The organism is Cellulosimicrobium sp. CpK407 (assembly GCF_051844275.1).
GTDB lineage: Bacteria > Actinomycetota > Actinomycetes > Actinomycetales > Cellulomonadaceae > Cellulosimicrobium > Cellulosimicrobium cellulans_G.
Map to the genome: position 1 here is coordinate 1 of NZ_JBGNYC010000006.1, position 56,147 is coordinate 56,147.

Below are 56,147 nucleotides of genomic sequence, written 5' to 3' on the forward strand. Positions count from 1 at the left end.
CGTTCCTCGCGGCTCCCGCCAGGCCCGCCACGACGCGGCACCACCACCCACCCCGCCCTACGTCGTCCCGCCCTGGTCGGTCCTCACCGTGGGCGACCGCCCGCGGGTGCGTTCGGCCCAGGCCGCGCGACCTCGCGCGCGGGACGGTCGCCGGTCGCGGCGCCGTCACGTCGAGCAGGTGATTCGGGCGCGTCCGGCGCGCGGGACGAACCCGCGTCGCCTGCTCGACCCACCAGGACGGCCTGGTCGGCCTCGCGCCGAGCCGCCACGGGCACCCTGCTCCGGCGGGCAACCCGATGGTCGCAAGCGGCGACCGACGTCCCGGGCGAGACGATCGCCGAGCGGTGGGGGTGGGCTCGGATGCGAAGGGGCGTCAGAGCGGCGCTCCTCGAACCCACGGCCGAGTGACCGGGGTGACGGCGCCGCAGCCCCGAGCACCGAGGCCACCCGCGCCGCGGACCCGACCCGCGGGCTTGAGACTCGAGGACGCCGCGTACCCGACTCCGCAAGGCTGAAGGAACGACCACGGTTCAGCGTCGGCGGGCAGCGTTCTGCCCGGCGGCCTGTGGTGGCCGCCGGGCAGAGCGTTCGGGCCTGGACGGGTCAGGACTCGGTGGTGCCGTCCTGGGTCGTGGTGCCGTCCTGGGTGCCCGGGCGGCCCCCGCCGGTCCGGCCGCCCATGCCGCCGCCGGTCCACTCGCCGGCGACGGCGGTCGTCGAGCCGGCGGGTGTCGTGACCGTGTAGGTCTCGCCGGTCGTCACGTCGGGCGAGGAGACGACGACGTTCGCGGTGTCCTTGGTGACCGTGCGCTCGGTGAGGACGGTGCCGTCGGTGGTCGTGACGGTGACGGTGTCGCCGGCGCTCGCGGACACGTCCGCCGCGAGCCAGCCCTGCGCGGAGTCCGTGGACGGCACGACGACCATGCCCGCGCTGCCCGCCGCGACGAGCGAGCCGCCGCTGATCGTGAACGTGCCGTTGACGTCCAGAGCGCCGTTGCCGTCGTTCGTCGGACCCTGGACGACGATCTCGCCGCCCGTGACGGTGAGCGAGCCGTTCGAGTCGATCCCGTCGCCGCCCGCGTCGACGGTGAGGGTGCCGCCGGAGATCGTCAGCGTCGAGCCGTCGTCGGTGTCCATGCCGCCACCCATGCCGCCGGGGCCGCCCTGGGGCATCTCGGTGCCGTCGGGGAGCTCGCCGCCCTGCGGGGGCTCGGGCATCTGGCCGTCGGCGGGCATCTCCGGCGGGGTGCCGCCGGCCGCGGCGCCGTCCGGGGGCTCCGGCATCGTGCCGTCCGCGGTCGTGCCGGGTGCGGTCCCGTCGGGCGCCGCGCCGGTCGAGCCGTCGCCTCCAGTCGAGCCGTCGCTGCCGGTCGAGCCGTCGTCGCTGGTCGAGCCGTCGGTCGCGCCGTCGGTCGCGGTCGCTGTCTCGGCGGTCGTCGACCCCACGGTCGCGTTGAGGCCGTCGTCGCTCGCCGTGACGTCGAGGTCGCCGCCGGCGATCGTGATGGCTGCGCCCTCGATGCCCTCGACGGACGTCGTGACGGTGAGGTCGCCGCCCGAGACGGTGACGTCGCCGTCGGCGTGGACGCCGTCGTCGCCGGACGACAGCTCGACGGTCCCGCCCGAGACGGAGACGGCGCCGTCGGAGTGCAGCGCGTCGTCGGCGGCATCCACGGTGACGGTCACGTCGTCGCCGACCACGACGCCGACGTCGCCCTTGAGGCCCTTCGCGGAGGCGTCCTCGGCGACGGCCGCGCCCGCACCGCCCGCGGCGGTCACGGACAGCGTCCCGCCGGAGACGACGACGTCGGTGACGGCCTGCACGCCGTCGTCGCCCGACGCGATGGTGATCGTCCCGCCACGCACGTCGACGAACCCGAGGGTCTCGTCGCCGTCCTCGGTCGACTTCAGCCCGTCCTTCGCGGCGGTGACGTCGAGCGTCCCGCCCGTGACGACGAGGTAGTCCTTGCCGCGGATCCCGTCGTCGCCCGCGTCGACGGTGAGGTCACCGCCCGCGATGACGAGCCCGTCCTGGGAGACGATGCCGTCGTTCGCGTGCGACGTCACGCTGAGCGCGCCGTCGCCGCCGATCACGAGGTCGGCCGTCGAGAACAGCGCGCCGTCGGGCTCGCCGTCGGCGTCCTGGGCGGAGTACGTCTCGGCGTCGGTGAGGCTGCTGGTGGAGCCGTCGGCGAGGATCACGGCGACCTTCTCCGCGTCCTGCACGGTCACGGCGGCGTTCGTCGTCGCGGTGACGTCCGCGCCGTCGAGGACGAGCTGGACGAGCCCGTCCCCCGCGGTGTCCACGACGACCTGCCCCTCCAGCGTGCCGCTGAGCACGTACGTGCCGGGGGCGGTGATCGTGACGGTCGAGCCGTCGACGGTCACGCCGTCGCCGTCCGCCGTGGCGGTGTCGCCGTCCAGCGTGACGGTCACCGCGGAGGACTCGTCGTACGCGAGATCGGTGTCGTCCACCGTCACCTCGGCGTTGTCGGCGCGGGCCTCGTCGGGGGTCAGCCCGGCGACGGCGTCCGAGACGACGCTCGCGGTGGTCGTCGCGTTCGTGTCGGTCGAGGCGCTGTCGGTGGTCGCGCCGCTCCCCAGCACGGAGCAGCTCGCGAGGACGGCGGCCGCCGCGGCGACGGCCAGGGTGGTCAGGGGTCGGCGGATGCGCATCAGAGGCTCCTGTCGTCGTGCCCGGGGGTGCGGGCGGGAGGGGTCGTGGTCCCCGCGGGCGCGGTCGCGTCGGGGGAGGGGGAGAGGTGGCGGCGGATCACGCGGCGCCACGGGCCGTCGGGAAGGTCGGGGCGCAGGAGCGCCAGACCGGTGCCGTACTTGGAGATCCGCTCGGGCCGGTGGCCGTGCCGCCACAGCAGGCGGTCGAGGTCCGACGGCGTCGAGCCGCCCTTCGTCTCGACGACCACCAGGTGCGGGACCAACCAGGCGAGCGGCGCGTGCGCGCCCGGCTGGTCGAGCTCCCACGTGAGGCCCGTGTCGACGGTGGCGCGCGCGGCGCCGTCGGCCCGGGGGAGCAGGAGCGTCGTGCGGCGGTACCGCGACACGAGGCCGGGCGCGAGCGCGTGCTCCGGCACGCCCTCGATGCCCTCGGCCGCGAGCGTGCGGCCCACGAACGTGCGGTCGGCGCCGAGCGCCGTCGGGCACCCGTCGTGCGCGACGCGCTGCTTGAGCGTCGTGCCGCGCGCGGCGCGGGTCTTGACCTCGAGGAAGCTCGCGCCCGAGTCCAGGTAGGTGCGGGTGCGGACCTTGAACCGCCGGCGGCGCCGCGTCGCGGTGAGGCGGAACGACGCGAGGTCGGGGGTGTCGAAGTACACCGACTCGTACGCCGCGCTGCGCGCGCCGTCGATCTCGAGGACGCGGGCAGGGGTGGTCCGGGCGAGCGCGTCGAGCACCGTCACCGCGTCGTCGACCGGCAGGACGTACTTGCGGTCGACCCGGGTGAGCAGCGCGGCCGCGTCGACGAGCTCGTCCAGGCCGACGTCGTCGAGCGGGTAGAGGACGGCGCGGACGCGGTCGTCGGCCGTCACGGTCCGGGGGCTCACGCGCGCACCTCGGTCCGCTCGGGCCGGGCTGCCGGGCCGGGCGTCGTGGCCGCTGCCGGAGTCGGAGGCGTCGGCGCGATCGCCGGGGCGACCGGCGCGAAGGGCGCCGCCTCGTGCGAGGCTCGGAGTGCGCCGTCGGGCACGGGGAGGGGCGCGGCGGCCGCCGGGGCACGAGCCGGCGTCGCACGACGGCCGGTGCGCGGCTCGGTGTAGCGGACGTCCACCCAGGTGGTGTCGTTGACGAGGTCGAGGCGCTGCACGCTCACGCCGCGGACTTCCGCGCCGAGGAGCTCCTCCAGGTGGCGGGTGAGCTCGGCGCGGTCGGTGAGGGCGCGGTCGACGACGACGCTCTGGCTCTGCGCGCGGCGCAGGACCCGCGGGTGGTCGACGACGGCCATCACGCCGACGACGAGCGCCGTGCCCGCGAGGGACAGCCAACCGGTCGTCGCGCCGAGGCCGCCGAGGAGGCCCAGCGCGAGAGCAGCGAAGTAGTAGGCGACCTCGGTCTGGGACAGCTCGGTCGAGCGGAGCCGGATGATCGACAGGACCCCGAAGAGCCCGAGCCCCAGCCCGGCGCCCACGCTGCTCGTCGCGAGCGTCGCCGCGACCGCGAGCACCCCCACGTTGACGCCGAGGTACGCGACCACGAGGTCGCGTCGCCGGTGACGCGGGAAGTAGAGGCCGAACGCGAGGACGGTGACCGCGACGAGGTCGACGAGGTACAGGACGGGCTGGGACACGAGGCCTCCGGGTGCCGGGGCGCTGGGCGCCGTGGTCGAGGACGTTCCCATTCCGCCGGAGGAGCCTGTGCGGTCGCTGTGGAGGGCACAGGCCGTGTGTATGAGTCCCGTTCCGCGGGGCATCGCGTCGAGGTCACGCGGGCCGCCGCGGCGCTCGCGGCCTCGTGACCGGGGTCACGGCGAGGGCACGAGCCGTGATGTTAGCCTCACCTAAGTCACCGACGAGAGGTTGTCATGTCGACCACCACCGCGCCCGCGCCGCGGCGCGCCCGCCCCCAGACCGTCCTCGAGGTCCTCGAGACCGCGTGGCTCTCCCCGCACCTCGTGCGGGTCGTGGCAGGGGGCGAGGGGTTCGCCGCGTTCACCACGAACGAGCACACCGACAAGTACGTCAAGATCATCTTCGCCAAGCCCGAGCTCGGGCTGGAGCCGCCCTACGACATCGCGGCGCTGCGCGAGACGCTCGCGCCCGAGGACCTGCCCGTGACCCGCACATACACGGTGCGGTGGGTCGACGAGGCGGCGCAGCGCCTCGCGATCGACTTCGTCGTGCACGGCGACGAGGGCCTCGCCGGGCCGTGGGCCGCGCGCGCGAAGCCCGGCGACCGCATCGTCCTCTCCGGCCCCGGCGGCGGGTACGCGCCCGACCCCGACGCCGACTGGCACCTGCTCGCGGGCGACGACTCCGCGCTCCCCGCGATCGCCGCCGCGCTCGAGGCCATGCCGCGCGACGCCGTCGGGCACGCCGTGCTGGAGGTCGGCACCGAGGCGGACCGGCTCCCGCTCGAGGCGCCCGACGGCGTCGAGGTCACCTGGGTGCTGCGCGGCGACGCGCCCGCCGGGACGACGACGCTCCTGCCCGACGCCGTCGCCGACCTCGCGTGGCGCGAGGGCCGCGTGCACGTCTTCGCGCACGGCGAGCGCGAGGCCATGAAGGCGCTGCGCCGCGTGTTCGCCGAGCGCGGCGTCCCGCGCGCCGACCTGTCGCTCTCCGGCTACTGGGCCTACGGCCGCGCGGAGGACCGCTTCCAGGCGGAGAAGCGCGAGCCCGTCGGCCAGATCTTCGAGGACTGAGGAGTCCCATGCACCGCACCACCCTGCGCCGCGCGCTCGCGGCGACGTCTGTGCTCGCCGTCCTCGCGCTCGCCGCGTGCTCGTCCGGGGACGACTCGGGCGACGCCGCGCCGTCGGGCAGCCCGAGCGCCGACGGCGCCGCGGACGCCTTCCCCGTGACGATCCCCACCGCGTTCGGGGACGTCGAGATCCCCGAGGAGCCGGAGCGCGTCGTCGCCCTCGGCTGGGGCGACGCCGAGACGGCGCTCGCGCTCGGCGTCCAGCCCGTCGGGGCGAGCGACTGGCTCGCGTTCGGCGGCGACGGCGTCGGCCCGTGGCTCGACGGCGCGTACGACGAGTCGCCCGAGATCATCGGGACGCTCGAACCCTCGTACGAGCAGATCGCCGTGCTCGACCCCGACGTCATCCTCGACGTGAAGTCGTCGGGCGACCCCGAGCGGTACCAGCGGCTCTCCGAGATCGCCCCGACCGTCGCGATCCCCGAGGGCGGCGAGGCGTACCTCACGCCCATGGAGGACCAGGTCGGCATGATCGCCGCCGCGCTCGGGCGCAGCGAGGCCGGCGACGAGCTGCTCGCCGAGGTCGACGACGCGTTCGCCGCCGCGCGCGACGAGCACCCCGAGTTCGCGGGCAAGACCGCCGTCATCGGGTCGTACTGGGCCGAGGGCTTCGGCGCCTACGTCTCGACGTCCAGCCGCGGCGAGTTCATGCAGGGCCTCGGGTTCAGCACCAAGCCCGAGATCGACGCGGCCGCCGGCGAGGAGTTCTCCGCCAACCTCGGCACCGAGAACGTCGACCTGCTCGACGCCGACCTCACCGTCATCCAGCCCATCGGCTTCACCGCCGCCGACGTCGAGGCGCTCCCGATCTTCCAGACCGTGCCGTCCGTCGCCGACGGGCGCTACGTCGTGTTCGACGACAAGGACCTCTCCAACGCCTTCTCGCTCGGCACGCCCACGGCCGTGATCTACGCGATCGACAACGTCACGCCGCTGTTCGCGGACGCGCTCAGCGGGTCGTGATGGTGGGCTCCCGGGCGTCGGATCGGGCGGCCTGACCGGCCGATTCGGTGTCCGGGGGTCTGACCAGGTATCCTTCCTGGGCCGGGTTTCCCGGCGAAGGTAGCGTGTCCGAGCGGCCTAAGGAGCACGCCTCGAAAGCGTGTGTGGGTGAAAGTCCACCGTGGGTTCAAATCCCACCGCTACCGCCACCCGAAGGGCCCCACCCGCAGAATCCTGCGGTTGTGGGGCCCTTCGCCGTGCCCGGCCCTCCGCTTTTACTCCGTTTTGCCCTGCGGGTCGTCGGCTGCGGCCTGCTGGACGAGCTGGTCGATGACGACCCGCAGGTCCGGTGCGACGTGCGTGCGCTTTACGTAGTGGCGGACGGTCGTGCCCTCGTTGGCATGGCCGAGCAGCGCGGTCGCGTTGCCGATCGTCGTGGAGTTCGCGACCTGCGTCGCCACGGTCCGGCGGAAGTCGTGCGGGGTGACCGTGGTGCCGATGGAGGCCTGCGCCTCGCGGAGCTGGTCGCGCACTCGGCTGGGGGAGCGCGGAGTGGCCCGCGTGGACGGGAACACCAGGGCGTCCGGACCGCCGTCCAGCCCGAGGTCCAGCGCCTCGCGGATCGCGGTGACGACGAACGCGGGGAGCGTGATCGTGCGCCGTGACGAGTCGGACTTCGGCATGGGCTGCCGCACGAGCCAGCCCTCCGCCCGGACGACGGTTCCCGGTGACGATGAGCGTTGGGACCTCGGTATCGAGGTCGACGTCGGCATCCCGCATCGCAAGGAGTTTGCCGATCCGCAGCCCGGTACCGAGCAACATGTCTACGATCTGCGGCAGGATCGTGACGTTGCGACGGCCGCGAGCGAGGGTGGGGCGGTCCTCCCACTCGCGCATGGCATCGCGGAGCGGCGCGATGACGCTCGATCTAGCCTGGATATCTCAGAGTTCCACGGTCGGATTTACGGACGGTCTTGGCAGGAAGGTCAGGTTGTGGGTCGTAGAGATGCGGGGCAGGCGAATGAGTGAGAAGAAGTATCAGATCTTCGTGAGCTCTACGTTCGAGGATCTAAAGGAGGAGCGGGATGTAGTCATCAAGGCGATTCTCGAAATGGGCCACATTCCTGTCGGAATGGAGATGTTTAGTGCCGCCGACGAGGAGCAATGGAAGATTATTGAGCGGCATATCGAAGAATCGGACTACTACTGCGTAATTGTGGCGCACCGATACGGATCGATTGTCGAGGGCGTGAGCTTTACTCGTAAGGAGTATGAGTATGCGGTCTCATGCGGAGTGCCTGTCTTGGGGTTTGTGATCGACGATTCGGCCGAGTGGCCACCGGCAAAGATCGACCGAAAGAACCCTGAGGTGAAGCTATTGGGAGAATTTAAGGACCTGGTGAGATCCAAGCCCGTTAGCTTCTGGAAGAGTGCTGACGATTTGTACGGGCGCGTCTCGATATCCCTATCCAAGGCGTTCACGGCGAATCCAAGGGAAGGCTGGTCAAGAGGCGCGGCGTCGATGAGCCCTGAGACTGCTGATGAGCTCACCAGGCTCAGCGCAGAGAATGCGCGGCTGCGTAACGAGATTTCTAAGCTTGAGGCAAGCCGCGAAGCAGACCAAAGATCCGAGCTCAATAGCTTGATCGACGAGATCTCTGGCTATAAGAGGGAGTTGAGCTACAAGTACTCTAAGGCTGATTCCGACTGGAGCGATGCAGAAACTAACCTGCTCGATCTGTTTCATTATCTCTCGTCGTCTCTCTTGACTGAAGTCGAACTGATGGAGGCGGCCGGACTCTTGGCGATGGAGTTGCGCGAAGACAAGATGAATCGAGCTTGGTGGATCGTTGCAAAGAACCAGACGCAGGAGGTGCTGGCAGATCTCATGGCGCTGGGTCTAGTCGAGCCGTCGAGGCGGCGGCACGGGGTTTCGGACAAGGGTGAGTATTGGAGCGTGACTTCGCTTGGAGTCGAATTGCACAACAGGATTCGGCTCAGGAACCTGAAGAGTTCTGAGCCTGAAGGTGAAGTTGAAGGCGACGAGAGTGCCGTAGACGACGGCGCGGCAGAGAACGCCTAGCTGTTCGACAAACACGTTCTGGACGGGGCACGCGCTATGCGTCCTCGGCCCCGATGGGTCGAGGGCTGTCAATGCTGGCTCAATCGTGTCGCTCGCGCGCGGGCTGCACTCCGGGCGAGCCCCGCGCTCCGCACACCTACCCGTCGAGGCGCCCATATAGTAAGGGCGGCCTCGGTGGCATCCCGAGACCGCCTCGCCAGGTATTGACCATGCGTTACCGCCAGTACCGCTGACCTCGCCAAGAGTCGCCGGCCGCGCCGACGACCCGGACGCCCGCGTCACGCACGAACTCTCGCAGTCCACGGCCCGCCCAAATCGGTGTCCCTCAGTGCTACCAAAGGGCGTCGCGCATCTGGCCATCTGGCCTGCGGCCGCAACAGCATCTGAGATGTCAGTCTGTCGGCCAGACATCGCGGACCTGTCCTGCCAGGTACGAAGCGCCGCAGAAGCGACCCACGATGCAGCCATGCGCGGCGCTCGTAGCGGAGAACGGAAGCGCGGGTGGTGTCGCGCACAATCCCATCCGAGTTGCGCCCGCGAGCCGTCGCGAGTCAGAGGTCGTTTCTGACGCGGCCATCCGACGGCGTGGAACGCGCCAAGCCCACCGTTACTCTCGCACGAAGGGTCCGCTTGCGTTACTCCGCGGCCTTGGGCGCTCCGTCGGACTCGGGCGAAACGCGACGAGGTCTCGTTGACCTAGGCTGGCTCGACACCTGACATCGCGATCTGGGCCGACCTCCTGGCACTACCGCAGGGAACGCGGTCCTGCGCCAGCGAAGAGGCGATTCAGGTGCTGGTCGATCGCTGTGAGCGCAGCTTGGGATTCGATCACATCGAGCTCGAGCAGCGGAGTGAACCCGGTCAGCGCCAGAAGGAGATCCGTCTCGATGTCCGGGTCGCGGTCCGGTGCGATCTGGCCCTGCCTGATCGCCTCGCGGACGAGCCGTTCCAACAGGGCGCGGCCGTCACGCAGCCCGAGGCTCGCCTGCTTGCGCAGCGTCGGGTCGTGCAGCGCCTCCAGGACGTAGGCGGCGCTCATGCGGCTCGACGCCCGCGCATCGGGGTGCAGGGGGAGCATCTCGACGAGGACCAGCCGGAGCACGTCCCGCGGGTGCGGGGGCTGGTCGAGCGCGGCCAGTCCTCGCGCGACGCGGTCGGCGGTCTGCTCGGCGGCGAACTCCATCGCGAAGGTCAACAACGCGGTGCGTGACGCGAAGTAGTGCTGCACGTGCCCGAGCGAGACCCCGGCCTCGCTCGCGACCTCGCGCATCGTGGCCTTGGTCCAGCCTTGCTGGTCGACGACGCGCCACAGCGCACGCGCGATCGCCGCGCGACGCTCCTGGTAGTCCACCAGCTTCGGCATTCAGGCCCCCCTCGTTGACGATTCGCGTGACACAATACAGCCGTATTGTCAACGACGGAACGGAGCAGCGATGGCCGACCCGCACCCGCCCCCGGCGTTCTTCAACCCGTGCGCGGTCGCCATCGATGACGAGGTGGCCATCGCCCTGCTGGCCGACATGCACATCCGCAGAGCGATCGAACGCGGCGAGTTCGACGACCTGCCCGGCAGCGGCAAGCCGCTCCCCATGCCCGACCGCTACGACCCCGACTGGTGGCTGAAGAACCTCGTCCAGCGCGAGCGGCTCGTGGTTCTCCCACCCTCCATCGAACTGCGCAGAGAAGACGCCGCGCTCGACGAGCGCCTCGACGAGATCTGGGTCGAGGAAGACGTGCGGCACGAGGTCGAGGAGTTCAACCGGCGCGTGCTGCGCGGCCGCTACCAGCCGCCCGCGGGCCCGCCCCTGGTCACCATGCCGCGGGACGTGGACGAGACGGTCGCCGCATGGGCCCGCCGCCGGGCCGCACGCGCCGCGGAGGCGGAGGCGTGGTCGTGTGCGGACGCGCCTGCCGAGGGTCGACGTCGCCGTCGGCGCTTCCTGGGGCGGCACCGCTAGCCGCACGTTCCCCTCAGAGCCCGACCTCGGCTGCCGCGGCTCGCAGTGCGTCGGCGGACCGGTGCAGCGCGGTGAGCTCGCCGTCGGACAAGGGTGTCCGCAGCAGGGTCCCGGCGCCGTCGTGGCTGACCATGGTCGGGACGGAGAGGCACACGTCGTCGATGCCTCGGTAACCGTTCAGGAGCGAGGAGACCGGCATGACGCGGTGCTCGTCGTTGGTGATCGCCTCGACGACGCGGGAGGCGGCGAGGCCGATCGCGTAGGCGGTGGCGCCCTTGCCGGCGATGATGTCGTAGGCGGAGTGGACGACGTCGTGCGCGATGGCCCGGCGCACCTCCTCGGTCAGCGGGTCCCGGCCGTCGAACGGGTCGAGCTCCAGGAGCGGCACGCCGCCGATCGTCGCGGACGACCACAGCGGCACGGCGGTGTCGCCGTGCTCGCCGGCGACGTAGGCGTGCACGTTCTGCACGGCCACGCCGACGTGGTCCGCGATGAGGTACCGGAACCGTGACGAGTCCAGAACCGCGCCGGAGCCGAGGACCTGCGCGCGCGGCAGTCCGGAGTACTTCAGGGCGGCGTAGGTGACGACGTCGACGGGGTTGGTGACCATGAGGTAGACGGCGTGGGGCGCGACCTCGACGAGCTGGGGCATGAGCGTGCGCGCCAGGCCGACGGTCCGGGCGGCGAGGTCGATGCGCGTCTGCCCGGGTTGCTGCTTGGCGCCCGCGGTGACGACGACGACGTCCGCGTCCGCGCAGACCGCGACGTCGTCGGAGCCCTCGACGCGTGCCATGGGCATGAACTGGATGCCGTGCGCGAGGTCGAGGGCCTGGGCGCGGACCTTGGCCGTGTCGACGTCGAACAGGACCACCTCGCGCGCCGCCCCGCGGATCAGGACGGCGTAGGCCAAGGTCGCGCCGACCGAGCCGGCCCCGACCACGGCGACCTTCGCCGTCGTGCCTGTCTGGATCCCGCCTGTCCCGGTTCTCGTCTCACCGGTCTGGATGTCGCTCCGCTCCTGCCTCACCGCAGTCACTCCCTCGTCGCGCGCGTCGCATGAGAAGTACGGGCCGCTTCCAGGCTAGGACGTCTCGGCGGACGGCGACGGGGGAGCGTGCGACCGGCCCCCGCGAGGAGCCGGCCCACGCCGGCTCCTGGACGGGCGTCCACGGGCTGCGGGTCGACCGTCCGACACAAACCCACGAGCGGGCGATTTTCGTTCGGACCCTGGCGTAAACACCTCCTGTCCAGGTAAGTTGCAGGAGACCGAACAAATCCCGGGATCCCCAGCCCGGGCCGAAGAGCAACGAGGCCTTCATGAACGATCGATCGACACCCAGCGCGGCCTCCTCGGGCCGCTCGCTCGCCAAGACCTCGCCCGCACCGACCACCCGCTCGCGCGTGGTCGCCGCCACCGCCGTCGCCGGGGCGCTCGCCCTGACCGCGGCCACCTTCGCGTCGCCCGCTGTGGCGGCGCCGCAGCCCACGGCCAAGCCGGCGGCCTCCGTCGCCGGGCCGTCGGACATCAACGGATTCCGCAGCGTCGGCTACGTCATGGCCGACTCGCGCGTGACCCGCGACTTCCACGTGGCCGACCTCGTCCGCACCGGCGCGATCGAGGACCTCACGCACATCAACTACGCCTTCGGCAACGTCACGACCGACCTCGTGTGCGACATCGCCGACGTCCCCGGCGAGGGCGACCCCCTCAACGACTTCGTCGCGGAGGTCGCGGCCAAGGACTCCGTCGACGGCAAGGCCGACAAGCCCGGCCAGAAGCTCGCCGGCAACTTCAACCAGCTCAAGAAGCTGAAGGCCGTCAGCCCCGACACCAAGGTCCTCATCTCGCTCGGCGGCTGGACCTGGTCCGACAACTTCTCCGAGGCGGCGTCCACGGCCGAGGGCCGCACCGCGCTCGTCGACTCGTGCCTCGACCTGTACATCGACGGCAACCTGCCGGTCGTCGACGGCAAGGGTGGCCCGGGTGCCGCGGCCGGCATCTTCGACGGCATCGACATCGACTGGGAGTGGCCGGTCACGGGCGGCGAGACGGCGAACGCTCGCCCTGAGGACAAGGAGAACTTCCTGCTCCTCATGGAGGAGTTCCGCAACGAGCTCGACGCGCGCGGCGCGACGAACGGCGAGGACTACCTCCTCACGGCGTTCGCGCCGGCGGGTGGCTGGAACGCGGGCCAGGGCGGCTGGCTCGACCCGCGCCTGTTCGCCGTCGTGGACTTCCTCAACGTCCAGGGCTACGACTTCCACGGCGGCTGGGTGCCGAACCAGACGGGCCACCAGGGCAACCTGCACCCTGATGGCACGCAGAACTGGGGCCTCGGGCTCGACGGCGCGCTCGGCATGTACGTCAACGCGGGCGCCGACCCGTCGCAGGTCAACGCGGGCCTGGCGGCGTACGGCCACGGCTGGTACGGCGTCGAGGACGGCTCGCAGGGCTGGCAGCCCGCCGCGGGCTACGTCGGCACCAAGACGTACGCCGAGCTGCGGTCGTTCGACGGCGAGCAGTACTTCGACCCGGAGATCGGCGCGAGCTGGCTCTACGACGGCGACCAGTGGTGGAGCTACGACGACCCGGCGTCCGTGACGGCGAAGGCCGAGTTCGTCGCGACGCAGGGCTACGGCGGCGCGATGTGGTGGGACCTCTCGGGCGACTACCGCAACGAGCTGGGTGACGCGCTGGGCTCGACGTTCCGTGCGGCGACCCCCGGTCCCGGCGTGGCCGACGAGTGCGCGGTGCCCTGGTACGGCACGGGCGTCTACACCGGTGGCGAGGTCGTCTCGCACGAGGGCTCGGAGTACAAGGCCCAGTGGTGGACCCGTAACCAGGAGCCGGGCGCGTCCAACGCCTGGAAGAAGATCGGTCCCTGCGGCACGGCGCCCGAGGTCGAGGTCGCGGACTGTGCCCCGGCATGGTCGCGCGAGGCCGTCTACACCGGCGGTCAGACCGTGTCCCGCGCCGGGGTCAACTACACGGCCCAGTGGTGGACCCAGGGCGAGCTGCCCGGGTCCGTGACGTGGGGCTCGTGGGACCCGGTGGGTCTCTGCGCGTGATCTGACGGGTCGTCCGGGCGCGCGCATCGCCCGGGACGACCACCGCACGACGACGGCGGGCCCGGTCTCAGGACGGGGCCCGCCGTCGTCGTCGTACGGGGACAGTACGCACCGACCAGGCCGCTACCTCGCGGGACCGGGCCTCGACTTCGCGGGACCAGGCCTCTACCTCGGGCGACCGGGCCTCTACCTCGGCCGACCGGGCCTCTATCTCGCGCGGTGGGCGTCGCCCTCAGCGCTGGGTGCGGACGTCGCGGCGCAGGTAGTTCCAGGCGAGGATGCAGCAGACGATGCCGTTGACCAGCCCGACGACCACGTCGGCCGGGCCGTGGGCGCCGCGGTAGAGGCGGGACAGGCCCACCGCGAGCGGCACGAGACAGCACAGGATCGTGACGACGACGCGCAGGACGGGGTGGGCGATGCGCTGCGCGAGCAGGGCGAGGGTCAGGTAGAACGCCGCGGACGCGCCGGTGTGGCCGGAGGGGAAGCTCGACGTGGGCGGCGCCTCGTCGAGCCGCGAGACGTCGGGGCGCTCGCGCCCGACGACGATCGACGACGTGAGGAAGATCAGGGCCTGGAGCGCGACGGCGAGCGCGGGCACGACGGCGAACCACCACTGCCGCGTGCGCCACCAGACGAGCGCGATGGTGAGCACCGTCCCGCCGATGATGAACTCGGTGGTGCCGATCAGCGAGAACAGGTCGGTCACGGTGTCCCAGAAGGGCGTGCGTCGCTGCTCGAGCCACCGGTTCACCCCGACCTCGCCGGGCAGGTCGCCCAGCGGACCGGTCACGAGGAAACCGGTCGCGACGATGAGGACCCACAGGACCGCGCCGGGGAGGAAGGCCCGGAGCCCGACGTCGCGCAGCACCTCCTTCGCGGTGGGCCTGGACGTGTCGAGCTCGTAGCGGTGCACGAAGGGATGCATCAGACCTCGTTCCTGGGAGCGGAGCCGGAAGAGCGGGCAGACCGGGCGGACGTCCACCCGTGGTAGCCGACGGCGGACGCCCCCGCGACGGCGCCGCCGAAGAGGATGCCGCCGACGACGTCGGACGGGTAGTGCGCGCCGAGCAGCACGCGGTCGGCCGCGGTGACGAGCGCCAGCGCGGTCGCCCCGCCGACGACGGCCACGCGGCCACGACGGCCGAGCAGCGGCCAGACGAGCACCGTGAGGCTCACCCCGACGGCGGCTGCGTTCATCGCGTGCCCGGAGGGGAAGCTGGACCCGGGCACGACGGCCACCGCGTCCTCGACGACGGGACGCGCGCGATCGACGAGCTCCTTCGCGCCGAGCCCGAGCGCCCACGCGCCCCAGATCGTCCCGGCTGCCCAGGCGGCCCGTGTCCCGAGGCCGTGGCGTCGCCACGCCCAGAGGCACACGCCCATCGCGGCGAGGTTCATCCACCGCGCGGCGAGCACCTCCTGCCCCACGAGCAGGGTGCGCTCGAACGCGGGCCGCTCGCCGGTGAACCCGGTCGCCGCGGCGACGGCGGCGCGGTCGGCCTCGACGACGAGCCCCGACTCCGCGCGCACGAGCCACGCGAGCACGAGCACCGGGACGGAGGCCGCGATCCCGTACACCGCGGCTCTCCCCAGCGCGCGCCTCCTGGCACGCCCGAGCGAGCGGCGCAGGGCAGGGTCGGCGGGCACCCCCGGACGGTAGCCGGGGCTACGGCCGTACGCCCGTGGAGAGGGGTGTCAGCCCGAGCGCCTCAGGCGGGCAGGGCCGCGACCGCCTCGATCTCGACGAGAGCACCGGGCCGGCCGATCCCCACCCGGAGGACCGTCACCGCCGCGGGGTGCGGACCCCAGACCTCGCCGACGGCGGCGAAGCCCGCCATGAGGTCGGCCTCGGGGTCGAGGTAGACGGCGAGCCGCGCGACGTCCTGCGACCCCGCGCCCGCTTCCGCCAGCACGGCGAGGACGTTGCGCAGCGCCTGCGCGGTCTGGGCCGCGATGCCGCCCTCGACGATCGCGCCCTCGGCGTCGGTCCCGTTCTGGCCGCCGACGTAGAGCGTGCGGCCGGTCTCGACGATCGTGCCCTGGGAGAAGGCCGGGTTGCGGTGCAGCCCGGCCGGGTTGAGGTGCGTGACGCTCGGCGTGGTCATGGTCGTCCCCTCCTGCGGTCTGGTCCTGAGGCGACCGACGCTACGCGCGGCCACCCACAGGCCCACGGCGGGCGAGGAACCCGGCCCCCGCCTTCACCCACGACCACGGCGGGAAAGGAGCCCGGCCCGCCCACCCAGGACCACGACCCGCCCACGATGAAACCCGGGGCACGGCCCCCGACGGGCCGTCCCGCCGTCGGCTGTGTAGGAAGGAGGGGTGAAGCAGTCAGCAGGGCTCGTGCTCTACCGGTTCCGTGACGACGTCGTCGAGGTGCTCCTCGGGCATATGGGCGGACCGCTGTGGGCGCGCAAGGACGCGGGCGGCTGGACGATCCCCAAGGGCGAGGTGGAGCCGGGCGAGGACGGTCACGCCGCGGCGCTGCGCGAGTTCGCGGAGGAGCTCGGCGTCCCGGCCCCGGCGGCGGAGGCGCCCGACCTCGACCTCGGCACCGTGCGTCAGCGTGCGGGGAAGCTCGTCGCGGCGTGGGCACGCGAGGCGGACCTCGACGTCGCGGCGATCTCCAGCAACACGTTCGCGCTGGAGTGGCCGCCGCGCTCGGGGCGGATGCAGGAGTTCCCCGAGCTCGACCGGGCCGGCTGGTTCCCGCTCGCACGGGCTCGCGGCCTCGTCGTCGCGGGCCAGGTCCCGCTGCTCGACCGCCTCGAGGAGCGGCTGGCGGACGCCCGCGACCCTGCCGTCGAGCCGTAGGCTCCGGGCGTGGCGCTGTATCACTACGGGCTCTCGAAGCCGCCGCGCGACCAGCGACGACGCCGCTGGTGGGCCGTCGCGGTGCTGGTGCTGTGCGCTCTGGTCGGCCCCTTCGTCGTGGCGGGCGCGGTCCAGGCCTGGCTCGCGGGCGACGTCGCCGAGGCCCTGATGCTGACCCTGGTCTCGATCCTCTGCCTCAGCGGGGTCGGGAGCGCGGTCTGGGGGTTCGTCGACTCGTTCCGCGGCGAGCGCCCGCCGGACGGGCCGGACGGTGGTCCGGGTCAGCCCAGCAGGTAGGGCGCCGCGGCGAAACCGGCGACGAGGCCGACGAGCACGACGGCGGCGGCGGACAGGTGCGAGTGCCGCGCGCGGCTCGCGGTGCGGCGGGCTGCCTCGGTCACGGTGGTCATGGCGGTCCTCTCGTCGGGGTGGTTCCAGGGAGAGAGACCGCGCCCGACGCGATCCATGACGCGGTTCCGGCCGACCTCGGCGCGATCTGCGTCACACCGCGGCGACCGGAACGCGCCGACCCTGGTGCAGCATCGTGCACCAGGGTCGGGTGGTTCGCTCGGGCAAGCGCGTGCGGCGGGGTCTTGCGCGCCCGACGAGGGCGTCAGGCCCGCAAGATCAGCGCGTCGCCCTGACCGCCGCCACCGCACAGCGCCGCTGCGCCGACGCCACCGCCACGGCGCTTCAGCGCGAGCGCGAGGTGCAGCGCGAGGCGGGCGCCGGACGCGCCGACGGGGTGGCCGAGCGCGATGGCGCCGCCGTCGGTGTTCACGACGTCCGCGTCGATGCCGAGGTCCGCGACCGACTGCAGCGCGACGGCGGCGAACGCCTCGTTGATCTCCACGAGGTCGAGGTCCGCCGCGGCGATCCCCTCGCGCTGGACGGCGGCCTCGATGGCCCGCGCCGGCTGGGAGTGCAGCGAGTTGTCGGGTCCCGCGACCTGCCCCGCCGCACCGATCTCGGCGAGCCACGGCAGGCCGTTGCGCTTCGCGAAGGCGCGGCTCGCGACGACGACCGCCGCCGCGCCGTCGGACAGCGGCGAGCTCGACCCGGCGGTGATGGTCCCGTCCTGCACGAAGGCCGGGCGCAGCCGCTCCAGGGCCTCGAGCGTCGTGTCGGCGCGCACGCCCTCGTCGTGCTCGACGACGACCGGCTCGCCCCGCCGCTGCGGCACCTCGACCGGGGCGATCTCCTCGGCGAGGCGCCCGGCGTCGCGCGCCGCGGCGGCCCGCTGGTGCGAGCGCAGCGCGAACGCGTCCTGCTCGGGGCGGCCGATGCCGCGCGTCGCGCAGCCGCGGTCGGTGAGCTCGCCCATGACCTCTCCGCTGAACGGGTCGTTGAGGCCGTCGTGCGTGAGGGAGTCGGCCATCGTCACGTCCCCGAACGCGAACCCGGCGCGCGACCCGACGACCAGGTGCGGGGCGTTCGTCATGGACTCCTGGCCGCCCGCGACGACGACGCTCGCCTCGCGCGTGCGGACCAGCCGGGCCGCGTCGATGATCGCGGTGAGGCCCGAGAGGCACAGCTTGTTGATCGTCACGGTGGGCACGTCCCAGCCGAGGCCCGCGAGGATCGCGGCCTGGCGCGCGGGGCCCTGCTTGGCGCCCGCCTGCACGACCTGCCCGACGATCACCGTGTCGACCTGCTCCGGCGCGACGCCCGCGGCCGCGAGCGCGCCGCGGATCGCGTGCGCGCCGAGCTCGGCGGCCGAGAGCGAGGCGAGCGCGCCGCGGAAGCGCGCGAACGGGGTGCGTGCGCCGTGCAGGAGGACCGGGGTGACCTCGTCCTCGGGGGTGACGGCGGCGGCGTCGGGCAGGGGGCTGGCGGCGGTGCTCATGGGACTCCGATCCGGGGAGGAGACGGGGCGAACAGGAAGGAGCCCCGGCGCCGCGAGGAGGGGCGAGCGGCGCCGGGGAGCGGGGGGAGGGCGTGCGCCCTCGGGACCGTCAGACGAACGCGGAGACGCCCGTGATGTCGCGTCCGACGATGAGCGCCTGGACCGACTCGGTGCCCTCGTACGTGTGCAGGGCCTCGATGTCGGCGAAGTGCCGCGCGACGCGGTTCTGGAGCAGGATCCCGTTGCCGCCGAGGAGGTCGCGCGCGCTCGCCGCGACCTCGCGGGCCCCGCGGGTGCACGTGTACTTGGCGAGCGACGCCTGCGGGCCGGTGAGCGTCCCCGCCTCGTCGAGGCGCGTCATCTGCGCGACGAGGAGCTGGAGCTGCGTGATCGTCGAGAGCATCTTGGTGAGGCGCTCCTGCACCATCTGGTTCGCGGCGAGCGGGCGCCCGAACTGGACGCGCTGCGTCGCGTACGCGACCGCGGCCTCGTAGCAGGCCACCGCGTGCCCGACGGCGGCCCACGCCACCCCGAGGCGCGTCGCGAAGAGCACGCGCGAGGTGTCCTTGAACGACCGCGCGCCGGGCAGGGCGTTCTCGGCGGGGACGAACACGTCGTCGAGCACGACGTGCGCCTGCCAGATCGCGCGGAGCGACACCTTGCCGGTGATGGTCGTGCCCGTGTAGCCGGGGGTGTCCTGCGGCACGACGAACCCGTGGACCTGGCCGTCGGCTCCGTGCTCGGCGTCGCCGACCAGCCGCGCCCACACGACCGTGATGTGCCCCGACGACCCGTTGCCGATCCACTTCTTCTCGCCGTTCAGCACGTAGCCCTCGACGCCGTCGCGCGTCTCCTTGCGCGCCGTCGTCTCGAGCGAGACGGAGTCCGAGCCGTGGGTGGGCTCGGTGAGCGCGAACGCGCCGAGGATCTCCCCGCGCGCCATGGGCTCGGCGTACCTCGCCCGCTGCTCGCCAGAGCCGAGCATCTGGATGCTGCGCAGCGCGAGACCGCCCTGGACGCCGCAGATCGTCGCGACGGAGCCGTCGCCGCGCGACATCTCCATCGCGGCGAGGCCCGCGCCGAGCAGGCTCACGCGCGGGCGGCCCTCGACGTCGACGCCGTCGCGCAGCAGGTCGAGCTCACCCATGCGCTTGACGAGGTCGAACGGGACCTCGGCGCGCTCCCAGTAGTCGTCGATGACCGGGAGCACCTCGTCCTGGACGAACTGCCGGACGCGCTGCTGGTGGGCGCGGTCCTCCTCGGTCGCGTCGGCGAACGCGCCGGCGTAGTCGAGGTCGAGCGGGGTCGCGAGGTCGTAGGTGGGCTCGGTGACTCCGGGCATGATCGGGGTGGTAGGCATCGGTGCTCCCCTGGGAGGGCGGCTGGGGTCGGTCGTGCGCGACCGGCTCCGGCGCGGGTTCCCGGGTGCGGGGCCCGGCGTCGGCGGCGGCCTCTCCCATAGTGCAGCGATACCCGGTATCAGTCAATCTGAGACGGCGTATCGCACCGGATCCACGGCGCCGTGCGATCTCGCGACCTCCGTCCTACCGTCGAGAGATGGCACTCGACCTGTTCGTGACGATGCACGTGCGCGACCACGACCCGGCGCGCGACTGGTACGTGCGCCTGCTCGGGTCGGCCCCGACGTTCGTCGCGACGCCCACCGAGTCCGTGTGGGAGCTCGCCGAGCGCCGGTGGCTCGTCGTCGAGCAGGTGCCCGAGCACGCCGGCCACGGCGTCGTCACGGTGTTCCGCGACGACGTCGACGCGTTCCTCGCTGCGGCCTCGGGCCGGGGCATCGAGCCGGACCGCCGCGAGACCTACGACGGCGGGGTCGTGAAGACCGTGTTCCGCGACCCCGACGGCAACGAGATCGGGCTCAGCGGCGCGCTCCCGTCGTCGTAGGGTGCGTGCGTGACGACGCCGGCCGACCGGGTGACCTGGGACGACGACGCCTCCGCGGGCGCGTGGATCGCGCCGCGCCTCGGGGAGTTCGGCCCGCGCGTCGACGGCACGGTCCCGCGCGGCTACGCGGCGTACGCGTGCGTCCCGCACCCGGGCTGGGACGACGACGTCACGCTCGCGACGCAGACCGACGCCCTGGCTGCGGCGCTCGCGCCCTTCACCGGCGACCAGCCCGTGCACCTCGCCCTGTGGACGGGCCACGCGTTCCTCTACGACCACGGCGCGGACCCGCGGACCGGCTCGGGCGTCGCGCCGCTCGTCGGGTGGCCCGAGGACGAGCCGCGGCCGACCGCCGCGGAGATCGAGCGCGCGGTCGCCGAGGCGTGGGAGCAGCTCGCGCCGACGCTCGTCGAGCGCCCGGCCGCGCCGATGCTCCTGCTCCCGCACCGCGAGTACCACCTGTGGACGGGGACCCTCGCCGACGTCGGCGCGTTCCGCGACCACGAGCAGCCGCCCAACCTGTGGTGGCCCGAGGACCGGTCGTGGTTCGTCGGGACCGAGATCGACGCCGCCGCGACCTACGTGGGCGGGAGCGACGCGCTCGTCGAGGCGCTGTGCACGGACCCGGCGCTGCGCGCGAGCCGCGCCGCGCCGTCGGACCGGATGCTGTTCGAGGACTGACCCGCGGCTGACCCGGCCGCAGGCACCCGGGTCAGGCGGGCGCGCCTGCCGCCTCGGCCTCGGCCGTCGCGCGCCGGTTGACGCGCCACCACACGAAGAACCCGACGAGCGTGAACGCGCCGTAGAACACGTACATGAACGCGGACGCGTAGAACCCGGCCGAGATCAGCAGCGGCACGCCCACGACGTCCACCGCGACCCAGATCAGCCAGAACTCGACCCAACCCTTGGCCATGCCGTACGTCGCGAGCAGCGAGCCCATGAAGATCCACGCGTCGGCCCAGACGGGCTCGTACGACTCGAGCGCCCGGAACAGGGGCGTGAGCAGCGCCGTCCCGCCGACGAGCGCGACGAGGAGGAACGCGCGCTGGCGCCACGACGCCCAGCGCGGCACGACGGCGACGCCGTGGCTGTCGGCGTCGGTCTCGCCGAGCCGGGCCTGGGTCCGGCGCCACTGCACCCACCCGTACACCGACACGACGACGAACATGACCTGCCGCCCGGCCTGGCCGAGCAGGTTGACGGGGTTGGGCGTCGCGAAGACCGCGCCGAGGAACACCGTGAGCAGCAGCAGGTTGCCGACGATGCCCACCGGCCACGCCCACACCTTGCGCCGCATGCCGCCCAGCGCCGACGCCAGGCCGAACCCGTTGCCCACGATCTCGCGCCACAGCAGGTGCTGGTCGCCGATCGTCAGCTGCGCGTCGAACAGCGCGTGGATCAGGTCCATCGGATGTCCTCGTCCTCCCGGGCACGCGTGCTCCGGGGTGAGGGCGGGCGGCGGGGCCGGGCCACGAGGGCCCGACGGCGTCGCTCACCACGGCGAGGCCGAGCCCCGTCGCGCGGGCTCGCGAGAGCCCGGCCGAGGACGGCGGCGCCGCACGTGCTTCCTCCCATCCGGACTGTCACCGTCGGTCCTGGAGTTCCACCAGGTCAACCGCGCGTGGGCGCGGGTCGCGGACTGTCACCGCCGGCTCGGAATTGCACCGACCCCGGAGCACGTTCGTGCGTACTGCGTTCTGCAACCGCCGATGCTACCGGCGCATTCCCCGACGCCGCGCCGATCGGTCACTCGATACGCGACATCGGCACATCCGACCGAGGTCGGCAGTCGCGATGACCGAACTCGGCAGAAGCTGCCGATCTCAGCTGGTCACGCGAGCGCGTCGCGGACGGCGCGCGCGACGTCGTCCGCGACGCCCTGCGCGTCCGCGTCGGCGTCCACCACGGTCACGACGACGCGGCGCGCCGTGGGCGTGCCGTCCCCGCTGCGCTCCTGGGCGGCGCCGTCGGGCGCGGCGTACCGGCCGACGGCGGCGCGGCGCAGGTCCGCGAACGCCTCCTCGAGCTGGGGGCGCAGGTCCTGGTCGGGGGAGCGCAGCCACCGGCGCAGGAGCGCGTTGTGGACGGCGACGACCGACGCGGCGAACGCGATGGACGCGGTCGACCGGCGCTCGTCCGGCGGGAGCGCGTCGCGCAGGTACGCGGTGAAGGCGCGCTCGTAGCGGTGCGTCGTGACGAGCTCGCGGTCGCGCAGCGCCGGCACCTGCTGGAGGAGCTGCCACCGCGCGAGCGACGTCTCCCGCTGCCCGACGTGGTGGTCGAACACGAGCCGCGCCGCGCGGCAGACCTCGACGTACGGGTCGACGGCGGGGTCCGGCGTGAGGCGGCCCTCCGCGTCGGGCACGGGCCGCGTCGCGGCGAGCATGACGACGACCTCGTCGAGCAGGAGCTCGTGGTCCGCGAAGACCACGTCCTCCTTGGAGCCGTAGCGGCGGAAGAAGGTGGCGCGGCTGACCTGGGCGGCGTCGGCGATCTCCTCGACGGTCGTCTGCTCGTACCCCTTGCGGGTGAAGAGCTCGATCGCTGCGTCGACGGCCTGGGCGTGGGTGCGGCTGCGGACGTCGGTCATGCACCGGACGGTACACCGGTCCCGCTCGCGCGCCCCTTCCGGCCGAGCGCCGGCGCTCCCTGCAGTCGTCCCCCGGGCCCGAAGGCCCGCACTCGGCCGTGGCGACCCCGTGCGGCCGCCGGCTGGACGTTGGCCGGGCGCGTGCCGTGGGCAGCGGCGCCCGTGGTTCGACGGTAGACCTCCCGAGCGTCCGCGTCGATGGGCGGAGGGGCTGAAAACGGTGGCCGTCCACAGGCTGCGTGGCCGTCCACAATCCCGGTGCCCTGCCCGGCGTCGGATGACACCATGGCGCCCATGCTCGTGACCCTCGCCGCGACGGCGACCCCGGGGACGCTCGACGACGCCACCGACCTCGGGTTCCTGCTGCACAAGCACCCGGACCGTGCCCAGGTGTTCGACCTGCCCGTGGGCCGCGCGCACGTGTTCTACCCCGAGGCGACGGCGGCGCGGTGCGAGGTCGCGCTGCTGCTCGAGGTCGACCCGGTCGGGATCGTGCGGAACAAGCGCTTCGGTGGCGGCGACGCCTTCGCCCTCGCGCAGTACGTCAACGACCGGCCGTACGCCGCCTCGTCGATGGTCGCCGTCGCGCTGGGCAAGGTGTTCGCGACGGCCATGGCGGGGCGGTGCGACGCCCGGCCCGAGCTGCCGGACGTCGAGCTCCCGCTGGACGTGCACGTCCCGTCCCTGCCCTGCCGCGGTGGGCCCGACCTGGCGCGCCGGCTCTTCGAGCCGCTGGGCTGGCACGTGACGGCGACCGCGGAGCCGCTCGACCCGGCCGTCCCGGCGTGGGGCGCCTCGCGGTACGTCGACCTGCGCCTGCGCGGCACGCGACGGCTCGCCGACGCGCTCGCGCAGCTCTACGTGCTGCTGCCCGTGCTCGACGACGCGAAGCACTACTGGGTGTCCACGGACGAGGTGGACAAGCTCGTGCGCGCGGGCGGCGGCTGGCTCGCCGACCACCCCGAGCGCGCGCGGATCCTGCGCCGCTACCTCGCGCACCAGCGCCGCTACGTCGAGGACGCGACGGCGCGCCTCGCCGCGCTCGACGGCGCCGCGCCCGCGGACGTGGCCGAGCCCGACGGCGAGGTCTCGCCCGACGGCGCGACGTCACCCGGGGCGGACGTGCCGGAGCCGCCGCTCGCCCGGCAGCGCGCGGACGCGGTGCTCGGGGTGCTGCACGAGGTCGGCGCGCGGACCGTCGTCGACCTCGGCTGCGGCGAGGGCATGCTCCTGCGCCGGCTCGCCGCCGACCGGACGTTCACGCGCGTCCTCGGCACCGACGTCTCCGCGCGCGAGCTCGAGCGCGCGGCCGCCCGGCTGCGCCTGCACGAGGCGAGCGACGCCGAGCGCGAGCGCGTGCGCCTGCTCCAGTCGTCCCTCACGTACACCGACGACAGGCTCACGGGGTTCGACGCCGCGGTCCTCATGGAGGTCGTCGAGCACGTGGACCCGTCGCGCCTCGACGCGCTGGCGCACGCGGTGCTGGGGCACGCGCGGCCGCGCACCGTCGTCGTCACGACGCCCAACGCGGAGTACAACGTGCACTACCCGAACCTGCTCGACGGGCCGGGCGGGAGCCGGGTGCGGCACCCCGACCACCGGTTCGAGTGGACGCGCGCCGAGCTGCGCGCGTGGGCGGGCGACGCCGCGGAGCGGTACGGGTACGCGGTCGAGCACCGCGACGTCGGACCGCTCGCGCCGGACGTCGGGGCGCCCACGCAGCTGGTGGTCCTCACGCTCGTGCCGGAGGGGGCCGTCGTGCACGACGCGCCGACCGCGGCAGGAGCCGACACGCGCGAGGGGGAGGAGGCCCGATGAGCGAGCGGACGACATCGCGGACGAGCGAGCCCGCGGCCGAGAACACGACGGAGCACGCGGCCGAGAGCGCGGGAGCGACGCGCGACCTGCGCGTCCCCGCGTCGAGCCTCGTGGTGCTCGTCGGCGTCTCCGGCTCGGGGAAGTCGACGTTCGCGCGCGAGCACTTCGGCCCGTACGAGACGGTGTCGTCGGACGTGTGCCGCGGCCTCGTGTCGAACGACGAGAACGACCAGGCGGCCACGAAGGCCGCCTTCGAGGTGCTCGAGACCATCGTGTCGAAGCGGCTCGAGGCGAACCTGCTCACCGTCGTCGACGCGACGAACGTGCAGCGCGAGGCCCGCAAGACCCTCGTCGCCCTCGCGCGCGCCCACGACGTGCTGCCCGTCGCGATCGTCCTCGACGTGCCCGAGAAGGTCGCGGTCGAGCGCAACGCGGCGTGTGCGGACCGCAGGTTCGGCGCGCACGTCGTGACGCGTCAGCGCGCGGCGCTGCGGTCGTCGCTCAAGAGCCTGCAGCGCGAGGGCTTCCGCACCGTGCACGTGCTGCGCGGGGAGGAGGAGGTCGCGGCCGCGCGGGTCGTGCGCACGCCGCTGCTCACCGACCGTAGCGACGAGCACGGCCCGTTCGACGCGATCGGCGACGTGCACGGCTGCCTCGACGAGCTGGTGACGCTCCTCGGCGAGCTGGGCTACGCCGTCGTGCGCGACGACGCGGGCCGGCCCGTCGACGCCGCGCACCCCGCGGGGCGGCGGGCGATCTTCCTCGGCGACCTCGTGGACCGCGGTCCCGACTCCCCGGGCGTGCTCCGCCTCGCGATGGGCATGGTCCGGTCCGGCCGCGCGCTCGCGGTGCCGGGCAACCACGAGCACAAGCTCGTGCGCGCGCTCGGTGGGCGCGACGTCAAGGTCTCCCACGGCCTGGAGACGACGCTCGCCCAGCTCGCCGAAGAGCCCGAGGAGTTCCGCCGCGAGGTCGCGGAGTTCTGCCGCGACCTCGTCTCCCACCTCGTGCTCGACGACGGGCGCCTCGTGGTCGCGCACGCGGGTCTCAAGGAGTCCTACCAGGGCCGGGCGTCCGGGCGGGTGCGCAGCTTCGCGCTCTACGGCGACACCACGGGCGAGACCGACGAGTTCGGGCTGCCCGTGCGCTACCCCTGGGCGGACGACTACCGCGGTCGCGCCATGGTCCTGTACGGGCACACGCCGACGCCCGAGGCCGAGTGGGTCAACAACACGATGTGCCTCGACACGGGGTGCGTGTTCGGCGGAAGGCTGTCTGCGCTGCGCTACCCGGAGAAGGAGGTGGTGCAGGTCCCGGCCGCGCGCGAGTACTACGCGCCGGCGCGCCCGTTCCTGCCGGAGCGCTCGGACGGCGCGCCGGTGCGCGAGCCCGACCTGCTCTCCGTCGCCGACGTGCTCGGGCGGCGCGCCGTCGAGACCGCGACGCACGGGCGCTTGACCGTCGGCGAGGAGCAGGCGGCGGGGGCGCTGGAGGTCATGAGCCGGTTCGCCGTCGACCCGCGGCTGCTGCTGTACCTGCCGCCGACCATGAGCCCGGTCGCGACCTCGACCCTGCCCGGCCTGCTCGAGCACCCCGACGGCGCGTTCGCCGCGTACGCGCGCGACGGCGTCGACCGGGTCGTGTGCGAGGAGAAGCACATGGGGTCGCGCGCGGTGCTGCTCGTCGCGCGCGACTCGGGGTCGGCGGACGGGTCGCGCGTCGTCGCGGAGCGGTTCGGGGTCGACGCGCCCGGCGCGGTGCACACCCGCACCGGGCGGTCGTTCTTCGACGAGCCGACGGCGGCGCTGCTGCTCGGGCGCGTCGCCGCGGCCCTCGACGCGGCCGGGACGTGGGACGCTCTCGGCGCCGACTGGGTGCTGCTCGACGCCGAGGTGCTGCCGTGGTCGCTCAAGGCCGACCAGCTCCTGCGCGACCAGTACGCGAGCGTCGGGGCGGCCGCACGGGCGGTCATGCCCGCGGCCCTGGCGGCCCTCGCCGCGGCGGAGGCGCGGGGCGTCGACGTGGGCGACCTCCGGCGTCGGACCGCGCGGCGGTCGACCGACGCCGAACTGTTCGTCGAGGCGTACCGGCGCTACCGCTGGGACACGGGCGCGGCCGTGGACGGCGACGCCGCGCCCGACCCGCTGCGCGGCGTGCAGGTCGCGCCGTTCCAGGTGCTCGCGAGCGGGACGTCCGCGCGAGCCGGGTCCGCGGAGTCGGCCGGCACGACGTACGCCGAGCGAGACCACCTGTGGCACCTCGACGTCGCGGACCGGCTCGTCGCGGCGGACCCGGCGCTGTTCCGCACGACGCGGCGCGTCGTCGTCGACCTCGCCGACGACGCGTCGCGCACCGAGGGGACGGCCTGGTGGGAGGAGCTCACGGCGGCCGGCGGCGAGGGCATGGTGGTCAAGCCGGTCGCCAACCTCGTGCGGCGCCGGGGCGCTCCCGGGAAGGGCGGCGGGCTCGTGCAGCCGGGGCTCAAGGTCCGCGGCCGGGAGTACCTGCGCATCATCTACGGCCCCGAGTACACCGAGGAGCGCAACCTCGAACGGCTGCGCGAGCGGTCGCTCGGTCGCAAGCGGTCCCTCGCGCTGCGGGAGTACGCGCTCGGCCTCGAGGCGCTGGACCGGGTGGCGCGCGGCGAGCCGACCTGGCGCGTCCACGAGCCGGTGTTCGCGGTGCTGGCGCTGGAGTCGGAGCCCGTCGACCCGCGACTGTGACGGCGACGACGGCGGGAGGCGTGCGGGGCGTCAGCCGCCCATGAAGGCGTTCATCGCGAGGACGGAGAAGAGGACCGCGGCGCCGAGCACCGCGACCGCGACGAGCCAGCCGTTCGCCCGCTCGACCGGCGGGACGGCCGGGCGCTGCGCGGGGTCGGCCTCGCGCCGTCGGGCACCGCGACGCGCCGTGAAGCGCAGGCCGCGCGCGGCCGCACGGGCGGAGGGCTGCCGGGGCGACGGCTCGGGGAGCTGCTCGGGGGACGCAGCGTCCCGGGCAGGAGTCGGGGTCGTCACGGGCGGAGCACCTCCGGAGGTCTCCGGCGCCGCTGCCCGACGCCGTGCCGCCAGTCTTCCCGTCGACCCGTCCCCGGCGCGTCGCCCGTCCGGTGGATCCTGCGGTCCACCGGGGTGCGACCTCCGGATGACCCGCCTACTCGGAGACCCGCTCCGAGGCGCCGTCCGGCGGGTCCAGGTGCGCGGGGAGCGCCTGGATGTCGTCGAGATCGAGGGGCGCGTGGTCGGGGAGGGACGGGATGCTCCCCGGAGGCACTCGTGCCGGCAGGGACTGGATACCGTCGAGGTCCGGGGGCACGGGGGCGCGCTCGGGCAGGGAGCGGACGGGACCGATGCCGTCGGGCACCGGCGCGGGCAGCGCCACGATGTCGTCGAGGTCCGGCCGAGCGAGAGGCTGGGGAGAAGGCCCCTTGTCGGGGTCGAAGGGTGCGCAGACCTCGAGCTCGAACGGGGACGCAAAGCCGACGCGAAGGATCGACGGGAGCGCCCACCCGTCCGAGGGGCCGGTCGGTGCGCTCGAGGACTCCTGCTGGGCGGCGTTGTGGCGAAGGGCCGTCGAGAGGTGGTCGACGACGAGCGCCGCGGCGCTCAGACGGGGTGCGAGCTCCTCGGCCCACGACGTGCGGAAGGCGTCGCCGTCCGGACCCGACCAGGACGTGGCGCGCACGGCCGTGTCGAGCACGTGGCGGGCGTCCTCGAGCAGTCCGCGGGCGTCTGTCGCGCGCGCGGCGAGGTTGCGCAGCTCGGAGGGACTGCTTCCCCAGAATCCTGACATCGGGCGTCCTTCGTCGTGTCCTCGAGCGAGCGTGGTCGCCGTCGACGCTAGCCGGACCGGCGAGCACGCACGATGGGGAGACCTCCCCCCGTGCCCTGAGCCCACCGAGGTCCGGGACCGGTCCGGAGTCGGCTCGCACACGGCTCGGACCTCAGCGCGGCGCGTTCTCCTGGTAGCGGGGTCGGCCGCCGCGCGCGGTGCGCTGGAGGTAGCGGACCTCGCGCAGCGCGACGGCGGCGGCGACGAGGAGCGGGAACCACGCCCAGACGCGGCCGCGCAGCACGAGGACGAGGCACACGAGCGCGACGGCGATCCCGCCGAAGACCGTCCCCACGCTCGCCCAGCGCACGCCCGTGCGCACCTCGTCGGCACGCTGCCACCAGCGCCGCAGGCGCTCGCCGAGGCCGGGTCGCGGGGTCGGGGCCGTGCTCACGGGCGGGCCTCGCGGGCGAGCGCCACGCCCTCGATGCTGCGCACGGCCATGCGCAGCGCGTCGGCCCGCGTCGCCTCGCCCTCGTCGTGCATCGCCCACGCGTTGAAGAGCATCCACCAGAGCGTGCGGACGAGCCACGCGACGCTGAGCTGGTCGTCGAACACACCGTCCGCCTGGCCGCGGCGCAGGAGGTCGCGCACCGGCTCCTCCACCGCGTCGGACTCCGCCCAGAACTCGGGCTCGCCGCCGGACAGCTCGTTGAACAGCACCATGTACCAGGGGCCGAGGTCGAAGTACTCGAACGCGAGGCGGCGCAGCGCGGACGCGGGGGCGCCGTCGTCGAGGCGGGCCGCGGTGATCGCGGCGCGCGTGCGCTCGACGGCCTCGGTCCCGATCGCCTCGACGAGGTCGGCCCGCTCGGGGAAGTAGCGGTGCAGCGTCGTGCGCCCCACCTGCGCGGCCTGGGCGACGTCGCCGAGCGACGCGGACTTGTCCGTGCTGAGCACGGCGACCGCGGCGTCGAGGATCGCGCGCCGCGTGCGCGCGCGGGTGCCGCTCTCCGCGGGCGCGCCGTCGCGCGCCGCTGCGAGGGCCGGCGCGGTGGTGGCGTCCCGCGCGCTGGTTCGTGCCGTCACGCGGCCCACGATAGCCCTCCGCGCAGTGGAACACCTCTTGCCACGAGTGGAACAGGAATGTTCCACTAGTGGTCACGCCCGTTCCGCTGCTGTGTTTCGCCCGCGTCAACCACAGTTGACACGAGAGAGGATGTCAACCATGGTTGACGCCATGCCCACGACTGACGCCACCGGCTCGCCGACCACGACGCCCGCCACGCCCGACACGCCCACCGGCCCGTTCCTCCCGCGGCTCAAGGTGCTCGGGGAGTTCGTCCGACCGCACCGCCGCACGCTCCTGCTCGGCCTCGTCCTGGGGCTGGGCACCACCGCCGCGGCGCTCGCGACGCCGATGGTCACCAAGTGGGTGCTCGACACCCTCGGGACGGGGGAGTCGCTGACCCCGGCCGTCCTCACGCTCGTCGGGCTGCTCGTCGTGGGCCTCGCGCTCGGGCTGTGGCAGTGGATCCTGCTCGGCACGCTCGCCGAGCGGGTCGTGCTCGACGCGCGGTCGTCCATGGTCCGGCGCTACTTCCGCGCGCGGATCGGTGCGCTCACCGGGCGCCCGACGGGCGAGCTCGTCACGCGCGTCACGTCCGACACCGTGCTGCTGCGGGAGGCCGCGTCGTCGAGCATCGTCAACCTCGTCAACTTCGCCGTGTCCCTCGTCGGGACGATCGTCCTCATGGGCGTGCTCGACATCGTGCTGCTCGGCACGACGCTCGGCGCGATCGTCGTCATCGCGGTGCTCGTCGGCGCGCTCATGCCGCGGATCGCGAAGGCGCAGGAGAAGGCGCAGGAGTCGCTCGGCAGCCTCGGCGGCACGCTCGAGGGCGGCCTCCGCGCGATCCGCACCATCAAGGCCAGCCGCGCCGAGGGGCGCCAGATCGAGCGGGTGCTCGACGACGCGCAGGCGTCCGCGCGGCACAGCGTCCGGGCCGTGCGGACCGAGGCGGTCGCGTGGACCATCGCGGGCGGCGGGATCCAGCTCGCGATCATCGTCATCCTCGCGCTCGGCGCGTGGCGCGTCGACGAGGGGCTGCTCGCGGTGTCGAGCCTCGTCGCGTTCCTCCTCTACGCGTTCCAGATCGTCGAGCCCGTCACCGGCCTCACCATGAACGTCACGCAGCTCCAGGCCGGTATCGCCGCCGCGGGACGCATCAGCGAGGTCCAGTCGATCGAGCCGGAGGAGGACGACGACGTCGCTCGGCCGGCCCGGGCGGGCGCGGCGGCGCTGGACCCGGCCGCTGCGGAGGCGACTCGGGAGGCCGTGGTGGGCGCGACGTCGGGCACGGACGGGACCGCTGCCGGGACGCCGCGGCTCTCCCTGCGGGGCGTCACGGCGCGCTACCTGCCCGGCGGCGAGCCCGTCGTCCGCGACCTCGACCTCGACGTGCCCCACCGGGGGCAGGTCGCGATCGTCGGGCCGTCGGGCGCGGGCAAGACCACGACGTTCTCCCTGCTGCTGCGGTTCCTCCAGCCCGAGTCCGGGCAGATCCTCCTCGACGGCGTGCCCTACGACGACCTCACGTTCGACGACGTCCGGCGCCGCTTCGCGTACGTCGAGCAGGAGACGCCCGTCGTGCCGGGGACGATCCGCGAGAACCTCCTCCTCTCCGACCCCGGTGCGACCGACGAGGCCATGTGGGCCGCGCTCGCGAAGGTCCGGCTCGAGGCCAAGGTGCGCTCGCTCGCCGAGGGCCTCGACACGTCCCTCGTCGGGACGACCGTCTCGGGCGGCGAGCGGCAGCGCGTCGCCCTCGCGCGCGCCGTCCTGCACGCGCCCGACGTCCTGCTGCTCGACGAGGCGACGGCGCAGGTCGACGGGCTCACCGAGGCCGCCGTGCACGCCGTCATCGAGGACCTCGCGCGCGACCGCGCCGTCGTGACGATCGCGCACCGCCTGTCGACCGTGATCGACGCCGACCTCATCCTCGTCATGGAGGACGGACGCGTCCGCGCCCGCGGGACGCACGCCGAGCTCCTCGCGACCGACGAGCTCTACCGCGAGCTCGTCGCCGCCTTGCGCATCGCGACCGAGGAGGCCGCCACGTCGAGATAGCGGGTGCGATGAGTTCCGGGTGCGCGCGCGGTCGGAGGTGGCGTCAGGTGTGGACGACGGCGGTCGCGGCTCGTGCCGACCGCGGAGGGTGAGGGCGGCATGGGGAACGTGACGTGCGACGTGGCGGTGTCGGTGGACGGGTTCTCGTCCCGGCCCGACCAGACGGTGGAGCACCCGTTCGGCGAGGGCGTGGACCTGCATCGGTGGATGTTCGAGACGGCTGACGAGAACCGTGCGGAGCTCGACGCGATCCTCGCCGCCGGTGCGTACGTCATGGGCCGCAACATGTTCACCCCGGGCCGCGGCGAGTGGGACCTCGACTGGCGCGGGTGGTGGGGTCCGGAGCCGCCGTACCACGGGCCCGTGTTCGTGCTCACGCACCACCCGCGCGAACCGCTCGTCATGGAGGGCGGGACGACGTTCTTCTTCGTGACCGACGGCATCGAGTCCGCCGTCGCGCAGGCGCGGGAGGCCGCGGGCGACCGGGACGTCTCCGTCGCCGGCGGCGCCGCGACCATCAACCAGGCGCTCTCGGCCGGGCTCCTCGACGAGCTCCGGCTGCACGTCGTGCCGCAGGTCCTCGGGCACGGGGACCGCGTGCTCGACGGCGTCCCGCCCCTCGCGCTCGAGACCGTCGCCGTGCGCGCCGCGTCGCTCGTCACGCACGTCACGTACCGGGTGCTGGGGCCGCTCGGCTGACGGCCCGTGTCGGGGTCGCGGTGGCTCAGTCGAGCACGGCGAGCAGGAGCGGCGCCGCGACGACGACCACGACGACCGCCCCGACGACGAGGACGCGCCGCCACAGCCCAGCGTCCTCCGCCGCGCGGCGGGTCCGGGTGCGGTCGGTCCACACCGCGCCGTCGTACCAGCGCTCGCTGCCCGACCCCGGTGCGTCCGGGTACCACCCCGCCGGTGCCTTGCGCATGTCGCCTCCTCGCGTCACGGACCCGTGAGCCCCTCCGTACGGACCTGTGTCACAGCAGCCCCACCTCTTTCACGCAGCAGAGGCCGGCGAGGTTCCCTCCGGCCGCGAACCACCGTCACCGCGGCGCCGTGGCCGACGGCGGTGGCTCGCCTCCGGGGCGGGATCCGAACGGTCAGAGACCGGCGACCTGGGCCGCTCCGTCGGTCGCGATCTGCTCGAAGACGCGCTGGTCGGCGGCGAACTGCGTGCCGGGGATCGGCCGGTGGACGACGATCTCCGTGATCCCCGCCTCCGCGTACCCGCGCGCGGTCTCGACGAACGCGTCGACCGACGCGAGCGCGGGGTCAGGCGTGAAGCCGGTGAGCAGGATCCGCTCGACCGACGCCGCGTCGCGACCGGCGTCGGCGCACGCGGCCTCCAGCCGCTCCACCTGGTCGCGGACCGCCGCGCGGGACTGCGCCGGGGTCGCGTCGTCGCCCAGGCGGCCGTCGCCCGTCGTCACCCACGCCTGGCCGTAGCGCGCGGCGAGCCGCAGGCCGCGCGGGCCGGTCGCGGCGATGGCGAACGGCACGCGCGGGGACTGCACCGGACCGGGGATGGTCCGTGCCTCGTGCGCGCGGTAGTGGCCCTCGTCGTGCGTGACGGCGGGCTCGGTGAGCAGCCGGTCCAGCAGGACCGTGAAGTCGCGCAGGCGGTCTGCCCGCTCGCGGGCGGACCACGGCTCACCGCCGAGCACCGCCGCGTCGAAGCCGGTCGTGCCCGCGCCGAGACCGACCGTGATCCGGCCGCCCGACAGGTCGTCCAGCGTCATGACGTCCTTCGCGAACGTCACCGGCTCACGGAAGTTCGGCGACGACACGAGCGTGCCCAGGCGTACCCGCTCCGTCGCGCCCGCCGCGGCGGCGAGCGTCGGGACGGCGCCGAACCACGGCCCGTCGCGGAAGGTCCGCCACGACAGGTGGTCGTACGTGTAGGCGGCGTGGAACCCGAGGTCGTCGGCCTCGCGCCACACGTCGCGGCCCTCACTCCACGGGTAGATCGGCAGGATCACGGTGCTCACGCGCATGGTCGCCAGCCTAGGGTGGGGGCGTGATCCAGCACACCGTCGCCTTCCGCCTCGTCCACCCCGCCGGCAGCGCCGAGGAGGCCGAGTTCCTCGGCACCGCGCGCCGCACGCTCACCGCGATCCCGGGGGTGCGGGACTTCACGGTCTCGCGCCAGGTGAGCGCCAAGAGCCCGCTGACGTTCCAGTTCTCCATGGTGTTCGACGACGACGCCGCGTACGCCGCGTACGACGCCCACCCGGACCACCGCGGGTTCGTCGCCGACCGCTGGGTGCCCGAGGTCGCGGAGTTCCAGGAGCTCGACCTCGTCCCGCTCGCCGACTGACTGCATCGCCGCCCGGTGCCTTCGCCGAGGTAGAACATCGCGTCGCGAGGTAGAGCTCGGCGCGTTCTACCTCGCGACCGGACGTTCTACCTCGCGGGACGGGGGCTCCTGCGGGCGGGGGCAGTCGCCCGGTGTGGCAGGGTGACGGCATGACCCAGATCGACCTGCGCATCTTCACCGAGCCCCAGCAGGGCGCCTCCTACGACGACCTCCTCGCGGTCGCGAAGGCCACCGAGGACCTCGGGTTCGACGCCTTCTTCCGCTCCGACCACTACCTCGTCATGGGCGACGGCGACGGGCTGCCCGGCCCGACCGACGCGTGGACGACGCTCGCCGGCCTGGCCCGCGAGACGAGCCGCATCCGGCTCGGCACGCTCGTGTCGTCGGCGACGTTCCGCCACCCGGGCGTGCTGGCGATCCAGGTCGCGCAGGTCGACCAGATGTCGGGCGGTCGCGTGGAGCTCGGGCTCGGCGCGGGCTGGTTCGCGCGCGAGCACGAGGCGTACGGCATCCCGTTCCCGGAGAAGCGGTTCGGGATCCTCGAGGAGCAGCTCGCGGTGATCACCGGGCTGTGGGAGACGCCGGTCGGGGAGACGTTCTCGTTCAGCGGCGAGCACTACACGCTCACCGACTCCCCGGCCCTGCCGAAGCCCGCGCAGGAGCACGTCCCGGTGATCGTCGGCGGCCACGGTCCCCGGCGCACCCCGGCGCTCGCGGCCCGGTACGCGAGCGAGTTCAACGCGGCGTTCCCCGACCCGGGCGTCCTGCCCGACCGGTTCGAGAACGTGCGCGCCGCGTGCCTTGACGCCGACCGTGACCCCGACTCGCTCGTGTACTCGGCGGCGTTCGTCGTCGCGGTGGGCAAGGACGAGGCGGAGTTCCGCCGTCGGGCCGACGCGATCGGGCGCGAGCCCGACGAGGTGCGCCGCAACGGCCTGGCCGGGACGGTCTCCGAGGTCGCGGACAAGATCGCCGCCGCGGCCGAGCAGGGCGCGACGCGCTTCTACCTCCAGGTGCTCGACCTGCACGACCTCGACCACCTCGACCTCATCGCGTCTGAGGTCGTGCCGCAGCTGCCCTGACCGTCCGTGCCCGCGTCGCGACGTCAGGCTCGTCGCGACGTGGGCATCGTCGACGGCGACCGCGACCGCGACCGCGGCCGGTGCCGTCCGCCCGCCGCAGGCGTCCACCCGTCGGACGCCCGGCGCGCCGGCGCCGTGAATTCTCCGTTTCCGCCCGTGAACGACTCGTTTCCGGCTCGTGCGGGTCGCCGCCGGGTGAGCGCTCACCCGGTCGCGTACGACGGCGTCCGACCGGGTCGGGAACGGCACCGCACCAACGATCCGGCGCACCTCGACGACGTGGCGCCGCCCGCGGCCCGGCCCGTTCACATCTGACCTGGGGCGGAAGAGAGGCCGTCGCGTCACCCCGCACGACCCGTGACAAGCCCGCCCGGCACCGCTACGTTCGGCGCAGACGACGAGGTGGCCCGCTGGTGCGGGCCACCTCGACCCGTCTCGGCCCGCGCTCGACCGGCTCGGCCGCACCGCACGTCCCGCACGGCACCGCACCGCACGTCCCGCACGGCACCGCACCACGGCACGACACGCACCACGTCACGACGCCGACGACGTCGCCGCACCCGGGCTCTCGACGACCCGGCGGGTCCGCCCGCCGTCGTCCGCCGTCGGCCCGACCGCGCCCCCCGGAGGATTCCCGGGGCCCCGTCGAGAGCCGGAGGTCTACGATGCCCGTCTCCGAGTTCGACCGCCTGGTCGTCACCCCGCGCCGTACGCAGCACGTGCGGCCCGCGACGTTCGGCCCGAGCGCCGACGTCGACCGCCCGACCGGCCCGCCGCGCGACGAGAACTCCGCCGCGCGCTCGCCGTCGCTCGTCATGATCATGCTGCTGGCGACGCTCGGCGTCGTCGCGTACGCGGTGTTCCTGCTCAACCCGGCCAACCGCGGCGACGCGCTGCCGTACGTCATGGTCATCACGGCCGAGTCGGTGCTCGTCGCCCAGGCGCTGCTGGCGATGTGGACCGTCCTGTCGAGCGGGCACGACCCGCGCGGGTTCTCGTTCCACCACGCGAAGGACCGCCTGTTCGACGTCCCGGAGATCATCCGCGACGGCGCCGAGGACGACCCGACGCGCTGGAACCTGTACCTCCACGACCGTCCCGTCACGGTCGACGTCCTCATCACGACCTACGGCGAGGACCTCGACACCATCGCGCGCACGGTGCGCGCTGCCCTCGCGGTCCGCGGCACCCACCGCACGTGGGTGCTCGACGACGGCCGGTCCGACGACGTCCGCGACCTCGCCGCCCAGCTCGGGGCGCGCTACGTGCGACGGCTGTCGAGCAACGGCGCGAAGGCCGGCAACGTCAACCACGCGCTCGCCATCGCCAAGGGCGACTTCTTCGTCATCCTCGACGCCGACTTCGTCGCCAGGCCCGAGCTCCTCGTGGAGACCGTGCCGTTCTTCGTCAAGGACGACGTCGCGTTCGTCCAGACGCCGCAGACCTACGGCAACCTCGACAACCTCATCTCGCGCGGCGCCGGGTACATGCAGGCCGTCTTCTACCGGTTCGTGCAGCCTGGCCGCAACCGCTTCAACGCCGCGTTCTGCGTCGGGACCAACGTGATCTTCCGCCGCGCCGCGATCGACGACATCGGCGGCATGCACACCGACTCCAAGTCCGAGGACGTGTGGACGTCGCTCATGCTCCACGAGCGCGGGTGGCGCACGATCTACATCCCCACGACGCTCGCGGTCGGCGACACCCCGGAGACCGTCGAGGCGTACACCAAGCAGCAGCTGCGCTGGGCGACCGGCGGGTTCGAGATCCTGCTCCAGCACAACCCGCTCAGCCCGCGCCGCACCCTCACGCTCGACCAGCGGCTCCAGTACACCGTCACCGCGACGCACTACCTCGCGGGCATCGCGCCGCTCGTGCTGCTGCTCGTGCCGCCGCTGCAGATCTACCTCGACCTCACGCCCATGAACCTCACCATCTCGTGGGGCACGTGGCTGCTCTACTACGCGGGCTTCTACGTGCTCCAGATCGCCATCGCGTTCTTCACGCTCGGGTCGTTCCGGTGGGAGGTGCTCATGCTCGCGTCCGTGTCGTTCCCCATCTACACCACGGCCCTGTGGAACGCGCTGACCGGCAAGGAGCAGGCGTGGCACGTGACCGGCAGCAAGGGGAAGGTCACGTCGCCGTTCAACTACATGATCCCGCAGGTGCTGTTCTTCGCGTTCCTGCTCGTGACGTCGGTGGTCGGGGCCTGGAAGGAGTGGGGCGACCTGATGCCGAGCCTCGCGCTCGCCTGGAACGTCACCAACACGCTGATCCTGGGCGCGTTCGTCGTGACGGCCCTCCGAGAGTCGCGGTCGACACGCCTGGCGGCTCGGGACGGAGGGCGTTCCGCCCGGCCGCGAGACGGAGCGGCCGCGGCCGTCGTCGACGAGGCGTTGTCGGCGCGGCTCGGCGTGGAGGTGACGGTCGGCGTCGGGACGCGGGCCGGGAGGCGGCGGGCGCGCCGTGGCGGGGACTCGTCGTCCGGACCTGTCGGAGGTGTCGCATGACCTGGTCGAACCGCTTCCGCCTCGTGGGCGGGCTGCTCGTGGTGGTGCTCGTGTGCGCGGCGCTCACGCTCGTCATGAACCGGCGCCTCGGGCAGGCGACGAGTACCACGGCGACCATCCGGGCCGAGGTGCTCGACGTCGGCAGCGACTACGCGGGGACCGTCACCGCGGCGGAGGTCGCCGAGGGGGACGAGGTCGCCGCGGGCGACCCGCTGTTCACCGTGAGCAGCCTGACGCTCCAGCACGACATCGCGCTCGGGCTCGTCAGCGCCGACACGTCCGCGTACCGGGTGGCGCCCGACGGGACGATCACGCTGGTCGCGCCCTACGACGCCGTGGTCACCGACGTCACGACCCGCGAGGGCGGGTTCGTCCAGGCCGGCGAGGTGATCGCGTCGCTCGAGCGCGAAGGGTCGCTGTTCGTCGACGCCCGGCTGACGCTCGACCCGAGCGACTTCGCGCGCGTCCGCCAGGGCGCGGAGGTCACGGTGGTGCTGCCGAACCAGGTGGAGATCGCGGGCGAGGTCGCGTCGGTCGCGGTGCAGAACACCGCCAACCAGGCGGAGGCCACGATCGAGGTCACGAGCGACGCGCTCGTGCGCGGTGCGGAGCACGGCCTCGTCGCGTCGGGCACGCCCGTCACGGCGAGCATCGAGCTGCACGACGACGGCCCGCTCGCCGGGGTCGACGAGTCGTTCGGCGCGTTCCTCCGCAAGGTGGGGCTGTGACGCCCCGCCGGGGTCGACCCGTCCGCCACGAGATCGACCTCCCGAAGGTCGATCTCGGACGCTCGGGCCGATCTCGCGGACGGGCCGTCGTGGTGGTGCTCGCATCGGCAGCCCTCGTCACCGGGTGCGGGCTGTTCGAGACGGACGTGTCGCCCCGGGCGACGGGACCGCCCGGGGCGGGCTCCGCCGTCGGGCACCCCGCCGCGGACCTGACCGGGACCGTCCCCCACGTCGACCCGTCGATCCTGCCGCAGGAGTCGGTCGCTCCGATGCCTACCGCCCGGCTCGCGGACGGCCTGGTGCCGCCGACCAACCGCTGGTTCTCCGGGCTGGTGTTCGGCGACGAGCCGCTGCCGGTGTTCCCCGTGCCGCTCGCGTTCGGCGTGACCGACGGCGGGTTCGCGTTCGGCCTGCCCGACGTCGAGGTCACCGAGCAGTCGATCCTCGGCCCGTTCGTGCCGCGGGTCGGCGTGGACGTCGGGGCGGAGTCGGTCGAGGTCACCGCCTACGACACCGCGTCCGTCATGGTCGACCTGCTCGACGCAGGCTCCGTCCTGGGGACGGTGGCCCTCGTCGAGGGGTCGCCCGTCCTGCGGTACACCGCGGCGACGGACCAGACGGCGGCGCTCACCGTCGCGTTCGACGCGGCGGACGGACTCGTCACGACCGAGGCGGGCGGACGCGAGTACGTGCTGGTCGGGGCGGAGGGCGCGCTGTCCGACGACGGTCGTTCGCTCGACCTCGCCGCGGGCGACTCCGTCGCGTGGTTCCCCGTGCCCGACGGCGCCCCGGACGGTGCCGTCGCGACGCTCGCCGAGGCGGCCGCGCACCCCGTCACGGGCACGACCCTCGCGTACGGCGTGGCCGACGCCGCCGCCACCACGGCGATCACCTACGAGACCGGGAGTGACGAGCCCGGGCCAGGGACCGTCGTCGTGCGGCTGCCGCACCAGCGCGAGGGCGACGGCGCGTCGTGCGGCCTGGGCACCTACGCGACCGTGCTCGGGACGGTCGACGTGTGCACGGCGAGCACGCTCGCCTGGTCGAGTCCAGCCGTCGAACCCGCCGGGGCGCTCGACCTCTCCGGGCTGGGCGAGGACGAGACGACGGAGCTCGCCGACCAGGTGCGGGCCGACGCCGCGGCGCTCGAGGCGGGGTCTCTCGAGGTGCCGTCGGACACGTACTTCGGCGGCAAGGCGCTCGCGCGCGACGCGAACCTGCTCGCCCTCGCCGAACAGCTCGGGCTCGACGACGTCGCGGCGCCGCTGCGCGACGACCTCTCGGCCGCGCTGCGCGAGTGGGCCGAGCCCTCCGGCTGCGCGGAGCGCGACGCGCGCTGCTTCGTCTACGACCCCGAGGTGCGCAGCGTCGTCGGGCGGACGCCGTCGTTCGGCTCGGACGAGCTCAACGACCACCACTTCCACTACGGGTACTTCCTCTACGCCGCGGGCGTCGTCGCAGCCGACGACCCGGCGCTCGCCGCGGACCTCGCGCCCGTGCTCGACCTGCTCGCCGCGGACGTCGCGTCCGGCGCGGGCGACGAGGACTTCCCGGCGCTGCGCGTGTTCGACGCGTACGCCGGCCACTCGTGGGCGTCGGGGTACGCGCCCTTCGCGGACGGGAACAACCAGGAGTCCGCGTCCGAGGCGGTGTCCGCGTGGAACGGGCTGGCGCTGTGGGCGCAGGCGTCGGGGGACGCGACGCTCGAGGCGCAGGCGCGCTGGCTGCTGTCCGCCGAGGCGGCGTCGGCGCGCGCGTACTGGACCGACGTCGACCGCGACGACCCGGCGCTCGACGGGTTCGGGCACACCGTGACGTCGCTCGTGTGGGGCGGCAAGCGCGACTGGGCCACGTGGTTCAGCGCCGAGCCGAGCGCGATGCTCGGCATCCTCGTGCTGCCGACGCAGCCCGTCGCCGGCTACCTCGCGGGCGACCCGGAGCGCATCCGGGCGAACCTCGACGAGGCGCTCGCGGGCCCCCGCGACGACCCCGCGTCGTGGGACGTGCTGTTCGGCGACCAGCTCCTCATGTACGCGGCGCTCGCCGGCCCGGACGACGCCGCGGCCGCACTGGAGGTCGCCCGCACCCTCCCGGCGGAACGCATCGACGACGGCACCACCCGCAGCTACCTCCTGGCATGGCTCCAGGTGCACGCGGCCGCGTAGCACCGCTGCCGAACCCGGGGTCGTTCCTCACCGGACCGCCCGCGTGGGGAGCAACCCCGGGTTCGGCGGGCACTACCCTGCTCCGGGGGTCTTCACACGAACTTCACGGACGGGAGAGACATGAGCGCCATCGGGTGGCGGTTGCACGGGAACGGGAAGACGGTCGCGCCGGGGGACGTCGTCGACCCGGACGAGCGGCTGACCTGGCCGCGGACCATCGGGATCGGCATGCAGCACGTCGTCGCCATGTTCGGCGCGACGTTCCTCGTGCCGCTGCTCACCGGGTTCTCGCCCGCGACGACGCTGTTCTTCTCCGCGATCGGCACCGTCGGGTTCCTGCTCATCACGCGCAACCGGCTGCCGAGCTACCTCGGGTCGAGCTTCGCGTTCATCGCCCCGATCGGTGCGGCGACGATGTCGCAGGGCCAGTCCGTCGCCGTCGGCGGCATCCTCGTCACCGGCCTCGTGCTCGCCGCGGTCGGCCTGCTCGTGCACGTCGCGGGCGCGCGATGGATCGACGTCGTCATGCCGCCGATCGTCACGGGCACGATCGTCGCGCTCATCGGCCTCAACCTCGCCCCGGCCGCGTGGGACAACTTCGAGAAGGCGCCGGTCACGGCGCTCGTCACGCTCGGGTCGATCATCATGGTGAGCGTCTTGTTCAAGGGCATCCTCGGGCGCCTGTCGATCCTGGTCGGGGTCGTGGTCGGCTACGTCGCGGCGCTGCTCCAGGGCGAGGTCGACTTCACCGACATGCGCAAGGCTGACTGGATCGGGTTCCCCGAGTTCGTCACGCCCACGTTCGACGTCGCCGTGCTCGGCCTGTTCGTGCCCGTCGTGCTCGTGCTCATCGCGGAGAACGTCGGGCACGTGAAGTCGGTCGCGGCGATGACCGGCAAGAACCTCGACGACCTCACCGGCCGCGCCCTCTTCGCGGACGGCCTCGCGACGACGTTCGCGGGCATCGGCGGCGGGTCCGGCACGACCACGTACGCCGAGAACATCGGCGTCATGGCGGCGACGCGCGTCTACTCGACCGCGGCGTACTGGGTCGCGGCGGCGACCGCCCTGGTGCTCTCGCTCTCGCCGAAGTTCGGCGAGCTCATCGCGACCATCCCCGCCGGGGTCCTGGGCGGTGCGGCGACGATGCTCTACGGCATGATCGGCATCCTCGGCGCGCGCATCTGGGTGCAGAACAAGGTCGACTTCTCCAACCCGGTCAACCTCACGACCGCCGCCGTGCCGCTCGTCGTCGGCATCGCGAACTTCACGTGGGTCGTCGGCGACCTGACGTTCGAGGGCATCGCGCTCGGCACCGCGGCGGCGCTCGTGATCTACCACCTCATGCGGACCATCGCGCGGTGGCGCGGCACGACCCAGGAGCCCGCCAGCCCCGCGTCGGCCCCCGGCGGCGACGAGCCGATCGTCCACGACGCGGTCGAGGACGCCCGCTGACGGACTCCCGCCCGATGCCGAACCCGGGATCTCTCCCCAGCCGAAGCCTTCGCTGGGGAGCGGGCCCGGGTTCGGCGTCCTCACGTCACGCGGCACGACGGCGTCCCGTCGACAGGAGCGCGCGGCGGACCGTGGTTGCGACGCGGCCCGGCACGCGGGTGTCGGCGGAGGTGAATCGAAGCATCGCCGCGACGTCGCCGGTCACGAGGTCGTTGTGACGTTCCCGGTCGGCGAACGCGGCGCTCGGGGTGTCGTGGAACTCCGCGCCGTCGGCCTCGGCGACGACCCAGCGGCCGTCGTCGAGCAGCCAGCCCAGGTCGCCGCGCCGTTCCCGTCCGCTCGACCCGACCAGCGGGACCTGGAGCGTGTCCGGCGGGACGCCGCCGTCGACGCAGTCGAGCCGTACCCAGGTCTCCAACGGTGACTCCGCGCGACAGTCCGCGAGCTCCCACCACGAGTGCGTCCGCGCGACACCCCGCCGACCACGGGCGTGGTCGTGCGCGCGGTCGAGACCTTCGGGCGTCACCAGCCCGAGGTGGAGAGCCGAGTCCATGACCGCCACGGCCCAGGGGCGGTCGAGCTCGGGCACCGCCTGGGCCAGCGCCCACTCGGGGGCGGCCACGTACCGGTCGCCGACCCGCACGACGGTCATGCCGTCGTCGAACATGCGCAGCCGGATGCCGTCGCGCGACTCGAGGGAGCGGGCACCCGGCAACGTCGCCTGGGGGACGACGCGCGCGGGCAGTCCCGCGACGCCGAGCAGCGCGAGCGCGCACGGCCCGACGGCGATCGCCTCGGGGCCGAAGGCGAGCAGCGCCGCCCAGGCAGCACGGCGGCGTCGGGAGTCGGGCGGACGCGCCTGCCAGGGTGTCGCGTCGAGGTCGTACACGCCGGCGGTGATCCGTGACCAGGACCCCGAGCGCACGAGGCGGGTCAGGACGTTCCGACCGACCCCGGCCTCGACGCACTGCCTCGTGCAGACGAGCGACTCCTGCTGGGCGGCGACGGCACGCAGGGCTTCCGGTACGGGAGAACGGGGCGGCATGGGTCGCATCCCAGCGCACCTGACGTCGTCGGAGGGGCTCGCCGGACGCCCCTGTGGAAGGGACCCCGCAACCGAGGGACTGTGGAACCCGTCGAGTCACTCCCCGCCTCGCGGGGGGCCGACCCCTGGATCGCTCCTCCCACGCGCGCGTCCAAAGGGAGAAGTCCAGGGTTCGCGCCAACCCGGGATCTCTCCCCAGGAGGTGCCGCGCGTGAGGAGCGATCCCGGGGTCGGCACCGGGGCGCCGGGTCAGAGGTGGAGGCCCAGGACCAGGCCCTCGTCGACGTCGAGGCGGGTGAAGCCGAGGTGCTCGTAGAAGCCGATCGCGGAGACGTTGTCCTCCGCGACGCCGAGGTGGACTCCCGGGGCCCCGGCGGCGCGGAGGGCGTCGAACAGGGCCGCCATCAGCCGACGGCCGTTGCCGCCGCCCTGCGCAGCGGGGAGCAGGTCGACGTGGAGGTGCGCGGGGTAGTCGGGGAGCACCGAGGGGTCGGTGAGGTGCGGGCGGTGGATCTGACGGACGAGCGCCTCGTCGCGCGAACCCTCGGGGAAGCTGCCGAGCGGGTAGCGCTCGCGCAGCGGGGGCCACCACTCCCGCTCGGACCGTGCCTCGAACGCGGCGGTGTCGCGCGCCCCCAGCACGTAGCCCGCGGCCACGCCGTCGGCCTCGACGACGAACGCGAGCGACGGCTCGAGGGCGAGGTACGCCCCGAGGTAGACCTCGCCGAGCAGCCGCGGGTCGGTGTACAGCGCGGTCGCGTCCGCGCCGGACGCGCCGGTCCGGAGGCAGATCTCGTAGAGGCGGTCGACCTCGTCGGGGTCGGTGGTCCGGGCGGGCCGGAGGGGCAGGGTGCTCATGGGTACCGTTCGGCGGTCGTGAGGCTCGGCGGGCGCCGGGCGAGGGACGTGCTCAGCCCTCCGCGGGCGGCACGGGCAGCGGCTGCGGGGTGATCTCCTCGATCGCGACGCACCCGGCGCGGCTCTCGAGCGGGACGTCGCCGGACAGGCCGACGAGCTCGGGGTCCACGACGTCCTCGAAGTCGGCACCCACGTAGAGGTCGACGGTGGCGTCCTCGCGCGCGTCGAGCACGAGGCCGGGGTTGTCGTAGTGGGCGGCGAGCGTGTACGCCTGCGCGAGGCCGGCGGCTCCGAAGTGGATCTGCGTCCGCGCCATGACGTCCGACTTCTCGTCGCCGTCCAGGTCCGGCGCGTTGCCCGTGGAGAGCACCGTGAAGCCGCGCGACGTGAGGAGGTCCTGGTTCAGGCGCCCGAGCGGGGCGTCCTTGCCGGACGCGTTGTAGACGTTGACCTGGATGTCGCCGGTCGCCACCGGGAGGGTGCCCTCGGGGAGGCAGGGGACCTCGACGTGCGCCAGGTCGTCGACCGCCTCGGGTGACGACAGCGGCCGGTCGAACGGGGCGTCGATCGCGCCCGTGTACACGGCCAGCGCACCGAGCCCGACGACGGCGAGCGCGGCGATGAGGAGCCCGAACACGACGGCCTGGCGCTCGTGCATGCGTCGGCGACGCTCGGCGCGCGCGGTGTCGGGGCGGGTGGTCACGCCAGAAACCTACCGGACCCCGCGCTCATCGCACGGTCAGGACGCGGGCGTGCAGGATGGCGCGCTGCTGGAGCGCGGCCCGCACGGCGCGGTGCAGCCCGTCCTCGAGGTAGAGGATGCCCTCGTACTCGACGACGTGGGCGAAGAGGTCGCCGAAGAACGTCGAGTCCTCGGCGAGGAGCGCGTCGAGGTCGAGCGTGCGCTTGGTGGTGACGAGCTCGTCGAGGCGCACCTGACGCGGGGGCACCTCGGCCCAGTCGCGGGCGGTCACCCGGCCGTGGTCCGGGTAGGGGCGCCCGTCGCCGACGGCCTTGAAGATCATGCGGCACATCCTAGAGGCCCGACGGCGGCCCGTGCCCAGGTCGTCGGGGTGTCGGTCACGCGGTCGTCACGATCTCCCCACGAGGAGCACCCGCGTCCTTCGCGTCAGCGGGCGTCGGGGCGGACCCGGAGCGGGCGCGCGCGGCCCAGCCGGCGTCCGAGGTGGAGCTGGACGAACAGCGTCGCGATGCCGGCGACGAGCAGCCCGGCGACGTTCACGAGGAGCTGGACGCCCGCGCCGAGCGCCTCGTCCCACGCCCCGACCGCGAGGGTCAGGCCGATCGTCCCGACGGCGGGCACCGTCGTGATGGAGATGAAGACGCCGACGAGCGCGGCCGACTTGGCCGTGGTGAGCGAGAGCACACCCGCGACGCCCGCGAGGAGCGCGATGACGAAGGACCACGCGTCGGGCGACACGATGAACTCCGTCTGCGCCCCGGTCGTCGCCTGCTCGAACGTGATGAGGCCCGCCGCGTAGGCGAGGCTCCACACCGCCCAGGCGACCGCGGCGCACCCCGCGAACCCGCCGAGGAGCGTCGCCAGCGCCGACCCGGCGATCCCGCGCCGCCGTCGCACGACCGCGTAGCAGATCGCCGCGATGGGGGCGAACTCCGGCCCGACGACCATGGCCCCGATGATGAGGATGGGCTGGTCCAGCAGGCGACCGACCCCCGCGATGAGGGTCGCGAGCAGCAGGAACACGAAGAACGTGGCGGAGGGCCGGGAGTCCTCGCGCGACGCGTCCGCGAGCTGCGCCCACAGCACCCCGTCGGCGGGATGGCCGGGGGCCGCCCGCTCGGCCGCGACCGCGGCGTCCGACACGACCGTCACGGGCTCCGTGACGACGATGCTCCCGTCGGCCGGGACGCCCGCGTGCCGGAGCGTCCGCATGACGTTGTTCGCGTTCTCCCGCGCCATCTCGAACCAGAGGACGTCGCCGCGCCCCTCGAGCGCCGCGCCGGGCACGACCGCCAGGTCGCACACGGTGGGGTCGGCGTCGAGGACGGGACGCAGACGTTCGGCGAGGTCGTGCCCCGCGGTGACCCGCACAGTCAGCATGGCGCCATCGTGCCAGGCGGGCGCGGGCCGTCGGCGCGGCGCCCCGTCAAGGTTCCGGCAGAGGGCGTCAAGGTTCCGTCAGAGCCCCGTCCGGAGCCCTCCGGCCGGGCGTAGAACGGCAGTGCGCCCGGGTTCCGGGTGCCGGCACGGCGCCCGCCACGAGCGCCGGCCGACCGTCGTCGAGAAGGCGTTCCCACCATGGCCGACCTGGCCTTCCTCCTCCTCACCGTCGCGTTCTTCGCGACGGTCGCGCTCGTCGCGCGTCGTCACGGCTCCTCGGGAGGCACCCGGTGATGATCCTCGACTGGATCGCGCTCGGCGCCGTCGTCGCCGTGCTGGGCTACCTCTTCGTCGCGCTGCTCCGCAGCGACCGGGCCCGGTGAGCGCCGTGCCGACGACGGTCGACGCCGCGGTCGTGTGGGCGGCCGTCGGTCAGGTCGCGCTCCTCGTCGCGGCGCTCGCGGCGGTGCACGCGCCGCTCGGTGCGTACATGGCGCGCGTGTACACCTCGTCGCGCCACCTGCGGGTGGAGCGCGCGGGCTACCGGCTGGCGCGCGTGGACCCCGACGCGGAGCAGCGGTGGAGCACCTACCTCTTCTCCGTGCTGGGCTTCTCGCTCGCCTCGGTCCTGCTCCTCTACGGGCTCGGCCGGCTCCAGGACCACCTGCCGATGAACCTCGGGTTCACGGGGCTGGACCCCGCGGGCGCGTGGAACACCGCGGTCTCGTTCGTGACGAACACGAACTGGCAGTGGTACTCCGGCGAGGCGGCCGCGGGCCACCTCCTGCAGATGGCCGGCCTCGCCGTGCAGAACTTCGTCTCGGCCGCCGTCGGGATGTCGGTCGCGATCGCGCTCGTGCGCGGGTTCGCCCGCTCGGGGACCGACGCGCGGGTCGGCAACTTCTGGACCGACCTCACCCGCTCCGTCGTGCGGATCCTGCTGCCGATCGCGTTCGTCGCCGCGGTCGTGCTCGTGGCGAACGGCGTCGTCCAGAACCTCAGCCCGCACACCGCGGTCGAGACGCTCGCCGGCGGCACGCAGCACGTCCTCGGCGGTCCGGTCGCGTCCCAGGAGGCCATCAAGGAGCTGGGGACCAACGGCGGCGGGTTCTTCAACGCGAACTCGGCGCACCCGCTGGAGAACCCGAACCCGTTCACCAACGTCTTCGAGATCTTCCTCATCCTGCTGATCCCGTTCACGCTCCCGCGCACGTTCGGCCTCATGGTGGGCGACCGCCGTCAGGGCTGGGCCGTCCTCGGCGCGATGGCCGGGCTGTTCGCCGTCGCGCTCGCGCTGACCACGTGGGCGGAGCTCGCCGGCCCGGGTGCCGCGCCGCAGGCGGCCGGTGCCGCGCTGGAGGGCAAGGAGACCCGGTTCGGCCTCGCCGCGAGCGCCCTGTTCGCGACCGCGACGACCGGCACGTCGACGGGCGCGGTCAACGCGATGCACGACTCGCTCACCGCACCGGGGGGCGGCGTCGTCCTCTTCAACATGCTCCTCGGCGAGATCGCCCCCGGCGGCGTGGGCGCGGGGCTGTACGGGATGCTCGTGCTCGCCGTCGTCGCGGTGTTCGTCGCGGGCCTCATGGTGGGTCGCACGCCCGAGTACCTGGGCAAGAAGATCGGCCGCCAGGAGATCACGCTCGTCGCGCTCTACGTCCTGACGACCCCGGCGGTCGTGCTCGTCGGCACGGCGCTCTCCGTGGTCCTGCCCGACGGCCTCGCCGGTCAGCAGGAGGGCGGCCCGCACGGGCTCACCGAGGTGCTGTACGCCTTCGCGTCGGCCGGGAACAACAACGGCTCCGCGTTCGCCGGGCTGTCGGCCGGGACGCCGTACTACAACACGCTCCTCGGGCTCGCGATGCTCGTCGGCCGATTCGTCCCCATCGCGCTCGTCCTCGCCCTCGCGGGGCGCCTCGCCTCGCAGCGCTCGGTGCCGCCGTCGGCCGGCACGCTGCCGACCCACCAGCCGCTGTTCGTCGGCCTGCTCGGCACGGTCGCGCTGGTGGTCGTCGGCCTCACCTTCGTCCCCGTCCTGTCCCTCGGTCCTGTCGTGGAGTCCCTGTCATGAGCACCCCGCTCGCTTCCGTCCCTCAGCTGCCCGGCACCCCGGCGTCCCCCGCGGAGGCGCCCGACGGCGGCGCGCACCACGACGACCACCGCGGCGGGCGTCGCGCGCCGCGGGCGCTGTCCCTCGCGCAGGTGGGCGCGGCGCTGCCGGCCGCGGTGCGCAAGCTCGACCCGCGCGTGCTGTACCGGTCGCCGGTCCTGTTCGTCGTGGAGATCGGTGCCGTCGCGACGACGGTCCTCGCGGCGCTGGACCCGGACCTGTTCTCGGTCCTCGTCGCGGTGTGGCTGTGGGCGACGGTCCTGTTCGCGACGCTCGCCGAGTCGGTCGCGGAGTCGCGCGGCAAGGCGCAGGCGTCGAGCCTGCGCGCGACGCAGCGCAGCACCACGGCGCGCCGTGTGGACGCGCCGACCGACACGCTCACGGCGGGGTCCAGCCTGCACCTGCTGCCGACGGTCGACGTGCCGTCGTCCAGCCTGCGGGTGGGTGACGTCGTCGTGGTCGTCGCGGGGGAGACGATCCCGGGCGACGGCGACGTGATCGAGGGCGTCGCGTCGGTCGACGAGTCGGCCATCACGGGGGAGTCCGCGCCGGTGATCCGCGAGTCGGGCGGGGACCGCTCGGCGGTCACGGGCGGGACGGTCGTGCTGTCCGACCGCATCGTCGTGCGGATCACGGCACCGGCCGGCCAGACGTTCGTCGACCGGATGATCGCGCTCGTCGAGGGCAGCGAGCGTCAGCGCACCCCGAACGAGATCGCGCTCAACGTGCTGCTCACCTCGCTGACGATCGTGTTCGTCCTCGCCGTCGCGACGCTCCAGCCGTTCGCGGTGTACTCGGGGGCACGGCAGTCGCTCGTGGTGCTGGTCGCGCTCCTCGTGTGCCTCATCCCGACGACGATCGGCGCGCTGCTGTCCGCGATCGGCATCGCGGGCATGGACCGCCTGGTCCGGCGCAACGTGCTCGCGATGTCGGGCCGCGCGGTCGAGGCGGCGGGCGACGTCGACGTGCTGCTGCTCGACAAGACCGGCACGATCACGCACGGCAACCGGTTCGCGACCGAGGTGCTGCCGGTGGGCCACGTGAGCGCGGCGGAGCTCGCCGACGCGGCGCGCCTGGCCTCGCTGTCCGACGAGACCCCGGAGGGGCGCAGCATCGTCGACCTCGTGACGTCGATGGACGGGCGTCCCGCGGCGGACCTGGTCCGGGAGACCGCGGGCGCGGAGTTCATCCCGTTCACGGCCCAGACCCGGATGTCGGGCGTGGACCTGCCCTCGCCCGACGGCGGCGTGCGGCGCGTGCGCAAGGGCGCCGGCTCGGCGGTGCAGCGGTGGGTGCACTCGACGGGCGGGAGCGTGACGGGTCCGGAGACGGACGAGCTCGCGGCCCACGTGGAGACGGTGAGCGGGCAGGGCGGGACGCCGCTCGTGGTGGCCGAGCAGGTGGCGGACGGTCCGGCGCGCGTGCTCGGCGTCGTCCGGCTCAAGGACGTCGTCAAGGACGGGCTGCGCGAGCGGTTCGACCAGCTCCGCGCGATGGGCATCCGGAGCGTCATGGTGACGGGCGACAACGCGATCACGGCGCGGGCCATCGCCGCCGAGGCGGGCGTGGACGACGTCCTCGCCGAGGCGACGCCGGAGGACAAGCTCGCCCTCATCCGGCGCGAGCAGGAGGGCGGTCGCCTCGTCGCGATGGCCGGCGACGGCACGAACGACGCGCCCGCGCTGGCCCAGTCCGACGTCGGCGTCGCGATGAACACGGGGACGACCGCCGCCAAGGAGGCGGGCAACATGGTCGACCTCGACTCGAACCCGACGAAGCTCCTGGAGATCGTCGAGATCGGCAAGCAGCTCCTCATCACGCGCGGCGCGCTCACCACGTTCTCCGTCGCGAACGACGTCGCGAAGTACTTCGCGATCCTGCCCGCGATGTTCCTGGGCGTGTTCCCCGCGCTCGAGGTGCTCAACGTCATGCACCTGTCCAGCCCGCAGTCCGCGATCCTCTCCGCGGTGATCTTCAACGCCCTGATCATCGTGGTCCTCGTCCCGCTCGCGCTGCGCGGGGTGCGTTACCGCCCGGCGTCCGCGTCGGCGCTGCTCCGGCGCAACCTGCTGATCTACGGGCTCGGCGGCCTCGTGGCGCCGTTCGTCGGGATCAAGCTCGTCGACCTCCTCGTCTCCCTCCTCCCGGGCTTCTGATCCCGGTGCCGAAAGGAACTCCCGTGCCCAGCTCCTCTCAGGTCCCGTCCGGAGGCCGCCCGTCGACCGCCGGCGGCGCCGTCTCCTTCGTCCGGCAGTCGTGGGCGGGGCTGCGCGTCCTGCTCCTCATGACGCTCCTGCTCGGCGGGCTCTACCCGCTCGCGGTGACGGGCGTCGGCCAGGCCGCCTTCGGGTGGCAGGCCGACGGCTCGCTCGTCCGCGCCGACGGCACCCGGGCCTCGTCGGTCGACGACGCCGGGGCGGACGGCGCCCCTGTCGTCGGGTCCGTCCTCGTCGGCCAGGCGTTCGGCGAGCCGGGGACCGCGCCCGAGTGGTTCCACGGCCGCCCGTCGGCGGCCGGGGACGGCTACGACACCCTCGCGTCCGCGGGGTCGAACCTGGGGCCGAACAACCCCGAGCTCGTCGCCGCGATCGAGGCGCGCCGGGCGGCCGTCGCCGCGGAGGACGGCGTCGACCCGGCGACGGTCCCGCCGGACGCCCTGACGGCGTCGGCCTCGGGCCTCGACCCGCACGTGTCGCCCGCGTACGCGTACCAGCAGGTCGACCGCGTCGCGGCCGCGCGCGGGCTCGACCCGGCGGCGGTGCGCGCGCTCGTCGACGACGCCGCGGCCGGGCGCGTGGCCGGCGTGCTGGGCGACCCGCGCGTGAACGTGCTCGCGCTCAACCTCGCCCTCGAGGAACTCGCGCCCGCCGGCTCGGACGCGCCCTGACGTGCGACGTGATGGACTGCGCACATGAGTGCCGACACGCCTGACGGGCGGCGCCGGGGGAGGCTGACGGTCTACCTCGGCGCCGCGCCGGGCGTCGGCAAGACGTTCGCGATGCTCGACGAGGCGCACCGTCGCCGGTCCCGCGGGACCGACGTCGTGGTGGGCCTCGTCGAGACGCACGGGCGCCCGGCCACGGCGGCGAAGATCGGCGACCTCGAGGTGGTCCCGCGCCGCGCCGTCGGGCACCGGGGCGTCGAGCTCACCGAGCTCGACGTCGACGCCGTCGTCGCACGCGACCCGGACGTCGCGCTCGTCGACGAGCTCGCCCACACGAACGCGCCGGGCTCGCGCCACGCCAAGCGGTGGCAGGACGTGCACGACCTGCTGGCGGCCGGGATCGACGTCGTGACGACGGTGAACGTGCAGCACCTGGAGTCGCTCACGGAAGACGTCGAGGCGATCACGGGGGTGCGGCAGCGCGAGACCGTCCCCGACCACGTGGTGCGCGAGGCCGACCAGATCCAGCTCGTCGACCTCTCGCCCCAGGCGCTGCGGCGGCGGCTCGCGCACGGGAACGTGTACCGGGCCGAGCAGATCGACGCGTCGCTGTCCTCGTACTTCCGCGAGGGCAACCTCACGGCGCTGCGCGAGCTCGCGCTCCTGTGGCTCGCGGACCGCGTCGACGACGCCCTCACGCGGTACCGCGCCGACCACGCGATCTCCGGGACGTGGCCGGCGCGCGAGCGCGTCGTCGTGGCCGTGACCGGCGGGCCCGAGAGCGCGACGCTGCTGCGCCGCGGCGCCCGCATCGCCGAGCGCGCGGCGGGGTCCGAGCTCCTCGCCGTGCACGTGCTCGCGACCGACGGGCTGCCCACGGCCTCGCCCGCGGCGATCGCCGCCGACCGCGCCCTCGTCGAGTCCCTCGGCGGGACGTTCCACACCGTCGTGGGGGAGGACGTCGCGTCGGCCGTCGTCGACTTCGCGCACGGCGCGAACGCGACGATGGTGGTCGTCGGCGTCTCGCGGCGCTCGCGGTGGCGCGAGGCGTTCCTCGGGTCCACGAGCGCGGAGATCGCCCGGCTCTCGGGCTCGCTCGACGTGCACCTCGTGACGCACGAGCGGGCCCGGTCGGGACGGGTCGCGCGGCGCGGCTGGAGCCCGGTGTCCGCCCGGCGGCGCGTCGCGGGGTTCGTGCTCGCCGTCGCCGGCCCGGCGGGACTCACGGCCCTGCTCGACGCCTCCCGGGGAGCGATCGGGCTGTCGACGCAGGTCATGCTCTTCCTGGCGCTGTCGATCGGCGTCGCGCTCGTCGGCGGCATGTGGCCCGCGCTGGCCTGCGCCGTCGTCTCGTTCCTGTGCCTCAACTGGTTCTTCACGCCGCCCACGGGGCTGCTCACCGTGGCCGACCCGGAGAACCTGCTCGCCCTGCTCGTGTTCGTGCTCGTCGCGGCCGCGGTCGCGTCGGTCGTCGACCTCTCGGCCCGGCGCACGGTGCAGGCCTACCGGGCGCGGGCGGAGGCGTCGACCCTCGCCGCGCTGTCCCGCTCGGTCCTGTCCGGGGAGGACACGGCCGAGGCCGTCGTCGGTCGGCTGGCCCAGACCTTCCAGCTCCGGCGGGTCGCGATCGAGGAGCGGTCGCGCGCGGACGGGCGCGGGCGCGAGTGGTCGACCATCGCGGTCGCGGACCGCGCCGCCGACACCGGGGGGCCGGCCGGGAGCGGGTCCCGACGACGCCCCGGGGGCGATGACGAGACCCGGACCGTGGTGAGCGTCGACGACGACCTCCGGCTCGTGCTCGACGGCCGTCCGCTGCCCGCGGGCGACCGCCAGGTGCTCGAGGCGTTCGGCGCGCAGGCGGGCATCGTGCTGGAGTACCGCCGGCTGCGCGAGGAGGCGGCTCGAGCCGCCGTCCTGGCCGAGGCGGACGCGACCCGCACGGCGCTGCTCGCCGCCGTCTCGCACGACCTGCGCACCCCGCTCGCCGCGATCCGCGCCGCGGTCGACGGGCTGCGCTCGCCCGAGGCGGTCCTGGAGCCGCAGGACCGGACGGCGCTCGTCGAGACCGCGGCGTCCGAGACCGGGCGGCTCGAACAGCTCATCGACAACCTGCTCGACCTCTCGCGCCTGCAGACGGGCTCCGTCGCCCCGGTCCTGCGCGACGTCTCGCTCGAGGAGATCGTGCCGGTCGCGGTCGAGCCGCACGGCCCGCGCGTCGTGCTCGACGTGCCCGAGGACCTGCCGCTGGTGCGCACCGACCCCGGCCTGCTCGAGCGCGTCGTCGCGAACGTCGTCGCCAACGCGGTGCGGTTCGCGCCCCCGGGCGAGCCCGTCCGCGTCCGGGCGTCCGCCTCGGGCGGGATCGTCGAGGTGCGGGTCGTCGACCTCGGGCCGGGGGTGCCCGACGAGGCCAAGGAACGGATGTTCGAGTCCTTCCAGCGGCTCGGTGACGCTGCCGGCCACGGCGTCGGGCTCGGGCTCGCCGTCGCGCGCGGGTTCTCCCGCGCCGTCGGGGCGACCCTCGTCCCCGAGGACACCCCGGGCGGAGGCCTCACCATGGTCCTGACCGTCCCCGTCGCGCCGCGCGACGCGGCACGCCCCGAGCGGGAGGAGAGCGCGTGAGCGACGACCCGGCGACCCACCACGTCCTCGTCGTCGACGACGACCCCGGCCTGCTGCGCGCCATCGCCATCACGCTGCGCACGCACGGCTGGCGGGTGAGCACCGCCACGTCGGGCGGGGCGGGCATCGACCTCGTCGCGACGGACACGCCCGACGTCATCCTCCTCGACCTCGGTCTGCCCGACCTCAGCGGCTTCGACGTCATCCGCGCGGTGCGCGCGTGGAGCACCGTGCCGATCGTCGTGCTCTCCGCCCGCCACCTCGGCGACGACAAGGTCGACGCGCTCGACGCCGGCGCCGACGACTACGTCACCAAGCCGTTCGCGATGCCCGAGCTCATGGCGCGGCTGCGGGCCGCCGTGCGGCGGTCGGCGGGCACCGCCCGGGACGGGTCCGCCGTCGTCGAGGCGGGCGACCTGCACATCGACCTCGCCCGCCGCCGCCTCCTGCGCGGCGGCGTCGAGGTGCGGCTGAGCCCCACCGAGTGGGCCCTGCTCGAGATCCTCGTCGCGCAGCGCGGGCGGGTCGTCGAGCGCGAGCACCTCCTGCGCGAGGTGTGGGGGCCGACCGCGACGCGCGACACCCACTACCTGCGGGTCTACCTCGCGCAGCTCCGCCGCAAGATCGAGGACGACCCGGCGGCCCCGCGCCACCTCATCACGAGCCCCGGCATCGGCTACCGGTTCGAGGAGTGACCCGCCGCGTCGTCGACGAGGCGCGCCAGCTCGCGCACGACGGCGCCCGGCAGCGCGGGCGGGAACAGCAGCGCCCGCTGCAGCTCGCCCGCGCGCCAGCCGTCGCACGCGAGCGCGGCGAGCACGAGCGACGACGGCGCGCCCTCCTCGCGCCACGCGCGCAGCACGAGCGCGTGCACCTCGTGCTGCCCCTCCGGGACGTCGTCGCGCGCGACGCCGCCGAGCGCGTACAGGCGCAGGAGCGCCGCGGCCTTGCGCGAGTCGTCCAGCGCCGCGACGGACGCGGCCACCGCCGCGCGCGACGGGTCGAGGCGCAGCGGGGACAGGTCGTCGAACCCGGACTGCAGCACCTCGAGCGCGACGTCGTCGACCAGCGTCTCCGCGTCGCCGAACATCGCCAGCAGCGTGGACTCGCTGCGGTCGCAGCGGCGCGCGACCGCGGCGAGCGTGAGGTTCTCGACGCCCTCCTCGAGCGCGACCCGCAGGACGGCGTCCACGAGCGGGCGCTCGTCGTCGCGGAACGGGTCCTCGTCGAGGTCCACGTCGCGGAAGACGACGGCGCTCGCGGGCGGACGCACGTCCGCGTACCGGGAGAGGTTGCCGAGCAGGTCCTCCCACTCGGCCTCGGTGAGCGCGTACGCGTCCTGGTAGAGGCCGAGCCACGTCCCCTCGAGCGCGAGCGCCGCGACCCACGTGCGCGGGTCGGGGACGCCGGAGCCGCCGCCCGGCGCCGGGCTCGGCTCCTGGGTGGGGATCGCGGCGACCCACTCGTGCAGGGTGGCCCTGGCCGAGCGCGTCGCGTCGCTCTGGTCGGGCGTGGACATGACCGTCACCTCCGTGGTCGGGCACAGTGGACCGAGCCTATCCGGAGGCCCCCACGGCGACGCGAGGTAGAGCCCTGGTCCGCCGAGGTAGAGGCGTGGTCAGGGCACGGGCCGACCAGGCCTCTACCTCGCGCTACCAGGCCTCTACCTCGGCGTCACGGGCGGGGGACGTCGCGGCGGCGGAAGCCCGCGAGGCCCAGCGCGACGAGCGCGACGGCGAGGAGCGTGAGCCAGACGAACGGCCACGGCTCGACGTCGGCGCCCGGGAGCTGCGGGACGTGCCAGAACGGGGAGACGCCGCTGGCCCAGGACGGCAGGTCGAGCAGGGCGCCGAACATCGTCACGACGAACGAGTACGCGAGGAGCGCCCAGGCGAGCGACGCGAGGCCCGGCCGCCAGCCGAACGCGGCGACGGCGACGCCCGTGACGACCGCGATCGCCGGGAGGTAGGCGAACGACGCGGCGAGGTAGTCGCCGAGCCCGAACGCGTCCTCGCCGACGCTCAGCGCACCGAGCCACAGCCCGACGGCGCTCACGACGAGCAGCACCGACGTCCCGACCAGGGTCACGACGAGCTGGGCCCCGAGCCACCGGACGCGCCCGACCCCGGTCGCGAGCACGGGCTCGAGGCGTCCCGCCGTCTCCTCGCCGCGGGCCCGCTGGGCCGACGCGACGGCGAACCCGCCCGCGCCGAGCCCGAGGAACAGCGCCATGACGGCGACGAACCCGCCCACGAGGTCGGAGGCGTCGCCGAGCATCTGCGCGATCTCGGGGTTGTCGGCGACCATGTCGCCCACCGAGTCGACGAACGTCCCGCACGCGAGCGCGGTGACACCGACCCCGATGCTCCACGCGAGCACGGACGCGCGCTGCTGGCGCCACGCGAGGGCGAGCGGGCTCGCGAGCCACGCGGCGGCGTCGGGCCGCCCCGCGCGGGGCGGGACCAGGCCGGCACCGAGGTCGCGCCGCGCGGCGAGCGCCGCGCCCAGGGCGAGGAGCAGCACCACGAGGACGGCCGAGAGGCCGAGCGGCCACCAGCGCAGGTCGACGAACGCCCGGATCTGCTGGGCCCAGCCGATGGGGGAGAGCCACGAGACCCAGCTCCCGTGCTCCTCCTGGACGTCGCCGACCGCGCGCAGCAGGAACGCGACGCCGAGCACGGCGAGCGCGAGACCGCTCGCGGCGCGCGCGTGCTCGGTCACCTGGCTCGTCACGACCGCGACGGCGGCGAACACGAGCCCCGTGACGCCCACCGCGGCGCCGAGCGCGAACGAGTCGACGGCCTCGAGCCCGGTCGCGACGAGGACGGCCCCCGTCGCGAGCGCGATGGCGGCGTTCGCGACGAGCGCGGCGACGAACGCGGCGGTCGCGGGGGCGTGGCGCCCGACGACCCCGGCCCGGACGAGC

General features: G+C 73.9%; 52 protein-coding genes, 1 tRNA gene and 1 riboswitch (1 of these 54 running past the window's edge). Of the genes, 26 read left to right on the top strand and 27 right to left on the bottom strand.

Translation table 11 applies throughout. The annotated features are described in order from the left end of the window. Positions 1 to 603: 603 nt before the first annotated feature. From ABWU78_RS04290 to ABWU78_RS04300, 3 genes are read right to left on the bottom strand one after another with little or no spacing between them, the layout of a single operon-like run. Complete coding sequence (locus ABWU78_RS04290; protein ID WP_439157649.1) at positions 604 to 2,676, bottom strand: carbohydrate-binding domain-containing protein; 2,073 nt, start codon at positions 2,674 to 2,676, stop codon at positions 604 to 606. After that, a complete protein-coding gene (locus ABWU78_RS04295) occupies positions 2,676 to 3,560 on the bottom strand; it encodes a polyphosphate polymerase domain-containing protein (RefSeq protein WP_439157650.1) in 885 nt (294 codons plus the stop codon). Before ABWU78_RS04295 ends, ABWU78_RS04290 begins: the two co-directional genes overlap by 1 nt. After that, entirely contained in the window at positions 3,557 to 4,300 is a 744-nt protein-coding gene (locus tag ABWU78_RS04300) for a DUF4956 domain-containing protein (RefSeq protein ID WP_439157651.1), read from the bottom strand. Before ABWU78_RS04300 ends, ABWU78_RS04295 begins: the two co-directional genes overlap by 4 nt. A gap of 234 nt (positions 4,301 to 4,534) precedes the next feature. On the opposite strand from ABWU78_RS04300, the gene ABWU78_RS04305 reads away from it, so the two are divergent. The 3 genes from ABWU78_RS04305 to ABWU78_RS04315 all read left to right on the top strand — a co-directional run bounded on the left by ABWU78_RS04305 (position 4,535) and on the right by ABWU78_RS04315 (position 6,584). After that, entirely contained in the window at positions 4,535 to 5,374 is an 840-nt protein-coding gene (locus ABWU78_RS04305) for a siderophore-interacting protein (RefSeq protein WP_253054086.1), read from the top strand. Between the two features lie 8 nt (positions 5,375 to 5,382). Further along, positions 5,383 to 6,396, top strand: coding sequence for an iron-siderophore ABC transporter substrate-binding protein (locus ABWU78_RS04310; RefSeq protein ID WP_439157652.1), 1,014 nt, complete (start codon positions 5,383 to 5,385; stop codon positions 6,394 to 6,396). Positions 6,397 to 6,494: 98 nt separating this feature from the next. Next, positions 6,495 to 6,584 (top strand) — tRNA-Ser (locus ABWU78_RS04315). Positions 6,585 to 6,650: 66 nt separating this feature from the next. Here ABWU78_RS04315 and ABWU78_RS04320 read toward each other — a convergent pair. Continuing rightward, positions 6,651 to 7,058, bottom strand: a complete 408-nt coding sequence (locus tag ABWU78_RS04320; protein WP_290445583.1) for a tyrosine-type recombinase/integrase — start codon at positions 7,056 to 7,058, stop codon at positions 6,651 to 6,653. 233 nt (positions 7,059 to 7,291) lie between these two features. Here ABWU78_RS04320 and ABWU78_RS04325 point away from each other — a divergent pair, with 233 nt between their 5' ends. Beyond that, on the top strand, positions 7,292 to 8,458 hold the full coding sequence (locus ABWU78_RS04325) for a DUF4062 domain-containing protein (RefSeq protein WP_253054080.1): 1,167 nt from the start codon (positions 7,292 to 7,294) through the stop codon (positions 8,456 to 8,458). A gap of 745 nt (positions 8,459 to 9,203) precedes the next feature. Here the strand turns inward: ABWU78_RS04325 and ABWU78_RS04330 are convergent. Further along, complete coding sequence (locus tag ABWU78_RS04330; RefSeq protein WP_253054078.1) at positions 9,204 to 9,821, bottom strand: TetR/AcrR family transcriptional regulator; 618 nt, start codon at positions 9,819 to 9,821, stop codon at positions 9,204 to 9,206. 70 nt (positions 9,822 to 9,891) lie between these two features. On the opposite strand from ABWU78_RS04330, the gene ABWU78_RS04335 reads away from it, so the two are divergent. Continuing rightward, positions 9,892 to 10,416 (top strand): DUF1992 domain-containing protein, encoded by a 525-nt coding sequence (locus ABWU78_RS04335; protein WP_439157653.1) that lies wholly within the window; start codon positions 9,892 to 9,894, stop codon positions 10,414 to 10,416. Between the two features lie 13 nt (positions 10,417 to 10,429). Here the strand turns inward: ABWU78_RS04335 and ABWU78_RS04340 are convergent, their stop codons facing one another. Then, positions 10,430 to 11,422, bottom strand: coding sequence for an L-lactate dehydrogenase (locus ABWU78_RS04340; RefSeq protein WP_253054920.1), 993 nt, complete (start codon positions 11,420 to 11,422; stop codon positions 10,430 to 10,432). A 311-nt stretch (positions 11,423 to 11,733) separates the two neighbouring features. On the opposite strand from ABWU78_RS04340, the gene ABWU78_RS04345 reads away from it, so the two are divergent. Beyond that, positions 11,734 to 13,485, top strand: a complete 1,752-nt coding sequence (locus ABWU78_RS04345) for a glycosyl hydrolase family 18 protein (RefSeq protein ID WP_439157654.1) — start codon at positions 11,734 to 11,736, stop codon at positions 13,483 to 13,485. 232 nt (positions 13,486 to 13,717) lie between these two features. Here ABWU78_RS04345 and ABWU78_RS04350 read toward each other — a convergent pair whose 3' ends face one another. From ABWU78_RS04350 to ABWU78_RS04360, 3 genes are all read right to left on the bottom strand, one after another. Next, complete coding sequence (locus ABWU78_RS04350) at positions 13,718 to 14,413, bottom strand: phosphatase PAP2 family protein (protein ID WP_439157655.1); 696 nt, start codon at positions 14,411 to 14,413, stop codon at positions 13,718 to 13,720. Continuing rightward, a complete protein-coding gene (locus tag ABWU78_RS04355) occupies positions 14,413 to 15,135 on the bottom strand; it encodes a phosphatase PAP2 family protein (protein WP_439157656.1) in 723 nt (240 codons plus the stop codon). Before ABWU78_RS04355 ends, ABWU78_RS04350 begins: the two co-directional genes overlap by 1 nt. A gap of 62 nt (positions 15,136 to 15,197) precedes the next feature. After that, a complete protein-coding gene (locus ABWU78_RS04360) occupies positions 15,198 to 15,593 on the bottom strand; it encodes a RidA family protein (RefSeq protein WP_439157657.1) in 396 nt (131 codons plus the stop codon). A 217-nt stretch (positions 15,594 to 15,810) separates the two neighbouring features. Between ABWU78_RS04360 and ABWU78_RS04365 the strand changes: the two genes are divergently transcribed. Next, on the top strand, positions 15,811 to 16,302 hold the full coding sequence (locus ABWU78_RS04365; RefSeq protein WP_439157658.1) for an NUDIX domain-containing protein: 492 nt from the start codon (positions 15,811 to 15,813) through the stop codon (positions 16,300 to 16,302). 9 nt (positions 16,303 to 16,311) lie between these two features. Further along, positions 16,312 to 16,599: a hypothetical protein gene (locus tag ABWU78_RS04370; protein ID WP_439157659.1), complete on the top strand. Its 288-nt coding sequence runs from the start codon at positions 16,312 to 16,314 to the stop codon at positions 16,597 to 16,599. On the opposite strand, the gene ABWU78_RS04375 is transcribed toward ABWU78_RS04370, so the two are convergent. The 3 genes from ABWU78_RS04375 to ABWU78_RS04385 form a co-directional block, all read right to left on the bottom strand. Beyond that, positions 16,584 to 16,712, bottom strand: a complete 129-nt coding sequence (locus ABWU78_RS04375; protein WP_290445535.1) for a hypothetical protein — start codon at positions 16,710 to 16,712, stop codon at positions 16,584 to 16,586. The two genes, ABWU78_RS04370 and ABWU78_RS04375, sit on opposite strands and share 16 nt — an antisense overlap. 203 nt (positions 16,713 to 16,915) lie before the next feature. After that, the gene (locus ABWU78_RS04380) at positions 16,916 to 18,148 is read right to left on the bottom strand and encodes an acetyl-CoA C-acyltransferase (RefSeq protein ID WP_439157660.1); all 1,233 of its coding nucleotides are present in this window, start codon (positions 18,146 to 18,148) and stop codon (positions 16,916 to 16,918) included. A gap of 109 nt (positions 18,149 to 18,257) precedes the next feature. Beyond that, positions 18,258 to 19,508: an acyl-CoA dehydrogenase family protein gene (locus ABWU78_RS04385; protein WP_439157661.1), complete on the bottom strand. Its 1,251-nt coding sequence runs from the start codon at positions 19,506 to 19,508 to the stop codon at positions 18,258 to 18,260. Positions 19,509 to 19,705: 197 nt separating this feature from the next. Between ABWU78_RS04385 and ABWU78_RS04390 the strand changes: the two genes are divergently transcribed. Continuing rightward, on the top strand, positions 19,706 to 20,053 hold the full coding sequence (locus ABWU78_RS04390) for a VOC family protein (protein WP_439157662.1): 348 nt from the start codon (positions 19,706 to 19,708) through the stop codon (positions 20,051 to 20,053). Between the two features lie 9 nt (positions 20,054 to 20,062). Continuing rightward, a complete protein-coding gene (locus ABWU78_RS04395) occupies positions 20,063 to 20,734 on the top strand; it encodes a hypothetical protein (RefSeq protein ID WP_439157663.1) in 672 nt (223 codons plus the stop codon). Between the two features lie 31 nt (positions 20,735 to 20,765). Here ABWU78_RS04395 and pnuC read toward each other — a convergent pair whose 3' ends face one another. Together pnuC and ABWU78_RS04405 are read right to left on the bottom strand one after the other, a co-directional pair. Then, complete coding sequence (pnuC, locus tag ABWU78_RS04400; protein ID WP_253054056.1) at positions 20,766 to 21,464, bottom strand: nicotinamide riboside transporter PnuC; 699 nt, start codon at positions 21,462 to 21,464, stop codon at positions 20,766 to 20,768. Between the two features lie 150 nt (positions 21,465 to 21,614). After that, positions 21,615 to 21,738, bottom strand: a riboswitch (FMN riboswitch). A 149-nt stretch (positions 21,739 to 21,887) separates the two neighbouring features. Continuing rightward, positions 21,888 to 22,646: a TetR/AcrR family transcriptional regulator gene (locus tag ABWU78_RS04405; protein WP_253054054.1), complete on the bottom strand. Its 759-nt coding sequence runs from the start codon at positions 22,644 to 22,646 to the stop codon at positions 21,888 to 21,890. Between the two features lie 294 nt (positions 22,647 to 22,940). Here ABWU78_RS04405 and ABWU78_RS04410 point away from each other — a divergent pair, with 294 nt between their 5' ends. Next, entirely contained in the window at positions 22,941 to 24,464 is a 1,524-nt protein-coding gene (locus ABWU78_RS04410) for a 3' terminal RNA ribose 2'-O-methyltransferase Hen1 (protein ID WP_439157664.1), read from the top strand. Continuing rightward, on the top strand, positions 24,461 to 27,187 hold the full coding sequence (locus ABWU78_RS04415) for a polynucleotide kinase-phosphatase (protein ID WP_439157665.1): 2,727 nt from the start codon (positions 24,461 to 24,463) through the stop codon (positions 27,185 to 27,187). The genes ABWU78_RS04410 and ABWU78_RS04415 overlap by 4 nt, the downstream gene beginning before the upstream one ends. Before the next feature lie 30 nt (positions 27,188 to 27,217). Here ABWU78_RS04415 and ABWU78_RS04420 read toward each other — a convergent pair whose 3' ends face one another. The 4 genes from ABWU78_RS04420 to ABWU78_RS04435 form a co-directional block, all read right to left on the bottom strand. Beyond that, entirely contained in the window at positions 27,218 to 27,481 is a 264-nt protein-coding gene (locus ABWU78_RS04420) for a hypothetical protein (RefSeq protein ID WP_353708329.1), read from the bottom strand. Positions 27,482 to 27,617: 136 nt separating this feature from the next. Continuing rightward, positions 27,618 to 28,256, bottom strand: coding sequence for a WXG100 family type VII secretion target (locus ABWU78_RS04425; RefSeq protein ID WP_439157666.1), 639 nt, complete (start codon positions 28,254 to 28,256; stop codon positions 27,618 to 27,620). 151 nt (positions 28,257 to 28,407) lie between these two features. After that, a complete protein-coding gene (locus ABWU78_RS04430) occupies positions 28,408 to 28,689 on the bottom strand; it encodes a hypothetical protein (protein WP_439157667.1) in 282 nt (93 codons plus the stop codon). Beyond that, complete coding sequence (locus tag ABWU78_RS04435) at positions 28,686 to 29,324, bottom strand: TetR/AcrR family transcriptional regulator (RefSeq protein ID WP_353708332.1); 639 nt, start codon at positions 29,322 to 29,324, stop codon at positions 28,686 to 28,688. Before ABWU78_RS04435 ends, ABWU78_RS04430 begins: the two co-directional genes overlap by 4 nt. A 151-nt stretch (positions 29,325 to 29,475) precedes the next feature. Between ABWU78_RS04435 and ABWU78_RS04440 the strand changes: the two genes are divergently transcribed. Then, positions 29,476 to 31,365, top strand: coding sequence for an ABC transporter ATP-binding protein (locus ABWU78_RS04440; RefSeq protein ID WP_439157668.1), 1,890 nt, complete (start codon positions 29,476 to 29,478; stop codon positions 31,363 to 31,365). A gap of 99 nt (positions 31,366 to 31,464) precedes the next feature. Then, complete coding sequence (locus tag ABWU78_RS04445; RefSeq protein WP_253054040.1) at positions 31,465 to 32,064, top strand: dihydrofolate reductase family protein; 600 nt, start codon at positions 31,465 to 31,467, stop codon at positions 32,062 to 32,064. Positions 32,065 to 32,089: 25 nt separating this feature from the next. Here the strand turns inward: ABWU78_RS04445 and ABWU78_RS04450 are convergent, their stop codons facing one another. Both ABWU78_RS04450 and ABWU78_RS04455 read right to left on the bottom strand, forming a co-directional pair. Continuing rightward, positions 32,090 to 32,290 carry a DUF2510 domain-containing protein gene (locus tag ABWU78_RS04450; RefSeq protein WP_253054038.1) on the bottom strand — a complete coding sequence of 67 codons (201 nt, stop codon included), beginning with the start codon at positions 32,288 to 32,290 and terminating at the stop codon, positions 32,090 to 32,092. A 172-nt stretch (positions 32,291 to 32,462) separates the two neighbouring features. Further along, the gene (locus tag ABWU78_RS04455; RefSeq protein ID WP_439157669.1) at positions 32,463 to 33,356 is read right to left on the bottom strand and encodes an LLM class flavin-dependent oxidoreductase; all 894 of its coding nucleotides are present in this window, start codon (positions 33,354 to 33,356) and stop codon (positions 32,463 to 32,465) included. Between the two features lie 23 nt (positions 33,357 to 33,379). Here ABWU78_RS04455 and ABWU78_RS04460 point away from each other — a divergent pair, with 23 nt between their 5' ends. From ABWU78_RS04460 to ABWU78_RS04485, 6 genes are all read left to right on the top strand, one after another. Continuing rightward, a complete protein-coding gene (locus tag ABWU78_RS04460) occupies positions 33,380 to 33,679 on the top strand; it encodes a Dabb family protein (RefSeq protein ID WP_253054032.1) in 300 nt (99 codons plus the stop codon). Between the two features lie 158 nt (positions 33,680 to 33,837). After that, positions 33,838 to 34,761 (top strand): LLM class F420-dependent oxidoreductase, encoded by a 924-nt coding sequence (locus tag ABWU78_RS04465; protein WP_353709481.1) that lies wholly within the window; start codon positions 33,838 to 33,840, stop codon positions 34,759 to 34,761. A gap of 665 nt (positions 34,762 to 35,426) precedes the next feature. Beyond that, a complete protein-coding gene (locus ABWU78_RS04470; RefSeq protein ID WP_439157670.1) occupies positions 35,427 to 37,271 on the top strand; it encodes a glycosyltransferase family 2 protein in 1,845 nt (614 codons plus the stop codon). Beyond that, positions 37,268 to 37,999 carry an HlyD family efflux transporter periplasmic adaptor subunit gene (locus ABWU78_RS04475; protein ID WP_439157671.1) on the top strand — a complete coding sequence of 244 codons (732 nt, stop codon included), beginning with the start codon at positions 37,268 to 37,270 and terminating at the stop codon, positions 37,997 to 37,999. Before ABWU78_RS04470 ends, ABWU78_RS04475 begins: the two co-directional genes overlap by 4 nt. A gap of 89 nt (positions 38,000 to 38,088) precedes the next feature. Then, positions 38,089 to 40,164, top strand: a complete 2,076-nt coding sequence (locus tag ABWU78_RS04480) for a glycosyl hydrolase (protein WP_439157672.1) — start codon at positions 38,089 to 38,091, stop codon at positions 40,162 to 40,164. A 120-nt stretch (positions 40,165 to 40,284) separates the two neighbouring features. Beyond that, a complete protein-coding gene (locus tag ABWU78_RS04485) occupies positions 40,285 to 41,619 on the top strand; it encodes a uracil-xanthine permease family protein (RefSeq protein WP_439157673.1) in 1,335 nt (444 codons plus the stop codon). A gap of 85 nt (positions 41,620 to 41,704) precedes the next feature. Here the strand turns inward: ABWU78_RS04485 and ABWU78_RS04490 are convergent, their stop codons facing one another. The 5 genes from ABWU78_RS04490 to ABWU78_RS04510 all read right to left on the bottom strand — a co-directional run bounded on the left by ABWU78_RS04490 (position 41,705) and on the right by ABWU78_RS04510 (position 45,605). Beyond that, positions 41,705 to 42,664 carry a type IV toxin-antitoxin system AbiEi family antitoxin domain-containing protein gene (locus tag ABWU78_RS04490; protein ID WP_439157674.1) on the bottom strand — a complete coding sequence of 320 codons (960 nt, stop codon included), beginning with the start codon at positions 42,662 to 42,664 and terminating at the stop codon, positions 41,705 to 41,707. Between the two features lie 249 nt (positions 42,665 to 42,913). Then, complete coding sequence (locus ABWU78_RS04495) at positions 42,914 to 43,522, bottom strand: GNAT family N-acetyltransferase (RefSeq protein ID WP_253054019.1); 609 nt, start codon at positions 43,520 to 43,522, stop codon at positions 42,914 to 42,916. 52 nt (positions 43,523 to 43,574) lie between these two features. Beyond that, complete coding sequence (locus ABWU78_RS04500) at positions 43,575 to 44,225, bottom strand: LytR C-terminal domain-containing protein (RefSeq protein WP_253054017.1); 651 nt, start codon at positions 44,223 to 44,225, stop codon at positions 43,575 to 43,577. A gap of 25 nt (positions 44,226 to 44,250) precedes the next feature. After that, the gene (locus ABWU78_RS04505) at positions 44,251 to 44,547 is read right to left on the bottom strand and encodes a type II toxin-antitoxin system VapB family antitoxin (protein ID WP_353708341.1); all 297 of its coding nucleotides are present in this window, start codon (positions 44,545 to 44,547) and stop codon (positions 44,251 to 44,253) included. Positions 44,548 to 44,651: 104 nt separating this feature from the next. Next, positions 44,652 to 45,605 (bottom strand): DUF389 domain-containing protein, encoded by a 954-nt coding sequence (locus ABWU78_RS04510; protein WP_439157675.1) that lies wholly within the window; start codon positions 45,603 to 45,605, stop codon positions 44,652 to 44,654. A gap of 293 nt (positions 45,606 to 45,898) precedes the next feature. Here ABWU78_RS04510 and ABWU78_RS04515 point away from each other — a divergent pair, with 293 nt between their 5' ends. From ABWU78_RS04515 to ABWU78_RS04540, 6 genes are read left to right on the top strand one after another with little or no spacing between them, the layout of a single operon-like run. Further along, complete coding sequence (locus ABWU78_RS04515) at positions 45,899 to 45,988, top strand: potassium-transporting ATPase subunit F (RefSeq protein WP_253054013.1); 90 nt, start codon at positions 45,899 to 45,901, stop codon at positions 45,986 to 45,988. 5 nt (positions 45,989 to 45,993) lie between these two features. Beyond that, positions 45,994 to 47,676: a potassium-transporting ATPase subunit KdpA gene (kdpA, locus tag ABWU78_RS04520; RefSeq protein ID WP_353709482.1), complete on the top strand. Its 1,683-nt coding sequence runs from the start codon at positions 45,994 to 45,996 to the stop codon at positions 47,674 to 47,676. Further along, positions 47,673 to 49,871 carry a potassium-transporting ATPase subunit KdpB gene (gene kdpB / locus ABWU78_RS04525; RefSeq protein ID WP_353708343.1) on the top strand — a complete coding sequence of 733 codons (2,199 nt, stop codon included), beginning with the start codon at positions 47,673 to 47,675 and terminating at the stop codon, positions 49,869 to 49,871. Before kdpA ends, kdpB begins: the two co-directional genes overlap by 4 nt. A gap of 23 nt (positions 49,872 to 49,894) precedes the next feature. Then, positions 49,895 to 50,602: a potassium-transporting ATPase subunit KdpC gene (kdpC, locus tag ABWU78_RS04530; RefSeq protein ID WP_439157676.1), complete on the top strand. Its 708-nt coding sequence runs from the start codon at positions 49,895 to 49,897 to the stop codon at positions 50,600 to 50,602. Between the two features lie 24 nt (positions 50,603 to 50,626). Continuing rightward, a complete protein-coding gene (locus ABWU78_RS04535) occupies positions 50,627 to 53,221 on the top strand; it encodes a DUF4118 domain-containing protein (protein WP_439157677.1) in 2,595 nt (864 codons plus the stop codon). Next, positions 53,218 to 53,916, top strand: a complete 699-nt coding sequence (locus tag ABWU78_RS04540; RefSeq protein ID WP_253054007.1) for a response regulator — start codon at positions 53,218 to 53,220, stop codon at positions 53,914 to 53,916. Before ABWU78_RS04535 ends, ABWU78_RS04540 begins: the two co-directional genes overlap by 4 nt. On the opposite strand, the gene ABWU78_RS04545 is transcribed toward ABWU78_RS04540, so the two are convergent. Then, positions 53,898 to 54,740, bottom strand: coding sequence for a hypothetical protein (locus ABWU78_RS04545; RefSeq protein WP_439157678.1), 843 nt, complete (start codon positions 54,738 to 54,740; stop codon positions 53,898 to 53,900). The two genes, ABWU78_RS04540 and ABWU78_RS04545, sit on opposite strands and share 19 nt — an antisense overlap. Positions 54,741 to 54,895: 155 nt before the next feature. Next, positions 54,896 to 56,147 carry the 3' portion of an ABC transporter permease gene (locus ABWU78_RS04550; RefSeq protein WP_439157679.1) on the bottom strand. It continues 425 nt past the right edge of the window, so the window shows 1,252 of its 1,677 coding nt (coding positions 426-1,677); its start codon lies beyond the right edge, outside the window — the gene reads right to left on this strand; the stop codon is at positions 54,896 to 54,898.

Bases quoted from the DNA above. Each gene is read 5' to 3' on its own strand.
- ABWU78_RS04290 (WP_439157649.1), bottom strand. From the start codon at position 2,676: ATGCGCATCCGCCGACCCCTGACCACCCTGGCCGTCGCCGCGGCGGCC.
- ABWU78_RS04305 (WP_253054086.1), top strand. From the start codon at position 4,535: ATGTCGACCACCACCGCGCCCGCGCCGCGGCGCGCCCGCCCCCAGACC.
- ABWU78_RS04310 (WP_439157652.1), top strand. From the start codon at position 5,383: ATGCACCGCACCACCCTGCGCCGCGCGCTCGCGGCGACGTCTGTGCTC.
- ABWU78_RS04320 (WP_290445583.1), bottom strand. From the start codon at position 7,058: ATGCCGAAGTCCGACTCGTCACGGCGCACGATCACGCTCCCCGCGTTC.
- ABWU78_RS04325 (WP_253054080.1), top strand. From the start codon at position 7,292: ATGACGCTCGATCTAGCCTGGATATCTCAGAGTTCCACGGTCGGATTT.
- ABWU78_RS04330 (WP_253054078.1), bottom strand. From the start codon at position 9,821: ATGCCGAAGCTGGTGGACTACCAGGAGCGTCGCGCGGCGATCGCGCGT.
- ABWU78_RS04335 (WP_439157653.1), top strand. From the start codon at position 9,892: ATGGCCGACCCGCACCCGCCCCCGGCGTTCTTCAACCCGTGCGCGGTC.
- ABWU78_RS04345 (WP_439157654.1), top strand. From the start codon at position 11,734: ATGAACGATCGATCGACACCCAGCGCGGCCTCCTCGGGCCGCTCGCTC.
- ABWU78_RS04350 (WP_439157655.1), bottom strand. From the start codon at position 14,413: ATGCATCCCTTCGTGCACCGCTACGAGCTCGACACGTCCAGGCCCACC.
- ABWU78_RS04360 (WP_439157657.1), bottom strand. From the start codon at position 15,593: ATGACCACGCCGAGCGTCACGCACCTCAACCCGGCCGGGCTGCACCGC.
- ABWU78_RS04375 (WP_290445535.1), bottom strand. From the start codon at position 16,712: ATGACCACCGTGACCGAGGCAGCCCGCCGCACCGCGAGCCGCGCGCGG.
- ABWU78_RS04380 (WP_439157660.1), bottom strand. From the start codon at position 18,148: ATGAGCACCGCCGCCAGCCCCCTGCCCGACGCCGCCGCCGTCACCCCC.
- ABWU78_RS04385 (WP_439157661.1), bottom strand. From the start codon at position 19,508: ATGCCTACCACCCCGATCATGCCCGGAGTCACCGAGCCCACCTACGAC.
- ABWU78_RS04390 (WP_439157662.1), top strand. From the start codon at position 19,706: ATGGCACTCGACCTGTTCGTGACGATGCACGTGCGCGACCACGACCCG.
- pnuC (WP_253054056.1), bottom strand. From the start codon at position 21,464: ATGGACCTGATCCACGCGCTGTTCGACGCGCAGCTGACGATCGGCGAC.
- ABWU78_RS04405 (WP_253054054.1), bottom strand. From the start codon at position 22,646: ATGACCGACGTCCGCAGCCGCACCCACGCCCAGGCCGTCGACGCAGCG.
- ABWU78_RS04410 (WP_439157664.1), top strand. From the start codon at position 22,941: ATGCTCGTGACCCTCGCCGCGACGGCGACCCCGGGGACGCTCGACGAC.
- ABWU78_RS04415 (WP_439157665.1), top strand. From the start codon at position 24,461: ATGAGCGAGCGGACGACATCGCGGACGAGCGAGCCCGCGGCCGAGAAC.
- ABWU78_RS04425 (WP_439157666.1), bottom strand. From the start codon at position 28,256: ATGTCAGGATTCTGGGGAAGCAGTCCCTCCGAGCTGCGCAACCTCGCC.
- ABWU78_RS04440 (WP_439157668.1), top strand. From the start codon at position 29,476: ATGCCCACGACTGACGCCACCGGCTCGCCGACCACGACGCCCGCCACG.
- ABWU78_RS04445 (WP_253054040.1), top strand. From the start codon at position 31,465: ATGGGGAACGTGACGTGCGACGTGGCGGTGTCGGTGGACGGGTTCTCG.
- ABWU78_RS04450 (WP_253054038.1), bottom strand. From the start codon at position 32,290: ATGCGCAAGGCACCGGCGGGGTGGTACCCGGACGCACCGGGGTCGGGC.
- ABWU78_RS04455 (WP_439157669.1), bottom strand. From the start codon at position 33,356: ATGCGCGTGAGCACCGTGATCCTGCCGATCTACCCGTGGAGTGAGGGC.
- ABWU78_RS04470 (WP_439157670.1), top strand. From the start codon at position 35,427: ATGCCCGTCTCCGAGTTCGACCGCCTGGTCGTCACCCCGCGCCGTACG.
- ABWU78_RS04475 (WP_439157671.1), top strand. From the start codon at position 37,268: ATGACCTGGTCGAACCGCTTCCGCCTCGTGGGCGGGCTGCTCGTGGTG.
- ABWU78_RS04485 (WP_439157673.1), top strand. From the start codon at position 40,285: ATGAGCGCCATCGGGTGGCGGTTGCACGGGAACGGGAAGACGGTCGCG.
- ABWU78_RS04490 (WP_439157674.1), bottom strand. From the start codon at position 42,664: ATGCCGCCCCGTTCTCCCGTACCGGAAGCCCTGCGTGCCGTCGCCGCC.
- ABWU78_RS04495 (WP_253054019.1), bottom strand. From the start codon at position 43,522: ATGAGCACCCTGCCCCTCCGGCCCGCCCGGACCACCGACCCCGACGAG.
- ABWU78_RS04505 (WP_353708341.1), bottom strand. From the start codon at position 44,547: ATGATCTTCAAGGCCGTCGGCGACGGGCGCCCCTACCCGGACCACGGC.
- ABWU78_RS04510 (WP_439157675.1), bottom strand. From the start codon at position 45,605: ATGCTGACTGTGCGGGTCACCGCGGGGCACGACCTCGCCGAACGTCTG.
- ABWU78_RS04515 (WP_253054013.1), top strand. From the start codon at position 45,899: ATGATCCTCGACTGGATCGCGCTCGGCGCCGTCGTCGCCGTGCTGGGC.
- kdpB (WP_353708343.1), top strand. From the start codon at position 47,673: ATGAGCACCCCGCTCGCTTCCGTCCCTCAGCTGCCCGGCACCCCGGCG.
- ABWU78_RS04535 (WP_439157677.1), top strand. From the start codon at position 50,627: ATGAGTGCCGACACGCCTGACGGGCGGCGCCGGGGGAGGCTGACGGTC.
- ABWU78_RS04545 (WP_439157678.1), bottom strand. From the start codon at position 54,740: ATGTCCACGCCCGACCAGAGCGACGCGACGCGCTCGGCCAGGGCCACC.